Raw genomic sequence first — 57,671 nt, 5'->3', positions numbered from 1 at the left:
GATCCCGACGTCCCGAGCGGCCTTCATCGAGCTCGATGATCACCGCGTTCGGCAGCACTCCGCCTACTCGACTCCGAGCTCCGATTTGCCGATCCAATCGCGGCAGAGTTCGACCGAGTACGCCATGAGCCCGCCGGCCTGCGCGTCGCGGAAGTGGCGTTGGATCGACGAGGTGCGCAGGTAGCCGGAGGCGCCACCGATGCGCACGCCGAGCTCGGCGACCGACTTGGCGACCTGGTTGGCGAGCAGCTTCGCGTCGATCGCGGCGCTCATCGCCTCGGGTGAGCGCTGATCGGCGAGCCACATGGTGCGCGCTGCCAGTCCCTCCGCCGAGCGAATCGAGACTGCGGCTTCGGCCACGTCGAACTGCACCCACTGCATGTGCGAGAGCGGGGCATCGATCGACGGGATCACGCGTTGCTGCGCATGCGAGACCAGCGCGTCGTACGCCGCTCGCGCGATGCCGAGCGACAGCCACGGCAGGCCGAGACCGATCAGGTTCTGATCACCCGGCTCGGGGGCGCGGCAGCGGCGCTCGGTGCGCAGCAGCGACCCTTCGAACGAGAGCAGCTGCGAGCGCGTCGCCCGCATGCCCATCGTGTCCCAGATCGGAATCGGGGTGACGGTCTCGTCGGCTTCGGTTCCGAAGAACGACGGCGCCCCGTCGACCAAGGCGTTGACGAGCAGGTGGTCGGCGATCTCACAACCCGACACGAAGCGCTTGGCGCCGTCGAGCACCCAGCCGCCGTCGGTCGGTTCGGCGCTCTGCAACGGAACGAGGAACAGGTTGCCCGACGTCGGTTCCGACAGTGCGTTGGCGAAGCGCTTGCCGCCGAGCCACTCGTTCGCGTAGAACTCGGCCACGGGTTGGGGGCTGAGGCTCGTGAGCGTGGTGGCGGCGCCGGCGTGCATCAACCAGATGCATCCCGTCGCCGGGCACGCCTTCGTGATCTCGGCGAGTACCGGGCCGAACGTTCGATACGACATGCCGCCTCCCCCGAACTCCTTGCCGAGTGGTGCGGTGTCGAGCCCCGACTCCTGGATGGCGCGCAGGTTGTCGAGCGGGAGTTCGGCTCGTTCGTCGAGCTCGGCAGCGGTGGCTGCGAACGACGGCGCGAGCTCGCGGGCGATGTCGAGCCACTTCATCTCGTCGGCCGGCGGCCCGTAGGGGTCGACTGCGGTCGCTGTCGTTGCGCCGGTGTCGGTCTCGATGGCGGTCATGAGGTTGCTCCTTCGATGTGTTCGGTGGTGAACGCTGCAAGGCGCGTTCGGAGGTCGGCTTTGGTCGCGTGGTCACAGAACGCCGCGTCGATGGCGGTCGCGGTCGCCGCGGCGGTGTCGGTGAGGTCCCATCCCGCGGCATCGGCGACCAGTGCGAACTCGCCGTTGAGATCGCATTGCATCGGCGCCGGGTCGTCGGTGTTGATCGTGCAGTTCACCCCGGCGGCCAGGAGTTCGAGGATCGGGTGGTGGTGGACGTCGGGGTACATCCGCCGACAGTTGGACGTGACACACACGTTGAGCGGCTGCCCCTCGTCGACGAGCCGAGCGACGAGTTCGGGGTCTTCGACGGCGCGAATGCCGTGGTCGAGTCGGTCGACACCGAGCAGGTCGAGCGCGTCGCGAACCCCATCGGCGCCCGACGACTCACCGGCGTGCGCGGTGAGTCCGAGGCCGGCGTCCTTGGCGATCCGGTAGGCCGCCGCGAATCGTGGCGCCGTTCGCCCGGCGACGGCTTCGTCGCCGTCGATGGAGAGTCCGACGACGCGATGCGGCTGATGTTCGGCGAGGTGGTTGGCGAGATCGACCGCCTCGGCCTCGCTCTGTTGACGGAGGATGGAGGGCAGGATGCGGCAGTCGGCGAGTCCGTCGGCTTGTGCTCGGTCGAATCCGGCGGCAACGCCTGCGAGCAGATCGTCGAGCGACAGGGCGCCCCAGTGCGTGGGGTTGATGATCACCTCGGCGTACATGGTGTTGTCGCGGGCCGCCCGCGCGGCGAAGTCGTAGGCCAACTCGCCCGCCAGATCGGGGGAGGTGACGAGACGTCCGGTCCAGTCGAGGAACGCGAGGAAGTCCGACAGGTCGGTGGTCTCGAAGATTCGGTCGAGGGGGCGCGGCAACTCCTTGCCGGCCAGGTCGGCGAGCTGCGCGATGCGTGTGGGCTCGAGCGTGCCTTCGAGGTGAACGTGGAGTTCGACCTTCGGCAGGAGCGCGATCATCTCGTCGGAGACGGCGGAGTCGTTGGTGGTCGAGGTCATTGCGGTGTGTCCGTTTCGTGGGCGTGTTCGTGGGCGTGTCCGTGGGCGTGATGGAGTCCGGTCTGTACGCAGCGGCAGTCGGGCGGGCCGTCGAAGTCTTCGAGGACGAGGCCGACCGCCTCCTGGCGAGTCACGTCGATGAGCCCGAGTTCGGTGAGGCCGTAGTCGGGCACACCGGGCAGTCCGACGAACGCGAGGATCATGAACGGTGCGTGGATCGGGCAGCCGATCGCCCGCGCCGCAGCGTTGACCTCCCGGCTCTGCTCCAGCACGATCTCCCACGGCTGGTCGGAGATGATTCCCGCGTAGGGCAGCGGGAGCTGAGCTGCGACCTCGCCGTTCTCGATGACGACGTAGCCGCCACCGAGACGGTCGAGCGCTTTCACCGCCGCTTCGAGTTGGGCGTCGTCGGTGCCGATGGCGACGACGTTCTGGTTGTCGCAGTTCGTCGTCGCTGCGAGCGCGCCGTTGCGCAGACCGAAGCCGCGCACGAAGCCGATCCCAGCGGCACCGGATGCCTGGTGGCGGTCGACGACGACGATCTTGGCGAGATCGTGCTCCTGGCAGGTCATGACCTTGCCGTCGACCACGTCGGCCTCGGCGACGAGCGCTCGCTTGTAGTAGCCGTCGTACATCTCCATCGCCCGCACGAGCGCTGTTGGCTCGTCGGTGTCGGCGGGGACCTCGAACGCGGTGGCGTCGATGGGGCCGAGGTTGACCGTGCCTCGCGCTGCGTCGGGCACCGGGTCGGCGTCGGTGAACAGGGCCTCGCCGTCGCGGGCGACGACCTCACCGTCGACCCACACTTCGCTCGGCACGAACTCGGTGAGGTCGCCGAGGATCTGGAGGTCGGCCAGTCGAGTGGGAGCGATCGACCCGATGAGGTGGTCGACGCGGAAGTGCATGGCCGCGTTGAGCGACGCCATTCGGATGGCGAGAGCAGGGTCGACGCCCAACTCGACCGCGCTGCGGACGTGGTGATCGATGTGGCCCTGGTCGTAGAGGTCTTCGATGTGTTTGTCGTCGGCACAGAAGCAGAGGTGCTGCGCGACCATGCCGAGTCGGGCGGGGTCGCCGAGGATCTCCTCGCAGTAGTCCGACATCGAGCCGGCCTGGATCGTGACCGCCATGCCCCGGCGGACGCGCTCGAGCACCTCGGGCCAGGTCGCCGCGTTGTGATCGTCGCCGACGCCGCCCGCGAGGTAGGCCCACAGCGGTTCCTGATCGAGACGGGCGGTGTGGCCGGTTGCTCGTCGACCGTGCGTGAGTGCGACCGACATCAGCTCGCACATCTCGGCATCGTCGAGGAACGGGCTCGACTCGCCCACGCTCGTCGAGTTGGGCCACGTGATGCGATCGAGGATGTGCTCGTGCGGAACCGAGGCGCCGCCGAGTTGGTAGCGACCGCGTCGTGGGACGTCGGGGGTGACCTGCTGGAAGATGCGCATCGGCGCCGCGGTGACGGCGGCGAGGTCCATGCCGAGCACGCCGAGGACGTTCGCGAGGCACACCGGGTCGGCGAACATGTGCGTCGTGCCGCGGGGGACGACGACTCGCGCCAACTCGCTCGGGGTGAGCAGCGTGTAGTCCATGTGGATGTGGGCGTCGGCGAACGTGGGCGCCACGAAGCGGTCGGTGGCGTCGACGGTCTCGCGAGCGTCGAGGCGGCCGTGCGGAACGACCGCGGCGATATGGCGGCCCGACAGGACCACGTCGGCGGGAATGATCTCGCAGGTGTGGACGGTGACGACGCGGCCACCGCGGATCGCCACGTCGCCCGGAATGTCGCCGCGGGCGACGGCCTTCATCCGTGAGATCTCGTCCGGGGTGGGCGCAGACGGTGCGCCGTAGAAGCCGGACGCCGTGTCGATCGGGTCGGGTGCGATGGTGGTCATGGTCGAGGCTTTCGGATTCGTCGAGGTGTGGAGTCGGGTGAGGTCGTCGGTCGGTCGGTGGATCGTGAGGGGGTTCGAGCGATTCGGTGTGGGTGGCGTGAGACGGTCACGCTCGGGTGAGTCGACCCAAGGCTCGGGGAGCGCGTGCGGCCCCGACGCCGAAGGCGAGCACGATCAAGGTCACGACGAACGGGAGGGCCTGGAAGAGCTCGACCGGCACGCCGATGTCGAGCGATTGGGCCCGGAGTTGGAAGCCTTGGAGCGAGCCGACGGCGAGGCACAACACGACGAGCAGCCACGGCCGCCAGCTGGCCGCGATGACGAGGGCGAGTGCCACGAATCCGCGGCCGCCGATGATCTCGTCGGAGTACTCGCCGACGAGTCCGACCGACAGCACCGCGCCGCCGAGACCGGCGAGCGATCCGGCAGCCGACAGCGCCAGCGTGCGGGTCCGATCAACCGGGATGCCCTTGGCGCGGGCCGCTTCCGGGCCGTCGCCGACGGCGCGCACGGCGAGGCCGGCGCTCGTGCGTGTCATCACGAACGCGATCGCACCGGCGACGAGCGGCATCAGCCAGACGAGCAGCGGTTGCGTGAACAGGATCGGGCCGGCAACGGGAAGGTCGGAGAGCAGTGGGATGTCGACCGCTTGATGCGGGGTGATCGACGGGCGGGTGTCGTAGACGCCTCGGTACAGGAAGCTCGGCAGCGCGAGCCCGCCCAGGGCGAAGCCGAAGCCGACGACGATCTCGTTCGCGCCACGCATCACCACCAGCAGCGCAAACAGCGCACCGAACAGCGCGCCGGCGACGGCGCCGACGAGCAGGCCGACGGTGACCCCGAAGGTGTCGGCACCGACCACGCCGGCAAATGCACCGACGGCCATCGTGCCGCCGACGCCGAGGTTGAGCACGCCGGCGCGCTCTCCGATCAACTCGCCCAGCGCGGCGAGCGCGAGCGGAACGGCGAGTCGGATTCCTGTCGAGAACACCGCTTCCCAGAAGTCGAGTGTCCAGATCGCCGAGCCGTTCATCGCGCTCTCCGGCGGGCCGCACCGAGCGCCACGACGATCACGGCGACCGCTTGGACCAGCACCACGATCGAGCGAGGTACGCCTTCGAACTCCAGCGACTCCCCGCCTCCGACCAACGCTGCGAAGGCGACGGCAGCAGCCACGGTGCCCACGGGCGTTCGCCCGCCGAGCACCGCGACCAGCACACCGGTGTAGCCGATCCCTCCCGTGAGACCGGTGGTGACGCGCAGGCTGACACCGAGCAGTTGCACCGCAGCAGCGACGCCGGCGAACGCTGCCGACACGAGCAACAGACGGGTGCGTGCTCGGCGCGGGCGCAGGCCGCTCTGCGCGGCGAGGTTCGGGTTGGCGCCGACGAGATCGACACGAACCGATCCTGGTGAGCGTTGCCACCACCAGCATCCCGCCATGGCGGCGATCGCCACGAGGACCCCGGCATGGAGCGCCGTGTCGGGCCAGATCGTGGGGAGCACGGCGGCGTCGGGGATCGGCTTGCCCTGGGGTGTGATGACGTTGGGGTTCGGGTCGGCGAAGAGCGGCAACTCCAACAGATAGAGGAGGAGGCTGACCGTGATGAGGTTCATCAACAGCGTGGAGAGGATCTCGGAGACGCCGCGGGTCGCCGCGAGCGCGGCGGGGACGATCGCCCAAGCGGCGCCGCCGAGCGCGCCGGCCACGATCGCGGCGATCCAGATCAGGAGGCCGGGCGCACCCGACCCGAGTGCCTGCACGGCGAGGACGGCACCGATGGCACCGATGGCCATCTGGCCCTCGCCGCCGACGTTGATGACCCCGCCGCGGATCGCAACCGTCGCCCCGAGCCCGACGAGCGCGAGCGGCGTCGCGCGGACGAGGGTGCGAGCGATGGCTCGGCTGTCGCCGACGGAGCCCTCGACGAACTGAGTGAGCGTCGTCGCCGGGTCGACACCGGTGACGAGCCAGACGAGAAGCAGAACCGCCGCGGTGATCCCCACGGCGACCGCGACCGCACGTGAGGCGCGCCAGGTCCACGACGAACCGCCGGCCGCGATCTCGACGGCGTCGGCCGACTCGGCCACCACCGCGGTCATGCCGCCGTCACCGCCACCATCGCTCGACCGATCTCCTGACGGGTCGGCGTCGCTGCGTCGGTGTCCATCGTGATGCGCCCCGCACAGACGACGATCAGGCGATCGGCGAGTTCGAGCAGTTCGTCGAGGTCGCTCGCGACCACGACGACCACTGCGCCGGCAGCGGCGGCCGAACGCAATCCGTCGATCACGGCGAGCGCGCTCGGTGGGTCGAGGCCGCGAGTCGGTTCGGATGCGACGACGAGCGACGGTTGGCGATCGAGTTCGCGCCCGATCACCAGGCGTTGCTGGTTGCCGCCCGACAGTCCTCCGGCGGCGATGTCGTGTCGGGCCGGCTTCACGCGCAACCGATCGATCACGCGGTCACAGATTTCGGACACCTTCGAGCGGTCGACGCGGTGCCACGGCCCGATGGCGCCGTGCTGCTTCGCGATCGAGTTGCACCACACCGGGAGCTCGAGGGCCAGCGCGTCTCGCTCGCGGTCTTCCGGAATGACGGCGACACCGTTGCTCCACGCCGCAACGGGGTCACCCGAGATCTGGGTGCCGTCGAGACGCACGGTGCCCGTGTCGGGAGCGCGCGCTCCGGCGAGCACGTCGGCCAAGTCGGCTTGACCCGATCCGACGACACCGGCGACTCCGACGACGATGCCGCCGAACAGGTCGAGGTCGACGTCGGCGAGGCGACCACTCGCAACGCCGCGGACCTCGACCCGGAGCGGACCGGGATCCCGCGGTGCAGGGGCCTCTGGTCGACGACCTTCGGCTCCCACCATCTCTTCGACGAGCGTGTCGCGATCGACCCGCCCGGAGTGTCGGCCGACGACACGACCACCGCGCAGGACCGTCACGCGGTCGGCGAACTCCTCGACCTCACGCAGTTTGTGGGTGATCAGCAGGAAGCCGTAGCCCTGTGCGCACAGGCGCTTGAGGTCGTCGAGCAGCGCATCCGCTTCGGTGGGCGACAGCACCGCCGACGGCTCGTCGAGGAGCACCATCCGAGCTCCCCAGCCGAGTGCGGTGAGGATCTCGAGGCGTTGTCGCTGACCGATCGAGAGGTCGGCCACGAGCGCGTCGGGGTCGACGTCGAGACCGACGCGTTCACCGAACTCCGCGATCTCTCGCCGGGCGGTCGACAGCGGCAGCACCTTCGGCGATCCGGGTCGACCGAGCAGGAAGTTCTCGGTGGCCGTCAGGCTCTCGATCAGACTGAAGTGCTGGTGCACGACGCCGATGCCGGCGGCGACCGACTCGGCCGTGCGACCCAGCGGCACGGCTCGCCCGTCGGCCGACACGGAGCCGGCCGTCGGGTCGAGCAGGCCGGCGACGACCTTGACCAGTGTCGATTTTCCCGCACCGTTCTCACCGACCAGTGCGTGCACCTCGCCGGGCGCCACGTCGAGCGACACGTCGTCGAGCGCTCGAAGCGTGCCGTAGTCATGGGTGACCCCGACGACGTCGAGCAGTGGTACCGGTGTGGTCGAGTGCGGTTCGTCGATCGACCCCGACACGCTGCTCAGCCCTCGGTGGGCATCGTCTCGACCACCAGGTCGGCGGCACCGGCGCGGTAGTCGTCGATCGCTGCTTGGAGGTCGGGGAGCGCTTCGAGGCCGGCGGCGGTGGCGTCGGTGACCGACGTTCCGTCGTTGGTCAGGTCGAGGATGTCGATCGCCGGCGACCATTCTCCGGCACGCAGCCGTTCGGTCCAGAGCGGTACCAACTTGCCGTAGTCGCTCGTGGTCGACGCCAGCACCACGTCGGGCGACACGGCTTCGGAGTAGATGCCGTTGCCGAAGCACACGACGCCCTCGGTCGCGGCGCACGCCTGGTAGACGCCCGACTGTCCGGCGGCCTGCTGGTTCCACAGCGACACGACGCCCTGCTGGAACATCTGCGTCGCGGTCTCCTGTGCGAGTTGCGGGTCCTCGAAGGTTCCGGTGAACACCGACACCACTTCGGTACCGGGCGCGTACTGCTCGACCGCTTGTTCGAAGCCGAACAGGGCCTGCTCTTCGAACGGCAGTCCGGGGCCACCGAGGAATCCGACCGCACCGTCGCTACCGCTGAGCAACTTGCCTTGGGCGGCGAGGAAACCGGCGTTGTACCCGGTCTCCTCGAAAGCGGTGAGGTAGACGGCGACGTTGTCGGCGCCTTCGACGGGCAACGACGTGACGAACGCCTGGTCGGGGTAGTCGGGCGCGTAGCGCGCGACGCCGGGTACGAGATCGAAGCCGTGGGCGACGATGAGGTCGTAGTCACCGGAGTCGGCGGCGTTCTGCACGGCGGCTTCGAGACCGGCGTCGCCACCCTCGGCGATGTTCTCGATGACCGTGACCTCCATGGCTCCGTCGGCGTCGGCGGCGTCTTCGAGGCCGTCGACCATCGCCTGGTAGAACCCACCGTCGTCGCGTGGACCGCCGACGAGGAGCGCGACGCTCAGGTCGTCGGTCGCAGCGTCGTCAGCGGGTTCGTCAGCCGGTTCGTCGGCGGCCACGGTTGCGGCGGTCTCGGCGACCTCGGCCGGCTCGGCAGCCTCATCGGAGCCACAGGCCGATACGGCGACGACGGCCGCGAGGGCCATGGGCAAGTACTTCATTCGGAACACGAGAACCCCGCTTGGATCGGCTGCGCCGAGCGGTTGCTCGACGGCCAACAGCGTGCCCAGCCGAAATGTCAGACAAGTTCGAGAAGTGTTACGGCTGCATCAACAGATCCGAGCGGGCCTCACCGCGGCTGCTGTCCGACCGCCGGAGACGGCGATCAAGCGCCGAACGTTCGCACGAATCCGAAATCGACCGCTCCCGGCACGTGGTACTCCCGTGCCCGGTAGAGGCGGTCTCCGTCGCGCGACACGCCCAGCAGGTCGAGCGTGAGCAGCGCTCCGTCGGTCTCGGCCCATCGAGCGATGTCACCCTGAGCGATCATCGCCGACGGTTGGGCGATCTCCCACTCGGCTTCATGACCCGAGACCGCCGCCACGTTGACGAACAACGACTGGTCGACGTCGATCGTCTCGGCAGCCGTGTCACCGAGTGCGAACTCGTCGATCGCCACCATCACCGGGCACCCGTCGGCGGTCCACCGCTTGACGGTTCGGAAGCAGCGATCTCCTTCGTCGGCGCCGAGCATCGTCGCCGTGTCGGCCGCCATCGACGTTGCGGATGCTTCGAGCAACTCGACCGCCGGGGTTCGGCCGGACGCAGCGATCACGTCGGCGAACTCGACCTGTTGATCGAAGCGGGCGGCGAGCCGATGCGCGTCTCGGTTCACCGTGGTGCCCTGGCCGCGCCGACGACTGACCAGACCCTCGGCTTCGAGGCGCGTCATCGCCTCGCGCACCGAGGGGCGGCTGGCGCCCAATGCCGCTGCGAGAGACGGCTCTCCCGGCAAGGTCCTGTCGCCGCTCACCGTCTCGCTGAGCAAACGGCGGAGGCGGTCGACCAGGTCGCCGTCATCGGAGATCACCCCGACATTGTGCACCACCAGGATGTTTCGCGACTGTGAACAGCTCCAACACGGACTCCGATGCGGAGAGGTGTGGGTGCCACTGGCGCGTCGCGTTGCGCCGCACGGGGCCGTGATCAGCGGACGACGATCACCGGGCAGGGTGCGTTGTCGACCAAGTAACGGCCGATCGACGGGTGCAGCAGCCGTTCCCACGCGTTCTTGTCGTGGGAGCCGATGACGACGGCGGCGGCCTCGAGCTCGGCGGCGGCCTCGCACAACTCCACGCCGGGATGGCCGACGTGCGCGTTGACCTCGGCGTCGACCGGCAACGACGCTGCGGCGTCGCGAGCCAGTTCGAGTGCGGCCTGGTGTGCTGCGTCGAAGCTCTCGGTCAGGTCGACCGCCGACGCGAACGTGCCGCCGGCGAATCCCGTGCTGAACACGGGACGTGTCTCACCGATGCTCATCACGGTGTAGTCGGCGTCGGTGCCGAAGAACTCGAACGCGACGTCGATCGCATGCCGTGACTCCTGGGAATCGTCCACTCCGATGAGCAGTTTCATGACGTCATCCTCCGATGATCTCGATCTACGTGGCCAGTCACCAGCGCGCTCACCAGCGCAGCAGCGCGCCGAGGGAGTCGTCGAGCGAGGCCAGGTGCGGCACGACGACCACGGCGCCGCCGCTGTCGAGCGTGGCGACGATCGCGGCGTCGAGCGCTCGTGGCGATTCGGGGAGTCCGTCGATCTCGTGTCGCAGGGTCGAGTCGTCGGACCAGTCGTCGGTGACGAGGAGTGTCTCGACTCGGCCGGCGGCGAGGGCTTCCATGACGTTGTGGGTGCCGGTCGTCGCGGCGTCACGTGCCGATCGCTCGCGGAACTCGCCGCTGATCTGAGTGATCGATCGGGCGTGGACGTCGTCGGTGAGCGTGACGACTTCGTCGGCGATGCCGTCGGTGTTGCCTGCTTCGAGGCCGACGGTGATGTCACCGCGCGATCGCTTGCCGAGTTCGGTCACGAGCATCGACTGCGCGCGGGTCGGTCCAGCGACGGCGATGAGCTTCGCATCGATCTGTTCGGCGACCCGTTCGGTCGCGTCGGCCACGTCGCTGATGTTCGACTCCCACGTGTTCTCTGCTCGCTGCTGGAATCGGCGTTGCGACCAACCGCCCGGGTGACCGCGGTGGATGTGTTCCTCGTCGCCGTCGACGCTTTCGGTCGCGATCGTTGCGCCACCGTCGAACCCGGTGATGTCGGCGCCCGCCTTGTCGCACTCCACGACGATGTGAGCGATGGTGCGCTGGCGGTGCTCGATGATCGGGGCGAGAGCAGGGAGCGGACCTTCGAGCACGCGGGGCTCGTCGGGTCCGCCCGCCAGGTGCTCGACGTGGGGTTTGCCTTCGGTCGGCACGATGAGTGCGATCGACTCGCCGCCGGCGTGTCCTGCTTCGCCGAGCATGCGGTCGACCTGCTCCAAGGCGCTGGCCGGCCAACGATCAGCGTGGTCGCTGCGAACGCGTTCCCACGCGTCGGCGAGATCGCTGCTGGGATGGGTCACATCGCTTCGAGCGGGGAGAATGATCGACAGGTAGGGGCCGGTCGTACCGTCGACGAAGTCCTTCAGATCGAGCAATGTGGTCGAGTCGAAGTTGATGGTTTCCATACAGTGAGACTCCCCGAGACCGGCGTGGCTCAAACACCGCGGCGGCGAACGGCCTCGCTCGTGGCACCCTGATCTCATGGCCGCCAACGACCAACTTCGCCGCGAACTGTCGGGTTCGCTTCGCCTCGCCGATCGCTACGGATTCTCCGAGGGGATCTGCAACCACTTCTCTGCGGTTGCTGACCCCGACAGCGCCGACGGTGAGCGATTCCTCATCAATCCGCTCGGCATGCACTGGTCGGAGATCGGCCCCGACGACCTCCTGCTGATCGACGGCGAGGGGAACGTCGTCGAAGGAGATGGCGTCGTCGAAGACACCGCGCTGCACATCCACGTCGCCGGTCACCGCGCGAATCCGCGGCACCGGGTGATCATGCACGTGCACATGCCGTACGCCACGGCGTTGACAATGCTCGACGGTGGACGGCTCGAGATGGCCCACCAGACCGCCGTGCGGTTCCACCGTCGGATGACGCACGTCGCGTTCCGCGGGATCGCGCTCGACCGCACCGAAGGCGAACGCCTCGCCGTCGCGCAGCGCAACGACCCGTCGGTCGACGTGATGTTCCTCGACAATCACGGCGTCACCATCGGCGGCGAGTCGGTGGCGGTGGTCTTCGACGACCTCTACTACTTGGAGCGAGCGTGTCGACAGCAGGTGCTCGCGCAGTCGACCGGTCTGCCGTTGAAGATCATCCCCGAGCCGGTGCTCACCGACACCACGATGCAGCTTCAGGAGATCCGCGTCGAGTCGGCCGAACTCCACTTCGCCGCACAGTTGCGCGTCCTCGAACGCCCCGCCTGACCCCCGAGCGAGCCGGCCCGACCGCCCTCCGCCCGACAAGCCCCTCCCACAACGCCGAGTAGTTTCCGAGTGATGAGCGACGACTTCGACCTGCCGACGATTCCATCCGCCGACGCCTCGTTGCCGGGCGAACTCGAACTCGGGGCATTCTCGATGTCGTTGTCGGTTGCCGACCTCGACCGGTCACGCGCCTTCTACGAGCAACTCGGCTTCGTCGTCACCGGCGGCGATGCCGACCACGACTACCTGATCCTCAAGAACGGCGAAACGACGATCGGCCTGTTCCACGGCATGTTCGCCGGCAACATCCTCACGTTCAACCCGGGGCTCACCAATCGGATGGAACGCCTCGAATCGTTCACCGACGTTCGCGAGATCCAGCAGCAACTCGATGATTCGAACACGCCGATCGCCCAGCGCGTCGACGCCGACTCCACCGACGGGCCGGCGTCGATGACCCTCGTCGATCCCGACGGCAACTCGATCCTCATCGACCAGTTCTTCTGAGCTGACCACCCGGCCTGTTCGCAGGCACGGGCCGCAAGGTCAGGCCGGCCCGACCGACTTGGCGGCGTGAATCGTCGCGTGCTGGAGCGGTCGTTCGCCGTCTCGCGGGTCGCGGACGAGGACGTCGACGTCGATGAATCCCGCGTCTCCGAGTTGTCGTGCAACGGACGCCGGGCACAGTTCGTACGCGGTCACGACAGCGTGGTCGAACGGTGTGCCGTGCGCTTCGGGCGACGACGACGCGAAGAACGACACGAGCACCGGAGCGCCCGGTTCCAACGCCCGCATCCACTCGTCGAAGATCCCGCCGAGCATCGACGGCAACGTGTGGATGAGCGAGTACCGAGCGACGATGCCGCCCAGTGACGCGTCGGCGACGTCGAGCGCTCCGAGATCGCCGACGTGGAAGTCGGCGTCGGGAACGGCTCGGCGAGCCTCGGCAATAAGTGCGGCGGAAATGTCGTAGCCGACCGCCTGCACGCCGAGGCCGCGCAGGTGATCGACGACGTACCCAGGCCCGCATCCGAGATCGGCGACGACGCAACCGTCGCAGTCCACGCGCTCGGCGAACACGGCGAGCGACTCCTTGTCGCCCGGCACTCGATCGAGGGCGCCGACGACGAAGGCCGTGTAGTCGGCGGCTCTGGCGTCGTAGGCATCGCGAACCTCGTCCGTCACCCGACCACTCTCTCACCCGCCAGGCCCACGATGCGCGACGCCATGAGTTGGTCAACCCGGTCGAGGCAGTGCGACCGGCGCGTTGCCGCTACCCGCCCGCGACCATTTCTGCCCAGGCCAAAACCAGCCCCCACGCGACGATTTTCGCCCAGGCCAGAAATAGCCGTTTGGGGGTCAGTCGGTCGAGGCGGTGCGACCGGCGATGCGGCCCATGGTCCCCGTTGGCGACGGAGTTGCCGCTGCCGCCTCACACCCGGGGCGACGCGGGCGTCCGCTGCGAGCGGTCAGGGGTCAGGGGTCAGGGAGCAACGTTGTGATCGTCGACGTGATCGAGTTGGACGTAGTCCTGCACCCTCGACCAGAGGGACCGGAAGCGCCATCCGTCGTCAGTCCGTGTGAACTCGTCGCGGTAGAAGCCCAGGATTCGGAAGCGTCGACCGTCCGGGTCGGTGTACATCATCGCGAAACTCCACGAGCCGACCGCGCTGTCTCCCGACACCTCGACGACCGGGTTCGTGACCATGTGGGTCGAGTACTGCATCCGGCCACTGGCTCGAATCTGGCCGAAGTGGCGACGGATCTCGGCGGGCGATCGACAATCAGCGCCCAGCGTGGTCCCCCACGTGCCTTCGTCGACGAACAGCGCTGCCACGGCCTCGCCGTTGTGATCGTCGTCGCAAGCAGCGCAATACGCCGCCTTCAGGTCGCAGATGCTCTCCACATCCTCGAGACGCTGAACACGTCGTGCGAGGTCGTCTGCTCCTGTCATCGGGACGCTCCATCTTCGTGCGCGCTCCGCGCCGCGCTGGATCCGACGATGCCGGCACCCACGTCCACCATGTCCAAGTCACTCACGACCACACCTCCGTCTGCGTTGCCGTCCAACGTATGTGTGCGGCCGACCGCAGCTGCCACCGGGGCGATGAGCCCGCGCCGTGCCCCGACGAGAACGGCTCAGGGTGGAGATGTGTTGGTGTTCGCCTGGTCTCGTTCCTCGTAGTACTGCGCCAGCGCTCGGTCGAACTCGACCAACGACTGACCCTGAGCCTGACGGTCGACCATGCGTTCCAGCATCGCGACGCCGGACTCGTCACCGAGGATCTCGGCGACGCCGTCGACCATCGGGCTCGCGTACGAGCAGTTCCCGTGGATGACCGTCGACCGGCCGTTGTGGGTGATCGCTTGCGCGAGGCGCGGAATCAGCACACCGTCGAGAGTGAGGTCTGGGGAGGCGTAGGCGACGGCGAGCACATTGCTCTCGCCAGCATCGACGTCGGCGACGAACGAGATACCGACGTAGCGATAGCCGTCCTCGATCTGCTCTTCGGACGTCACCATCTGCAACCGGTCGACGCCCGAGAAGGACTCGGTTTCGTCGAACAGGATCTCGGTGACGTCGAACTCGACCACTCGACCCACGGTGCTGCCTCCGAAGCTGGGGTACTCACCCCGATCGCTCACGTCGACCACGTCACCCCGAAGGATGAGGTTTCCGCCGATCAGGTCGCGCGGTTCGACGAACGTGCAGGCTCCGTCTTCGAACTGGCCGAGGGGAAGGTCGTCGAAGTCCGGCCGAAGCGGTTCGAGAACGAATTGGTCGACGTTCGCGGTCGCCAGGCTCACCGACGTAGAGGTGGGTTCCGAATCCGAGACCTCCGCCTGTCCTTCGGTTGCGGTCTCGCTGCATGCCGAGAGCACCAACGCTCCGACCGCAAGCAACCGACGCCAACTCACATCACGACCCTAGAACGAAATCCGAGCGCGCTGTCGCATGAGCCCGCGAGACGCAGGCGCCGGGCGGCACGACGTCGGACTGCCCGCGCCGACACGCTTCGGGCGGCGGGCGGTACTGTTGGCGACGCGGGCCGAAGTCGATGAGCACCCAGGTGCTCGGAGGAGCGTGGATCCAGCATGTTCACCACCGCACGGCACCCGTCAGGCACTCGTCGCCGCGTCGCCAGCGGCCTTGCGTTGCTCGTCATCGGGGCTGCCGCCTGTGGCGATGACGACGTCGCTGTCGAGGACGACGACGGCAACGCCGAGCAGACCACGTCGGCACCCGACTCCGATCCGGAGTCGACCGAGCCGACCGACACAGATCCGGTCGACAGCGAACCGACCGGCACAAATCCGGCCAACAGCGAACCGACCGGCAGCGAGCCGGCGGAGAGCGTTCCGAGCGACACCGGCGCCGCGCCCACCTCGTCGGCCCCGCCGGCGACGAGTGCGCCGCGAGGGTCGGCGATGATCGATGTCGCCGTGGCCGACATGGCGCAGCGCCGCGGCATCGACGCCGACTCGATCACGGTCGTGTCGAGCCAAGACGTCACCTGGCGCGATGGGTCGATCGGGTGCCCGCGCAAAGACATGAGCTACACGATGGCGCTCGTCCCCGGCACTCGGATCGTGCTCGAAGCCGGCGAGTACCGCGACGTCTATCACTCGGGGAACGGGGGCGACCCGTTCTACTGTGCCGTTCCTCAAGAGCCGCTCGACGCGGTGAGCGCGACGAACGGCGGGGCCTCGGGCGACATCTGAGGCGTCGCCCGAGGCCCGATCCGATCAGCGAGCACCGATCAGATCACGCCGGTCGCTCACGTCGTCGATCCGGTGTCCTTCGGGACGTCGACCTTGTCCGACTGAGTGGTGTCGGCTCCCTCACCGGCACCCTCCCCGCCACCCGGGTCCGGAGCGTCGTCGACGCCGATCTCCACGAGCGTGAGCCCGAGGAGGCCGCTTCCATCGGAGTGCGACACCGCCCCGATGTAGGCGCCGTTGTCGAGACCCGACCAACTCGCGACGATCGTGCCGGTGGTGTCGACGACCGCCTCGGTCGGAGCGGAGGTGATCTCCAGCTCACCCGTCGACGGCGTTGCGGGAACGTCCCATGTCGACACGCCGAACTCGACATCGCCACCAGCGGTCTGCCAACCGTGGACGTACAGCGTCCACGAATCGTCCGGTGGCAAGACAGCCTCGATGAGTTCGCTGGTGCCACCGGCGGTCGAACTCGCCACCACGTTGCCGACCGAATCGACGAGGTAGAGGTCGAGGTCGACGTCGGGGTTCGGCACGGCGAGCCCGTCGAGGCCGAGGGCAATACGGAGGAACGCCGACCCGGACGTGACGATCGGGAAGGCAACGGTGCCTGCCGGGTCACTCGGATCGAAGGTCTGGTCAGGATCCTGCGAGACCGTGCCCGCGAGCACGACTTCGGCGGCGGGTCCGTGCGGCGCTGCGGTGTAGGCACCGGTGTATCCGAACCCGACCGGGAACTCGACGGAACCGTCGGTGCCGGAACCTGACACGGAGTCGGCGACGTCGAGCGCGCTGGCGCGGACGGCGATCGGGCTGCGGGCCCGATACTGGCCGCTCTTCCACGTGAGTGAACCGAAGGCCCACTCACCGACCGGCGCGTCGACGCTGGTGATCGTCACGTCGAACGTCGCCGACTCACCGGGCGCCAAGCGGATCTTTCGCTCCGACACCGTCACGTCGAACCCGGGTGGGTCCTCGACGGTCGGACGGAAGGTGAGCGTGCGATCCGCAACCGACGTGACGGTTCGGGTCACGGTGACGGAACCCGCCACTGCTCCGGCGCCGATCGAGGCGAGGTTCAGGTCGCTCGCTGCCGTCGATTCACCGGCCGCGACGAGCTGGCCGCACGTCGATGCCGGGTCGATGAAGATCGAGTCGTCGGTGCCACACAGGAACGCGAGGTAATCGAACAATCCGGCGTCGTAGACGAGACCCGGGTTGAAGATCGAGTTCCTCGACGTCGGGCGGCCACTCGGGTCGACGTGACCGGCTCCCATGTCGAACGGGTCGGCAGCGGTGGTGCCGTCTTCCTTGACCACGTCCTGTCGCGCGGTGGTCATCAGCGCGGACTTCGCCATAGCGGCCGTCCAGTCGGGATGTGCCTGTCGCATCAACGCATAGAGCCCGGCGACGTGCGGGCTCGACATCGACGTGCCCGAGATCGACTGGAAGAGTTGACCCGATGCTCCCGACGACGGGAACGGCGTGTTGCCGGCGAGGATGTTGACGCCGGGTGCGGTCACGTCGGGTTTGATGATGTCGGCCGAGATCGGGTTCGCTCCTCGCGACGAGAAGTCGGCCATGACCGAACCCTGCGTCGGGCGAGCCTGACCCGCGGTGAGCGATGCCGTTGCGGCACCACCCGCTGCAGCGGCGTAGGCCTTGATCGCGGACCCCGTCGTGAAGTTCACGTGGATCGCCGGCAGGAAGTGCGAGTCGGTGACCAGCGCCTGCGCGTCGTTGGGGTTGTAGAGCACCATGCCTGCGCCGCCGGCATTGGCGACGGCGAGCCCCTTGTCGACTCGAGCGAAGACGCCGCGTAGACAGATGACGATCTTGTCGGTCACGTCACCGGTGAAGGGCACGGCAGGGTCGCACAGTTCGTTGCCGAGGGCTGCGGCGTCGACCAGGGGCTTGGTGCCGTCGGTCGCCGGCGTGACGCTGGCACCGGTGGCGAGCTGTCCGTTCCCGAGTCGGACGACGTTGTTGTACGTCCGGTCGTGGGTGCTGGCGCCGACCGAGGTGATCCACGGAACCGTGGCGGGGCCGCCCATGGTCTCGGGTGCAGGGCCGCTGTTGCCGGCGGACGTTGCGACCCACACGTTGGCGTCGGCGGCGAACAGGAAGGCGATGTCGGCCGGATCGGTGAGCGAGGCGCCACCACCGATCGAGTAGTTGATGACATCGACGCCGTCGGCGACCGCCGTGTCGATCGCACCGGCGAGATCCGACGTGAAGCAGCCGAGGTTGCCGCACACCGAGTACGCGATGACGCGTGCTCGTGGGGCGACGCCGCTGACGATGCCTCGGTCGATACCGAACAGCGACGCGTCGACGTCGGCGTTACCGGCCGCGGTCGATGCGGTGTGGGTGCCGTGGCCGTCGTAGTCACGCGCCGAGTTGAACGTCTCGGGTCCGATCACCGACTTGTACGCGAGGCGCATGTCGCGCGCTCCGAGCAGCTTGTCGTTGCACTCGAACGAGGCGTCGTCGGGGTTGTAGGCGGTGTCGCCGAACTCGCACGGCAGACCCGCGTAGTCGGCGAGCGGCGCGTACGACCCGTCGTCGGCGAACGACGCGTGCTCGGGCCAGATACCCGAGTCGATCACTCCGATCACGACGTCCTCGCCGACGTAGCCCGATTTCCACGCACCGCGCCGGTCGTCGAGGCCGAGGAACTCTCCGGAGGCGTCGGTCTGGAGTTGGCTCAGTTCGTTCGGCACGACCTTGGCCACATCGGGTCGCCGCTCGATCTGAGCGACTTCCGACTCGGTGAGGTCTGCCTCGAAACCGTTCAGCACGTAGGTGTAGCTGTCGCCGACATCGTCGGCATCGAGGTCGGCGTCGTCGATGACGTCTTGCTGCGCCTCCTCCAGGTGGTCGACGTACTCGCGCACGGCAGGGTCGCCGTCGTCGAGTTTCTCGCCGCTGTCGAGCGCCGTGGCTTCGAGACCCGGCTCGTCACCTTCGTAGGCGACGACCGGTTCTTCGGCCATCAGCACCACGTACGACGATTCGGGTTCGAGTGCTTGCTTCGCGGCGGCATCGGATCCGGAGAATCCGGTGAGGCCGATGAGCCCGGGGACGGTGAGCAGGAATCCGACGCGCCGTTTCAGGTGACGTCGACCCCGCGCGGATCGGGTGGAACGCGCCGCTGGCAGCGGCGACGAGGACAGTGATGACACTGGATACTCCTGGCTTCAGCTGCCCGCTGCCGCCTGCTGTTGTCAACGTATCGCGGTGAACAGCGTCACACCAGAGGCTCTGACCTGGTGTTTTGCGCGACGGCCTCACCCGAAGCAGCGGGTCGACCACCGTGCGGGACCGCACGCGGACGCGGCGCTCCGGGGATCTCGGAGACATGTATTCGGGACGAGACGACCGAGTCCCCGGACATTTGTGACACCTACCAGACGGCATCGACCCGAAGTTCTCGACTCTCGAGCGCGACGATTCGGGTTGATTTCGATGCCGCTCGAATCAACCAGTCTTGATCCTGCGGCGCTCTTCGTCGATGGTCTGCGATTCCTCGACGGGCAGTTGCTCAGGCCCCCGAGTTCGGTCCACGGAGGCTGATCGCGGCCTCCGTCAGCCCCGGGATCGGACGATCGGAGGGCTCGATCCGACCAGCAGCGGCCGCAGCAACTCAAGCGCATGAGGCTCGCTCGCTGCCGAGCACTCGCGTGCCGCACGACGACCGACACCCAGCAGAAAGAACCGCATCAGCAACCTTCGGCGAGGCCCTCGGCAGCGTTCATCACTCGTCCCCGAAGCGGGCCTTCGGCGAATCCTTCGCCGGGCTGATCGTAGCGGGTCAGCAAATGGGTGCCGCCGTCGCCGGCGATTCGGGGAGGTGGCTTCACGCGACGCCATGCCCCGACGGTTCAGTGGCGAGCCCAGTGCAGGGGTTGTAGCTCGAGCATTGAGTGGGACCGTCGTCCGTAGCTCGGACCATCGTGGCTTGCGAGAACGTTGAAATCGCTCGTTCTCATTCAGCGCTATTCTCTTCGGTGTTCGTGAGTGGACGGAGGTCGCAGTGTCGAACTTCGTTGTTGCGGACATCACCGGCTGGGAGTGACCCTGCGCAGCGATGGAAGGAGCAGTCTCGGATATTGCTACTCGCCTCGTCGCTGAATGACCCGAAGCGAACTTTCTGCAAGTCGCAGTTCCTCATGGACAACACGGTGGCGTCGTTGGTAGCGACCTGGCTATGGAGGATTCGACATTCGAAGAAGCGGAGGCTCTTCAAGCTCGCGCGCATGGCCATCTTCGAACCGAAGACCCGGCAGTTCTTGAGTGTTATTCCGCCACCAGAGCTGAGTGACCAGTCGCAGTTGTAGAGGGCAGCCTTGCGCAGCGTGTAGAAGGTGATGGAGTCGCGAGGATCACCGTCGAACCGGGAATTGAGGATGATGGCGTCGGTGAGGTCGAGCGACTCGCCGTTGCGGCGATCGATCCTGATGGTTTGGTCGACGACCAGTGTGCGTTGCAAGTTAACCTTGATGCCCTTCGGGGCGCGCAGTGCGATTGCCACTGCCTCGGCGTAGTCGACCGCCAGGTGGAGGACCTCGGGTCCGTTGAGCAGCTCGCCTTGACCGGCGACATCAACCACGCCATCGAAGTTCTGCGTGTGTGAGAGGTGAATGACGTTCTCGAAGGTCGTCACGTCCACCGGGAGTCGTTCGCGTGCGAACGCGCACACGATGTCATAGAGGCGTTGAACGTCGGCGTGCTCCGCTTGCGCGAGACCTTCGAGCGCGAGAAGCCCGGCAAGCCGGACCGAGCGGTGCTCGTGACCGAGTTGCTCGACCGCAGCTGTGAAATCGGAGCGATGGCGGTCGCGGTCGAGCTCAGCGCGGCGCTCAACATCGGCAGTCGCATCGCGTTGCCGATCGCTATCGCGCTCGCGTTGCGCTGCAGCGGCAGCGGAACTGAGACGCTTCTCGACGGCGAGCTGGCGTCTGTGTTCGTTCCGCGACAGCTCCAGGCGTCCCCACGCAAGTGTGCCGGCGACGACACCGGCGATCGCAGTTGCCAGCCGGATCCCGTAACCGCGGAGCGCTCCTTGGTCGTCGGTCGCAGCGAAGACGGACCAGCTGGCTCCTCCGTGTGCACTCGCCGCAATCACGTAGATCGCGGCGGCCGCCCCCATTAGGACTACAAGCCAGGCGTATCGCAAGACCAAAGGCTCGTCGACCGTGAGCTTCTTGCGCTCCGTGGAGTGAGCTTTCTGCACGGCCAGAACCTTACTTTCCTTAGGTTTCGGGCCTCACCCCTGTGGGTGGGGTCTGAGAACCGGTTCGAAGGCATCTCGGTGGGCTCGTCGCACGACAGCGAAGCCTCGATGATTCGAACCCGCCAACGTCGACTGGCCGAGCCGCCCAGCGACCGCAAGTGCTCAGCTGCGGAGCTGCGAGCGCTCTGGATGTCGAAGACGCGCCGAGTTCGTCTTGGTGAGCGAATCACCCACACGCTGAGAACCGTCTCAGATTTCTTGAAACGAATCGGCCTCTGCGGCGCCTGACGTCCACGCAAAGGTTCGCCTCGTGGCGATGGAAATTGAGACGTGCGTGGGCCGATGGACACCGTTTGGCCGGACCCGAGGTCCAATGTCTGTCGCAGTTGGCGCCGCACGTCGAGGCCGTCTCACGGTGCTGTTCGCGTCAGCTCGTCGGGAACCACCGAATCGAGCCAACCCCACGACGTTGACTCAACGGTCCTGATTCCACTCAACGGTCGACTTCTGACAGGCCATCGATCGTCGTGACACATCCGGCGCGCCGCCAAAATTCCGAAACCACGATCGCTCCGGCCGAGTATCGGCCGGAGCGACGGTGATTCACGTGGCCTGAGTCACAGGCTCTTGCACTCGCTGCACTTGGGCTTTCCGCCCGTGCCGGAGCGCTTGTTCTCGCTCTCGATGTTGTTGCCGGTGTTGCACGACGTGTTGTCGTGATGAACCGTCGACTTGATCGAGTGCCAAGGTGCCGTCTTCATGGTTGCCTCCTCTCGGTTTGCCAGAGCTCGGCCAAACGAGTAAGAAGACATCTGCTTAGGGAGATCTCCTCGTTCGTATGATCGAGCTGACTTCTGAAATCAACAGCCGTCACCGTCGTGGTGACGGCTGTTGTTGTTTCCGCCACCACATGTGTCGTGATGACGGTGGAGTAATTACATCATGGTCATTCGTATCGGTCAAGTCTTTCCCGCAAAATGACGTGGATCGAACGTACGCGCGAGTCATATCACACGCTGGTAGTTTGCCGCTCGCGCTTATCGCGCGAAGCATCGCGCGGAGAGCGCGAATTCGCTCCAAATACTGTCGGCCCTATATACCGACGTTGGTGGCCGTCGAGTCTCACTTCGCCCGCCCTGTGCGGTCCACCACGGCCAGTTGGCTATCTGGGCAAGGCGTGCGCATAGGTGGCCATGCGCATCTCGATGCCGTGACCGAGGATGTCGGCGATGGCTCGCTGCTCACCGAGGTCGGGTGCTTGCTGCACCATGTGGTCACAGTCCATGCGAGGTCAGCCGCGGCAAGCCTTGTCAACGATCCCGGCGAGGGCTCGGTCGTAGGAGTGAGGCACCACCGGCTTTTCCCGTTGGGGTTGCGAGGATGTGCTTCGTCTCCAATCGGTTCCGACACCGGTTGTTCGGCGCTACGACGTGTGGAGGATCGCACCGCATCGGAATCGATCAAGATGGTCCGAAGTTGGGTTCGTTCCTTCGCGTTGCTCCATGCCGCACCCACCCCGAAAACCAAAACACCCGAACCCCAAGAAGGGGGTTCGGGTGTCCGGGATGTCTGGCGACATCACATGGTGGAGACGATGGGAATCGAACCCACGACCTTCTGCTTGCAAAGCAGATGCTCTACCAATTGAGCTACGTCCCCGTATGTGTGTCCTCTATGTGTACCGGTGTTCAGGACGGCGTAGAGGTTACCGCCAACTCGGGTTGCTCACCCTCGCCCGACGTCACCTCTCGCAACGTCACCTCTCGCCAACTCGACCAGTCGGGCGATCCGGTGATCGTCGGGCCCGAGGTACACGGCGAGCACCCCGGCGACGGCTTCGACATCGAGCGTTCCGGCCTTGGCCATCTCCTCGAGGTCGGCCCAGTCCTTCGTGCGATCGAAGAACGTCTTGAACACCGCCAGGTCACGACACGACAGGAACGGAATCGATGCCCCGGCAAAGTCTTCCCAGCGCACACGTTCGCCGACGGTGACATGGAAATCGGTGGTGTCGAGAAACACGTCGACGGGCGTGGCGTCCCACCACAGGCGCACCTGCCCGTCACGCACCAACAACGCACGCTCGTCGTCCGACACCGACACGTCACTCGGGAGCGCGGCGATCAGCTCGTCGGTCCGATCGACCGGTGCGAACACGTTGACGTCGATGTCGATCGTGCCGCGGGCCCGCTCGGTACACCACGCCAGAGCGAGCGCTCCGCCGAAGGCGTGCGGAAGTTCGGCGGTGGCGAGCGATTCGTGCAGCGCAACGATCTTGTCGGCCAGCATCACGCCACGTCGCGCCGGCCGAACACCGGCATCTGCAACGACTCGTCGTGTCGAGCCGGAAACATCTCGGCCAGGTTCAGCACCTCGAGGAGTTCGTCTCCACGATCGAGCTCCGTCAGCGGATCGCGGCGCACCCGTGGCCGGAGCGTGACGTCGACACCGACATCGGCGGCCCGGAGAATCCGGTTCAGCGTGCCGACCGTCGGATCTTTACGGCCCTGTTCGTAGGCGACGAGTGTCGAATGCGACGTGCCCGCACGCCGGGCGAGCTCGCGCACGCTCAGGCGCGCCTCGGTGCGTGCGGTCCGGATCAGCGTCTCTGCGTCCATGCACGACATCGTAACAGACGGTGGTATCCGATCGGATACCACCCATCATCAGGACCACCGAGGCATGCTCAGGCGGCGTGGCTGAACGTCGCTCGATAAGCGCTCGGGGTCGAACCGACGATCTTGGTGAAGTGCTGACGCAACGCGGCCGCCGACCCGAAGCCGATGGTGGCCGCGATCTCGTCGACGCTGGCGGTCGAGGTCTCCAGCATGCGCTGCGCAACCACCACACGCTGGTGCAGGATCCATTGCAGTGGCGTCGTTCCCGTCGCCGCCTTGAACCGGCGAGCGAAGGTGCGCGGTGTCATCGCGGCGCGCCGGGCGAGTTCGTCGACGGTCAACTGCCGATCGAGATTGGCCTCGACCCACTGCAGCACGGCGCGCAGATCGCCGTCGACGTCATCGGTCACCGGCATCGGTTGCTCCACGTATTGCGCCTGACCGCCATCACGATGCGGGGGAACGACCATGCGCCGAGCGATCGTGTTCGCCACCTCGGCACCCCAGTCCTGCCGCACGAGGTGCAGGCAGAGATCGATCGCCGCCGACGTGCCGGCCGACGTGAAGAGACGGTCACTGCCGGTGTACAGCACATCGGGCTTCATCTCGATCGACGGATAGCGCGCCTGGAACTGCTTTGCATAGGTCCAGTGCGTCGTGGCGACCGAGCCATCGAGCAGACCGGTCGCCGCGAGCACGAAAGCCCCCGAACAGAACGAGATGATCCGCGCCCCACGCTCGTAGGCAGCGGTCAACGCGTGGAGTGCCTGCGGGTCGTACTCGAGGCCCGGCGTGGTCCGGTGACCGTTGGGGATGACCACCGTGTCGGCCCAGTCGAGCGCTTCGAGGCCGTGATGCACCGTAAGGTCGAAGCCGCCCTCGAGGTGCAGCGTGGGCCCATCGTTGCTGCACATCCGCAACTCCGAGTACGGCACGCCCTGCGCCGTGCGATCGTTGCCCCACACTTCGATCGCCACCGACATCTCGAACATCGCCGGGCGGTCGAAGAGCAGAACTGCCACTCGATGCTCGCGATCCTGCCGCCACGGAATGTCGGTTTTCGTACTCATGGGGGCCATTCTGCCATTGGCAGGATGACACGCGCCAGCGCATTCTTGCCACATGATGTTTTCCGTGTTCTGCCCGACCCACGACACCCGAGTCCTCATGACCCGCCGCAACGCCATCAGTTTCTGGAACGGACCCGACGGCTCCGTCATCCGCTGGAAGTGCGGTTGCGGCCACGAAGGGTTCCTCGATCACACCGGTTCCCACGCCGACCCCACCAACGTCAACTGCCCCGGCGAGATCGACTTCTCCACCATCGGCACGAGCCTCCCCGCCGCCGACCGCCACACCGACCAGGTCCAGACCACCCACTGATGCCCCCGCTGCCCCATCCGCGCAAACTTGATTACATCGCTCCCGGAGCGATGTAATCAACTTGTCGGGGGCCCAGCGTTTCTCCGGCGCTCGTCAGACGCGAGAGACTGTGTGACATGAGCGACGTGGTGGAAGAAGTCAACGACTGGCTGGCAACGAACTGGGACCCCGATCTCACCGTGGCCGAATGGTGGGAACGCCTCGGCCTGTCGGGCTGGGCTGCGCCCACCTACCCCGTCGAGGCGTACGGCAAAGGCCTGTCGCGTGGCGACGCCGTGCTCGTCGGAAACGCCATCGCCGCGCACGGAGCACTCAGCGCTCCGGGTGGCCTCGGGCTGCTGCTGGCCGGGCCGACCATCGCCAAGCACGGCACCAAAGAACAGATCGAGACCTACGTCCGCGACATCGTCACCGGGCAGAAGGCCTGGTGCCAACTCTTCTCCGAGCCCGGCGCCGGCTCCGACCTCGCCGGCCTCCAGGCCCGAGCCGAACAAGACGGCGAGGAGTGGATCGTCAACGGGCAGAAGGTGTGGACCTCGGGCGGGCACATCGCCGACCTCGGCATGCTGATCGCCCGCACCGACTCGAGCCTCCCGAAGCACCAGGGCATCACCTACTTCGCGATCGACATGCACCAGCCGGGCATGGACGTTCGGCCGCTGCGTGAGATGACCGGCCGCGCGCTCTTCAACGAGGTCTTCCTCACCGACGCCGTGGCTCGCGACGACGCGATGATCGGCGGCAAGAACAACGGTTGGGCCGTCGCCAACTCCACCCTCGCGTTCGAACGCGCGGGCCTGGGCGCAGGCGGCGGCAGCCAGTCGACCAGCGTGGCCACGCCCGGCACGGTCGGCGGCCACCTCGACAAGCGCGCCGGCGACTTCGTCAACGACGCACCCAAGCCCAAGGCCAAGCCGAAGCCGAGCGACGACGCCTCGTCCGATTCGAAGCCGAAGCCGCGCCAGGGCGGATCGGCCGCGCTCGGTGGGCTCGCCGGTCGTCTCCGTCAACTCGCAGACGCCAACGGGTCGATCGCCAACGCCACGATCCGCAACGACCTGATGCGCCTCCACTCGATGACCGAGATCGGCCGCATCAACAACCTGCGCGTCAAGGGCGCCCGCGCGATGGGCAAGGAGATCCCTGGCATGGCCAACATCTCGAAGCTGTCGATGAGCAACCTGGTTCGGCTGCAACGCGACCTCAGCCTGCGCATCGTCGGTGCCAGCGGCATGCTCCACGCGTACGACGCCGACAAGAAGGACGCGATCACCGAAGCGACGGGCAACCCGTTCCTCGGCGTGATCACCGAACTCGCCCTCTTCGCGCAGGCCCCGCCGATCTACGGCGGCACCGATCAGGTGCAGCGCAACATCATCGGCGAGCGCGTGCTCGGTCTCCCCAAAGAGCCGAACAACGACCGGGTCACCCCGTTCAGCGAACTCCCCAAGAACGCCTGACGACGATTTTCGCCCAGGCCAAAAATCACCCCCACGCGACCACATCGAGCCAGGCCAAAAATCACCCCCACGCGACGACATCGAGCCTGGGCAGAAATCACCCTCACGCGAACACTCTGAGCCTGGGCAAAAATCACCCTCACGCGAACACTTTGAGCCTGGGCAGAAATAGCCCTGACGCGGTGAATTCGGGATGGGTGGGGGTTTCGCTGGGGGTGACGGTCAGTCGTCTTTGAGAGCGACAGCGTTGGGGGTGACGTTCATCTTCGGCTCGTACTCGGCCACATCGACGACTCGACCCTCGCTCGCGAACTTGGCGACCAGGTCGGCGCGGCACGTCGAACACGGTGCGTAGAACTCGTCGGTCGTCGGTGTTTGGCAGCGAGGGCAGTCGAACTCCACCCCTCCGACGTTACAGCGCGTACGATCGCAGTCGATGCCCGATCGCCGTTCGCCGAACCCTCGCTCCCGCGATGGTCTCCTGCCGCCGGTCGGAGCGCGAACACCCGGGCTCGACGACCTCGACGACGACACGATCCGCGCCGAAGACGACGGCGACTGGGACGACGACGAGTGGTACGAACCGAACTACATGGTGCGTCGGGCGCTGGCCATCGGCGGAACCATCGCGGCCATCGCGATCATCGTGTTCGTGGTCAGCAAGGTGATCGGTGGCGATGACGGCGGCAGCGGATCGGCGAGCGCTGCGAGCGCCGAGTGGAACCACGTGGTGGTGCTCACCGACGACGAGATCCGCATCGTCGACCCGTCGAACGGCGACGTGGTCGACACCTACGACGGCGACGCCGACCTCCTCGACGCGCAGTCGGTCGTGACGGGCAACGTCCTCGTCACCATGACCGACGCCGGACGCATCACCCAGACCGACCTGAGCGACGGCACGAGCACTCGCGGGCGAGCGAGCACCGATCAGGCACTGCGCCTGTCGACGACCAACCCGACGATCGCGATCGCCGGCACCGACGGTGGCGGCGACGTGACGCTGATCGACACCAACGAACGCACCACGCTGCGGGTCGGCGACGTCGCCGGTCTCGACGATCCGCTGATCTTCCCGATGGAGGTGTACGTCAACCCGGACGGCACGCACGCCGCCATGTCGGATGCGCGCAGCTTCCAGTCGACCGTGGTCGACATCGCCGAAGGCACCGCCGAGCTCCTCGCCGGCCAGGTCGTGGCCATCGGCGACGACCGGGTCGTCACCGCCCAGCGCGCCGGGGCCAACACCGAACTCGAGTTCTACGACCTCGCCGGCGAACGGCTCGGGTCGGTCGACGTGCCCACCCCCGCGGCGTCACTGCTCACCTCCGACGGCAACATGCTCCTCGTCGACGCCAGTGGCGCGATTCGACTCGCCAACGCCGACGGTGACGTGTCCGAACTCGGCGCACTCAGCGACACCGAGGCGCCGACCGCCACGATCGAGGTCGAAGCCGGAACGACCGCGTTCGGCGGCACCCGCCTGCTCGCCATCACGTCGCGCCAGGTGTTCGTGCTCAACGACGCCGGCCTGCAACTCGGCGTCGCCGACGGCGACATCACCAGCACACCGACGCGAGCCAGCCGCTGCGTCACGGTCGGCAGCCCGCGTTCGACCGGCACCTCGGTGCAGCTCGATCTCGACAACGCCTCCGTGATCGTCGAGATCGGCGGCGGCATCGTGTCGAACACCTCGGTCGATGGCTGCACGGCAGCACTCATCGGCGGAGCCAGCCCGCAGATCGTGCACGACGGCGAGATCATCGAGGTCGACGCGAACTCCATCGTCGACATCGCCCCCGACGGCGAGGCGTACGTCGTCCTCGACGGCCGTGACTCCGAGCTCCTCACGATCGACGGCGAGTCCAACGTCGAGGTCGCCGATGTCGCCTCGGTCATCCGGTTTGCGCAGCGCTGATGAATCAGCCCGCCCAGCCCGACGGCAGCCACCCGGACGACACCCTCGCTCACGGCACCCACCCGGATGCGGTCGAGTCGACCTTCGTCGAGATCACGCGACCCGACGTGACCTGGCGGTTCGAGCGCGAGTTCCTCACGTCGAACTGGACGTGCCTGTTCGGCAACGGCTGCAAGGGCATCCTCACCGCCGACGCCACCGAGCTCAACCAGGGCTGCTGCTCGCTCGGTGCTCACTTCGGCGACGGGCCGGCCGGCCAGGAGGAATCACGGCAGGTGTCGGCGATGGCCGCGCTGCTCACCCCCGAGCAGTGGCAGCACCACGACGCCGGCACCACCGACCACCTGCCCGATGGCGCCGGCGAACCGGTCGCCGGCATCCACGGCGACGGTGACCGCACCCACACCCGAGTCGTCGACGGAGCGTGCGTGTTCCTGAACCGCCCGGGATTCGCCGGCGGCGAAGGGTGCGCACTGCACATCGCCGCCGCCGAGTTCGGTGACTCCCCCACCGAGTGGAAACCCTCGGTGTGCTGGCAGCTTCCGCTCCGAGTCGACTGGGCGCTCGTCGACGACACCGACCCCGAGGGCCCCGAGACCGCCACCGTCCGCCGCTGGTCGCGAGCCGACTGGGGCAAGCACGGCGAGACGATGCACTGGTGCTGCACCGAACGATCGGAAGGCGCCGAGGCCTACTCCGGCGACAACCAGGTCATCGAGAGTCTCCGCGACGAACTCGAAGCCCTCAGCGACGAGAGCGTCTACGACGAACTGAACGAAGCACTCGACGAAGCGCTGAAGAACGAGACGTAGGCATCGAGCAACGACCGACGTCCGTCAGGTCGAGCGCAGCGAGCAGAAGAGCGACGCAACGAGCGAAGCGACGTTGCCTGGAGCGCCCATCGGAACGATTGACGACAGTGGCAGATCTCCCGCGCCCGCAACCCGAGTGCCAGCGGGTCTCGCGCCGAGCCCGAGTGACAGGTGGGTGGACACACCAGCGTGACGCGCGAGTCGAGGCCCGGCGCGCTGTCAGATGACGTTGACGACGTCGAGGACCGCCGCGACGGTCGGTTGTGAGACGTCGCCGGTGCTCGTGTCGCGCCAGTCGGCGCGCTTGGTCGCCCACGAGATGAAGTCGTGCGCGGTCGTGCGGATGACCGGCGCGTCGTCGTCGGCTCCGTTGGCGATGATCCACTGCGGACCCGCTGCCGGGTCGCCCGGCGTGAGACAGAAGCTGTGCGCAGCGGGGCCGTCGAAGACGAGGTTGATCGGCTGCTGCGGAGCCGACGCGAGCGCGTCGGCGCACATCTGCGGGAGTCCGGCGAGCATCCAGTCGACGGCGGGGCCGAGCACCGTCGGGTCCTTCGGCAGTCGTGCAGCCCGGTCGACCGCGGCGCCGATGTCGTGGCGGAGGTGGCAGTAGTGATCGAACGCGATCGCGTCGCCGAGCAGGTGCATCGGGTGGGATCCGAGATCACCGAGCGGAACGACGGTGTCGGCCATCGGCGGTTCCTGCAACGCGGCGAGGGCAGCGACGCCCTTCTCCGACCACTCGTCGTAGGCGGCGACGACCTGGTCGACCGTCCATTCCTTGCGAGCCTGCACGACCACCTCGGCCGTCGCCTCGGCTCCTTCGGCCGCGCTGACGTCGACCTCGATCGTGTCGGCCGCGGCGATCTGTTGGTACACGGCAGCCATGTGCTGCGCGACGTCTTGGACCCGCCAACCCGTGCATCCCGACGGCGCCGCCCACTCCTCTGGCGTCAACGTCGCGAACAGTTCCTTCGCTCGAATCACCTCGGCTTGCAGCCCTTCGATCGCACCCTTCGACATGACGCGAAGGTACCGCGAATCGGCGACCCGCCTGCGCAGCCGTCAGCGTCGGGTCGTCACGAGCGTTTCCGCGGCGACCGGAACGAAGCCGCAGGCCAGGAACGCTCGGAGCGACGCGGCGTTGCCGGGCGCCACCTGCGCCCACACCCACTCGGTCGGCGGAACCAGATCGAGACCCGACGCGATGAGCCGACGACCGTGACCTCGCCCGTGGTGCCCGTGGTGCCCGTGGTCGCCGAGCAACTCCACCGAGATCTCGGTTCGGCCGACGAGCCCCTGGCCGATCGTGACGAACCCTTCGGCATCACCGTGGACGACGACCCCGTCGCGGTGCTCGCGCGCTCGGATCACGCGCGGGTGCTCGTCGAGGTCGGTACGCACCGGGAGCGGGTCGCTCCCCGTCGCTGGTCGCGTTCCGGCAGCGACGAGGACCGCATCGTGCGAGCCGATCGTGCCGTGTGCCCCGGCGAGCAACTGGGTGACCGCCGGGTGCGAAGCACCACCGAATCCGTCAGCGCCCGCGGCAGCGAGCACCTCGTGGGGCTCGTCGCACAGCACGAACGAGTGGCCGGTGAACTCCACGATCGCGGCGGTGCCGGGCCGGTCGGGATCGTGCCGCTCGAACCGCCCGTCGACCGGCGGGTACTCGCCCGTCGCTGCCGCGTCGAGCGCGTGTCGAAGTGGGTGCACCGGCTCCGGCTCGACGCTCGCGTCAGCCGAGCACACGCTCGAGGTACGCGTTGGTGAAGGTGCGGTTCGGGTCGAGTTCGTCTCGCCACTCCTGGAACGTGTTCCACTCGGGGTAGCGATGGGCGAGCGTGGTCGCCGTCTGGAAGTGCAGCTTGCCCCAGTGCGGCCGCCCGTTGTAGTCGTTCATGATCGACTCGACGCCTTGGAAGTAGGCCTCGTGCGGCACGCCGACGTACTGGTGCACGGCGATCCATCCCGACGCCCGACCGTTCGCCGTCGACAGTGGGATGTCGTCGGCCGCCGAGATCCGCACTTCGATCGGGAACATCGGCTTGATCGGCAACGTGGAGATCAGGTCGTGGATCCGACCGATCGCGTCGGGCACCGCATCGATCGGCACGCCGTACTCCATCTCGAGAAAGCGGACCTTGCGCGGGCTGCAGAAGATCTTGTCGCTCCGGTCGATCAGGTCTCGTTCGGGTGCACCGAACATGACGAGTTTCGCGACCCTCGGTGCGAGGCTCGGGAAGCGGCGGCCGACGCGGCACACGGTGCCGAACGCGAGATTCTCACCGATCCACTTGTCACGGATGTACGCCGCCTTCGACTGCGGCTCGGCGGGGAGTTCGGTGCGGGTGTTGCGCTTCACCTGGCAACGGCGACTCCCCGGCATCCAGTAGAACTCGACGTGGTCGGTGGAGTGCATCAGGGTGCGGAAGTCGGCGAGCAGGTCGACGAGTGGCTCGATGGTTTCGACGGCGTGGAGGTTGAACGCCGGCACGCATCGCAGCGTCACCTCGGTCACGATGCCGAGCGCGCCGAGGCTCACCCGCGCGACGCGCAGCAGTTCCGGGTCGTCGGTTTCGGTGCAGCGGCGCACGGAGCCGTCGCCGGTCACGATCTCCATCCCGACGATTCGTGTCGAGATGTTGCCGAGCCCGGCTCCCGTCCCGTGCGTGGCGGTCGCGGTGGCTCCGGCGATCGACTGCCGGTCGATGTCGCCGAGGTTCGGCAACGCGAGGCCGCGGTCGGTCAACTGCTGGTTGAGATCGTGGAGCCGGATGCCGGCCTGCACGCGCACGTCGAGTCCGTCTCGCCCGCCGACGTCGATGATGCGCTTCATCGCGTCGAGCGACAGCAGGTGTCCGTCGGTCATCGCGGTGTCGGTGAACGAGTGGCCACCGGCGATCACCTTGACCCGCTCACCCGCCTCCGCAGCGCGGCGCACGATCGCCGCGACCTCGTCGGTGGTGGTCGGCTCGTGCACCGCCGTGGGGACACAGCGTTGGTTTCCTGCCCAGTTCTTCGTCGACACGGCCATTGCCGAAGCGTAAGCGACGTTCCGGGGTGCCGCCGCTTCGCCCGTCGGCCGCTCGCCGAGCCGCCGCGATCAGAGTTCTGCGAGGGTACTGCAGACGTGGTCGACTTCGGCGGCGGTCGTGGTGCAGTGCGCCGACAGGCGCAGCATCGGTGCGAGGTCGCGGCGCTCGACGTCGGCTCGTGACGAACCGACGTGCGTCACCGAGGTGTTGATCCGTTGCTCGGCGAGTCGAGCCTGCACCACGTCGGAAGCGAGGGTCGGATGGGTCGCCGTGACGATGCCGCACCGAGCGATCCCCTCGTCGTGCACCTCCATGCCGATGCCCGACAGCCCAGCCCGAAGGTCTTTCGCGCGGCGAGCGATCGCGGTCTGGATGCGGTCGACGCCGAGGTCGAGCGCCACGTCGACGGCGGCCCCGAGTCCGAGCCAGTTGGCGTGGCTGAACTCCCAGTACTCGAAGCGCGTCGCTCCCGGCTCGAACGTGTAGGTGTCGAGGGTGGTCCACTCGGCGCTGTGATGGTCGGGGTGCGACGGGACCACGCGATCGAGGATCGACTCGCGGACGTAGAGGAAGCCGGTGCCTCGCGGGCCGCGCAGGTACTTGCGTCCGGTGCCGCTGAGGAAGTCGCAGCCGATCGTGTCGACGTCGATCACGAGTTGGCCGACCGCCTGACACGCGTCGAGCAGGAACGGCACGCCGGCGGCACGCGTCAGGGCGCCGACCGCGGCGGCCGGGTTGACGAGGCCGCCGTTGGTCGGGATCCACGCGAGCGACACGAGCGCGACGCCGTCGGGATCGTCGAGTGCTGCCGCGAGCGCGGCCAGATCGATCTGGCCGACCGCGTCACTCGGCACGCGCACGATCCGCACCCCTCGCGTCGCCGCGGCGTGCAACATGGCGACGGCGTTGGCGCCGTAGTCGTGATCGTGCGTGATGATCGCCTGTCCGGGCTGCATCGGGATCGACCAGAACGCTGCGCTCCACGCGGCGGTGGCGTGCTCGAATCGCGCGATCTCGTTCCGCTTGGCGCCGAGGAGGGCCGCGATCGACTCGTACGTCTGCTCGCGCTCCGCAGCGGTGGCGGCCGCCGCCTCGTAGCCGCCGATCGTGGCTTCTCGTTGCAGGTGCTCGATCTGCGCGTCGAGGACGGTCTGCGCCGGCAGCGACGAACCTGCGTGGTTGAGGTGGATCAGCTCGTCACGACAGCCCGGCGTGGCCGCCCGGATGGTCTCGATCTCGGCATCGGTGAAGGGTGCTGCCATCGACTCGACGCTAACGCTCGACACCGGGCGACCTCGGCGCGTCGATCCACGCCACGGTCGCAGTTGTCGCCGGTCGGCCGTACCGGCTGGTTGTCTACTACTTGTCTTTACTTGTATTTAACATGTATGGTTGAGGCATGGAGGTCGCCGTCGTCGGATTCGCAGCACTGGCCACGTCGATCCTGAGCGCGGTCGCCGGGCTCGGCGGCGGCATCATCCTGCTGGCGGTGGTCGCACAGTTCTTCGCCCCGACGGTCGCGATCCCGATCCAAGGCGCGATGCAGTTCGTCTCGAACGGCTCGCGGGCCGCCATCCTCCGACGCGAGATCTCGTGGCCGGCCGTCGGGTGGTCGTCGCTCCTGATCTTCCCCGCGAGCCTGCTCGGTGTGATCGTGGCCACCTCGATCCCCGACGCCGCGACACGATTGTTGCTCGGCGTGTTCGTCCTGGTCGTCGGATGGAAGCCGTCACTGCTGAAGTGGCGCGGCGGACGTCAGCTCCCCGACCGGGCGATGCTCGGCGTCGGCGCCGCGTCCGGGTTCCTCAACTCCACCGTCGGCGCGAGCGGGCCGGTCACCTCGCCGTTCTTCAAAGCGGTCACGTCGACCCACATCGCCTTCGTCGCCACCGCTGCCGCATCACAGGTCGTGGCGCACACGTCGAAGATCGTCGCCTTCACGATCGACGGCTTCTCGCTCGCCGACCACCTCGACGTCATCGCCGTCGGCTGCGTCGGCGTCACCCTCGGCAGTGTCATCGGCACGCGCCTGCTCGGCAAGATCTCCGACGATCGTCTCGCACAGGTGTTCAAGCTCGTGCTGACCGCACTCGCCCTCCGCCTCATCATCCAAGCCCTCACCTGACAAACGATCGGGCCGCGTGTGCAGCTGCGGCGGAGCGTCGGTTCAAAGGGCTTCGAGGATGGCGTTCTCGACGACTTCGGTGAGCGCCGGGTGAATGTAGAACACGTCGTGGGCGATCGTGGCGGCCGGCGTGTCGAGCTCCATCGCCTGGATGATCGGCTGGATGAGCGTCGCCGCCTGCGGACCGATGATGTGCGCGCCGATGATGAGGCCGGTCTCGGTGTTGACGATCACCTTCGCGAACGACGTCTCGTCGACCAGTGCCCAGCCGTACGCGGTGCCGGCGTAGTCACGCTTGCCGACCTTGTGCGGAATGCCCTGGTCGATCGCTTGCTGCTCGGTGAGCCCGACGTGCGCCACCTGCGGGTTGGAGAACACGGCACTCGGCACCGCCTTGTAGCTCTGGCGGCGCGGCTCCTGGTCGCTGTGCGCGATGTTCCAGAACGCCACCTTCGCCTCGGCGTTCGCGAGGTGCTTGAGCTGGTAGTTGTTGGCGATGTCGCCGATGGCCCACACGCCCTCGACGTTGGTCGCCATGGTGTCGTCGACGTCGATCGTGCCGCGGTCGTGGCACGTGAGGCCGCCGGCGCGCACTTCGAGCAGGTCGCTGTTGGGTTCACGCCCGGTCGCCACGAGCAACTCGTCGACGATCACCGATTCTCCACCGACGATGATCTCGATCGAACCGTCGTCGAGCCGCGACACCTGGGTCGGCACGTGGCCGTAGCGCAGGTCGACACGCTCGCCGAACACCTCGGCGAAGCGCTCGCTGATCTCGTGGTCGAAACCGCGCAGTACGCCCTCCGAGCGGTTCATCAACGTCACCTTCGATCCGAGGCCGGAGAACACGTGCCCCATCTCGACGGCGATGAAGCCGCCGCCGATGATGCCGAGGCGATCGGGCAGCGCGTCGAGGCGCATGATCGTGTCGGACGTGTGGAATCCGGTCTCGACGAGACCGGGGATCGGCGGGGTGACCGGGCGCGCACCGGCCGCGATCAACACCTTCGACGCGCTGATCGTGACCAGGTCGGTGCCGTCGTTCATCGCCACCTCGAACACCTTGTCGCCGGTGAATCGCGCCGTGCCTTCGAACAACGTGATGTTCGGCGAGCCGTTCGCCCGGTAGTCGCGTCCGCCTTCCGAAATCGAGTCGATGCGGCCGAACACGCGGTCGCGGAGCGCCGCGAAATCAGCACCGTTGAACTGCGTGTCGATGTTGAGCTTCGCCGACGTCTGCGCATCGACCGCCTTGTCGGCCGGGAGCACGAACATCTTCGAGGGGATGCACCCGACGTTGAGGCAGGTGCCGCCGTACACGCCGCGCTCGACGATGGCGATCTTCCAGTCGTCGAAGTACTCGGGAATCGAGTTGCCCGAACCCGAGCCGATGATGATCAGGTCGAAGACCTCGCCACGATCGATCGCATCGTCGGACTCGGTTTCGGTGTTGGTTGCGTTCTCGCTCACAACCGGTGTCTAACCCATCGTGGCCCGGATTGCTTCCCGTCGGTTGCGCACTCCCCCGCCGGCGAGCCGACACGACTGGGCCGATGCAACCGGGCTGACGGGCCGTCAGCCGGTGGCGACGAAGATCACGCCGAGCAGCACGATCCCGAGGCCGGCGATCTGACGGGGCTCGACGTCGTCTCGATACACGAACCGTCCGACCACCACGCTGACCGCCGGGAACAGCGATGCGGTCACCACTGCCGAGGTCGCGCCCGCCTGCACGCCGAGCAGGAAGAAGATCGTCGAGCCGCCTGCCAACATGCCGGCGATCAGCGCCGCGGCCCGCAGCCCTTGCGGCGGGACGATGGTCGCCGACCGTGACCGGGCGACGGCGATCATCAACGCGAACGCCGACACACGCTGGGCCACGGCGGGCCACGATCCGCTCGACTCCGACGCTTCGATCACGATGCTCAGCCCGAAGCCGTAGCCGAGGCCCGAGATCATTCCCCAGCGGATGCCGTCACGAAGGTGCTCGACGCGTCCACCGCCCATCGTGATCACGACCAGACCACCGACCGCCACGATCGCTCCGAGCAGCGCGATCAGCGTCGGGTCGGCACCTCGAACGACCGCGTACCCGAAGGGGATCACCGCCGACAGCGTGGCGACGAGCGGTGCGACGACCGCCGACGACGATCGGCGCAGACCGCTGAAGTAGGCCCACAGCCCGACGCCGAGACCGAGTCCTGAGGCCAGCCCGATGGCGAAGTCACCGACACCGAACGAACTGTCGACGACGAACAGCGCGGCGATCGACGTGAAGATCGCCACGAACTGCAGTGCGACTCCGGCGGCGATCGGACCTCGTGCGTTGACGACCCGGCGGCCGAACAGGTCGGCGAGGCCGATCGACAACGAGGTCAGCAGGCCATAGACGATCGCCATCTCGTCACCTCCTCGCCGGGCTGGGAGGAGCGGTTGTTCGCGCTCTCGACCTGGTACTGCACGGCGGGCACATTATGCAGGTGATCGATCGCTGTCCCGGTGCTCTCACTTCCCCGTTGGCGCGAGGCGGTGCTCATCGGCAACAGTGACCTCATGCAGCGACGGACCGGCGATGGATTCATGCGATGCAGCGACGGACACGTCCGCTGGGGCGTGTTCGGCGCGGCGGGCGTCGTGTTCGTCGTGCGCGAGGCCGACGGCCCGGTCGTGATGTTGCAGAAGCGGTCGGCGATGGCACACGAGGGCGGCACGTGGTCGTGTGCCGGTGGCGCGCTCGACGAGGGTGAGACGCCGTATGAAGGTGCGCTGCGCGAGGCGACGGAGGAAGTGGGCGAACTGCCGCCGGGTGGCACGAAACTGCTCGGTGAGTACGCGTTCGTTCCGGCGACCGACTGGTCGTACATCACGATCGTCGTCGAGGTCACCGAGCGTTTCGGCAACTCGATGAACTTCGAGACCGACGCGGTCGGCTGGTTCACGCCCGACGACGTCGAGCGTCTCCCCCTGCACGCAGGTTTCGCAGCAGCGTGGCCCCACCTCCGCCCCATCGTCGAAACCCCATCCCCCACCACCTGACGCCCACATCGAGCCAGGCCAAAAATCACCCCCACGCGCACACAACGAGCCTGGCCAAAAATCACCCCCACGCGTACACAACGAGCCTGGGCAAAAATCACCCCCACGCGTACACAACGAGCCTGGGCAAAAATCACCCCCACGCGTACACATCTGGCCTGAGCAAAAATCACCCCCACGCGTACACATCTGGCCTGGGCAAAAATCACCCCCACGCGTACACATCTGGCCTGGGCAAAAATCACCCTCACGCGTACACATCTGGCCTGGGCAAGAATCACCCTCACGCGTACACATTTGGCCTGGGCAAAAATCACCCTTGGCGGGGGGGTCAGAGGGCGGCGGGGGCCTGGGGGTCGACGGGGGTGACGCCGACGAGGTGCGTGTGGTCGTTGTAGCGGGCCATTCGCCACAGACCCGCCGGGTCGACCAACCACTCCGACACCGAGGTGTTGATCGGGCTCACCACCGGCAAGGCAGCGATCGACGTGGCTTCGGATGCCACCGGCCAACGTCGAGCCGCGCTGATCATGATCACGCCACCGTGGCACACCACCCACACGGTCTTGCCGCGGTGCTCGCCGACCACGCGATCGGTCGCCGAGAACACCCGCGACGCGAACTCGTCACCCGATTCTCCGCCCGGCGACAGCGGGTTCTCCCAGTCGGTCCACGGAGCGATGCCGTACTTCTCGGTGTACTCCTCGACCGTGAGCCCCTCCGCCTCACCCGACGTTCGCTCGATCAGGTCGGCGTGCTGCTGGGGCACCATGCCGTGCGGTTCGGCGATGATCTCGGCGGTGTGCACCGCTCGCCGCATCGTGCTGACCAGGATCGCATCGGGGCGCAGATCAGGGTCGGCAGCGAGACGGCCCCGCAGCGCTTCGGCCTGTGCCACCCCCAGATCGGTGAGGCCGCCACACGTCTCGAGCCCCGAGATCCAGCGGCCCGCATTGGACGCCGACTCACCGTGACGGATCAACACGATTCGGGTCGGAGCGGCGTCGGGCGATGCGGACTGGTCAGTGGTGGCCATCGGTCCAGCATGTCAGAGGCCCCGCAGCGCACCACAAGCCGAATCGCGAGCCGAATCGCGACCCGGCTCGCGAGCCCGTATGACGTGGTTGCATGACCGGAATCCGCTGACGGCGAGCCACGGCCGTCCGTACGCTGGACGCATGACGCTCGCCGAGCAGGAACCCACGATGCGCACCGTCCACGGCGCCTGCCACCACGACTGCCCCGACTCGTGCGGGTGGACGGTGACCGTCGACGACTCCGGCAGCGAGCCCGTCGCGGTGAAGCTCCGCGGCACACCCGAGCACCCGTTCTCCCAGGGCGAGCTGTGCCCGAAGGTCAACCGATTCCTCGACCGCGTCTACAGCCCGCAACGCCTCCTGCACCCGATGCGCCGCGTCGGCCCGAAGGGTTCGGGCCAGTTCGAGCAGATCAGCTGGGACGACGCGCTCGCCGACATCGCCACCAACCTGCATCGCGTGATCGACGAGCACGGTCCGGAAGCCGTGATGCCGTACTCCGACGCCGGCAACCAGAGCCTGCTGTCGATGTTCGGTTCGGGTGGCCGCTTCTTCAACCGGATGGGCGCGACCCGACTCGAGCGAGCGATCTGCGGAGTCACGGTCGGTGCGGGAACGACGATGACCAACGGGTCGGGGGCCAGCCTCGAAGCCACCGAGATGGTGCACTCCAAGCTGATCGTCCTGTGGGCGACCAACACGCGTCTCACCAACCGGCACCTGTGGCCGACCATAGAAACGGCCCGCGCCCAGGGCGCTCGGCTCGTGGTGATCGACCCGATCCGCACGCTCACCGCCGAGGCGGTCGACCCGGCTGCCGGCGACGTGTTCATCCAGCCCCGGCCCGGCACCGACATCGCGATGATGCTGGCGATGATGCACGTCATCATCGAGCGCGACCTGCACGACGCCGACTGGGTCGCCGCGCACACCACCGGCTTCGACGAACTCCGAGCGGCGGTCGCCGACTGGACGCCGCAGCGTGCAGCCGAAGCCACCGGCGTCGACGCGGAGATCATCGAGCAGCTCGCGATCGATGTCGCGTCGACGCGCCCCACCGCGATCCGCACGCTGATCGGGGCCGAGCACCACGAGAACGGGGCGATGTTCTTCCGCACGCTCGCATGCCTTCCCGCGCTCACCGGTGCGTGGCGGGATCGCGGCGGCGGCTTCTCGCGCAGCGTCGGGTTCTGGACCGAGGGTCAGATCGACATGCACGCCCTCACCAAACCCGAGCTGATTCCGATCACCGACGCCGACGGTGCGCCGTGGTTTCCGCGGCAGACCAACATGAGCCGTCTCGGCACCGTCCTCACCGGCACCGACGACGACCTCGGCGACGGCCCGCCGATCCATGCGCTGATCGTGTGGAACGCCAACCCGGTCGTCGTCGTCCCCAACGCCGACCTCGTCGAACAGGGTCTGGCCCGCGACGACCTCTACACCGTCGTCCACGAGCAGTTCCTCACCGAGACCGCGCGCTACGCCGACATCGTCCTCCCGGCCACCACCCAGATCGAAGCCGACGACGTCGTGTTCCCCTGGGGGCACCTGTGGGTGGCCTACAACGAAGCGGCGATCCCCCCGGCCGGGGAGTCGGTGTCGAACACCGAACTGTTCCGACGCCTCGCCGCCGCGATGGGCTACACCGAGCCCGAGCTGTTCGCCGACGACGAGACCCTGCTCAGCGATGCGCTCCCGACCATCGACATCGAGCGGCTGCGGGCCGAGAAGTGGCAGCGTGCGCCCTACCCCGACGACGGTCGCCCCTACGGCGACCCCGGCGGCGCGACCCCGTTCCCGACGCCGAGTGGGCGCGTCGAGTTCGCGTCCGACCAGCTCGAATCGCTCGGCCAGCCGCGCGTCCCCACCTACGTTCCTCCCGCCGAGGGCCCCGATGGCGACGCCGAGCTCGCCGCACGATTCCCCCTGCAACTCCTCACGCCGAAGCACCACAGCCGATTCCTCAACTCGGGCTACGCCCACCTCCCGAAGCACGGCCCGGCCGAAGGTGGTCCGTTCGTCGAGATGAACGCGACCGACGCAACCGCTCGCGGCTTGGCCGACGGCGACCTGGCGACCGTGCACAACGACCGATCGAGCCTCGACGTACCCGTTCGTATCACCGAGCGGGTTCGCCCCGGCGTGGTCGCCGTGCCGTTCGGGTGGTGGCGTCAGCATCACGTCGACGGCAAGGTCGCCAACAGCCTCACGAGCGACACGCTCACCGACTGGGGCGGCGGCGTGGCGTACTCCGACACGCTCGTCGAGGTCCGCGGCGCCGCACAGCGCTCCTGACCAGCACGTGAACGCGGAGTTACTGTTCGAAGCGTGACCGTCGCGGTCTGACACTGGAAGTACCCTGACGGCCATGGCCGGCGAACTGATCTACGCGTTCAGAGTGATGCGCCTGCCGCTCCTCGACGCGGGTGGATCGCCGATCGGTCAAATCGAAGACCTCGTCGCCATCCCCGGTCGCCCGGCGTCTCGAGGGCAGCCGGCCGTCGCTCCACGCATCGTCGGGTTCGTGGCCAGCAGCCAGCGTCGCCGCATCTTCGTCAACGCCAACCGCGTCGAAGAGCTCAACAGCGACGGGGCGCGCCTGCGCAGCTGGGACGTCGACCTCAACCCGTTCAAACCGCGGCCGGGTGAAGTGCTCATCAACGCCGAGCTGATCGACCGACGCATCGGCACCGAAACGGTGAGCGATGTCGGCCTGCTGCAGGCCGGCGACGGGCGCTCGACCTGGTGGGAGATCGACAAGGTCCGACTCTCGCGCCGCGGTGGCATCGGTCGGCGACCGACGTATCGCCTCGCCGACGCCAGCGAGCTGCCCGGGCTCTTCGACAGCCCGACCGCAATGGAAGCCGAAGCAGCGCGCCTGCGCGACTTCCACCCGGCCGAGGTCGCCGCCGTCGTGCGCAAGCTGCCCGACGCGCAACGACGCCAGATCGCGCACGCCATGGACGACGAGCGACTCGCCGACGTGCTCGAGGAGCTGCCGGAAGAAGAACAGATCCGCATCGTCGAAGGTCTCGACCGCGAACGTCTGGTCGGCGTGTTCGACGAGATGGAGTTCGACGATCTCGCCGACCTCCTCGGTCAGATGTCGCACGCGCAGCAGGAGCGGATGCTCGACGTGATGGACGACGAGGACGAAGAGGTCGTGCGACGACTCCTCTCGTACGAGGAGGGCACGGCCGGCGGCCTCATGACGCCCGAGGTCATCATCCTCGGGCCGACCGCCACCGTCGCCGAAGCCCTCGCCGAGATCCGCAACCCCGACTGGGTCGTGAGCATCGCGGCGCAGGTCTTCGTGTGCCAGGCACCGTTCAAGACCCCGACCGGTCGCTTCCTCGGCGTGGTGCACATGCAGCGACTGCTGCGCGAACCGCCGGCGATGGAGATCCGTCAGATCGTCGACGACTGCCCCACGGTGCTGCCCGACACGAGCGACGCCGAAGTGGCCGAACAACTCGCGAGCTACGACCTGCTCGCGGTCGCGGTGTGCGACGCGGCCGGTCGCCTGCTCGGCGCGGTCACCGTCGACGACGTGATCGACCGCATGCTCGGTACCGAATGGCGCAAGCGCCACCGCCCGACGCGCAGCACCGGGTCGGTCACTCCGTGAAGCGCCGCGAAGACCTCAGCGCTCCTCGGTCGCGCCGCTGGCAGGGCGTGCAGGTCGACACCGACACGTTCGGCTCGTTCGCCGAATCGATCGCCAACTTCATCGGCACCGCCCGATTTCTCGTGTACCAGACGGGCTTCATCACCGTCTGGATCCTGCACAACGTGTTCGCCCCCGACCGGTTGGTGTTCGACCCCTGGTCACGCGGGTTCACCCTCCTCACGCTGGTGCTGTCGATCCAGGCCGCCTACGCGGCCCCGCTGATCCTGCTCGCCCAGTCACGCCAGGAGCGCCGTGACCGCGTGATGGCCGAGACCGATCGAGACGTGGCCGAACGCACACAGAACGACACCGAGTTCCTGGCTCGCGAGATCGCCAGCGTGCGCCTGTCGCTGTCCGACATGGTCACCGGCGAGAGCTTTGACGAACGCCTCGAACGCCTCACCGACGTGGTGGAGCAGTTGAGCGACGACGTGCGGTCTCTGCGCACATCGCTCGACACGGCCGACGAGGACTGAAGCGCGAGTCAGCGCTGCGCGGCGACGTGGCGCACCAGTTCGACCGTCGCCTCGGCGAAACCCGACCGCAGATCGAGCGCGTCGAGGTGATCCATCGGCACCTCGACCACGTGCGCGTCGAGCGCCGCGGCGAGTTCGCGCTGCTTGCGCGGCTTGACGAGCCGATCCTTCGTGGTGACGAGGCAGCCGGCCGGCACGTCGAGGGTGCTCGCCCACGATCGTGCGTCGTGTCGACTGAGCGCCTTGCCGGCTTGCAGCACCACGCGCGCATCACCGCGCATGGTCTCGGCGATGATCCAGTCGCGGTGCTGCGCCAGACCCGCATCGTCGGTCATCATCCGCTCGACCGCCTTGCGCAGCACGTACGGCTGCGTCCACGAACGCAACGCCGCGCCCATGATCGGGAGCAGCTTCCACGACAGGCGCTCGCGCAAGGTCGCACTCCACTCCAACGCGGTCGCCTGCACGACGATGCCGCGCACGAGGTCGGGATGCCGCCGCGCGACGTACATCGCTATGGGGCCGCCCATCGAGTAGCCGACCGGGATGACGTTGCTCAGCCCGAGTTCGCGAACCACGGCCGCCGCGTCGTCGGCGACCTCGTCGAGTTCGTAGTGCTTCAGCGACCGCAGTCCGCGGCCGTGGCCACGGTGGTCGACACCGACGAACGAGCAGACCTCCATGAGCGCTCGATACGCACCGATGAACTGCAGATCGGACGACGCCGTCCAACCGTGCAACAACAGCACGGTCGGAGCCGCCGGGTCGGGGTGCTGGTGACGCCGGACGAAGAACTCGCCGCGATCGGGCACGCGCACGATCGAACCGGCCGGCAACCACGACGGCGGCAGGTCTCGTCGAATGGGGGTCGGCAGGTCAGGCACTCGGCACTCCTGTGAACTCTTGCAGTCGGACGCCGAGGCGTTCGATCGAACGCAACAGCCGTTTCGTGTCGAGCCGGGCCTCGCCGGGCACGACGAGACCGGGGGCGAGTTCGCCGTCGAGCACGAGGTCGGTGAAGGCGAGCGCCGTCGCCGTGGCTGCGGTGCCGACCAGTTCGGCGATACCGCCGATGAGCGTGAGGCGCCCGCCGTCGTGATCGTTGCCGCGCACTTCGACTCGAAGCGCACCGACGCCGCCTTCACGGTGTGGGCGCTTGAGCATCGGAAGTCGCGACGTGAGCCGGTCGCGGCGATTGGCCGAGAGGCGGGCCTGCACCCGCTCGACCTCGGGCATGGCGCGGCGGATGATGAGCGGTGCCGGCACCTCGGCGAGATAGCAGTCGTAGGCGCCCACCGGTTCGGGGAACCACGAGAGCAGACGGCCGGTGCCCGCGACGGCGGTGATCTCGGCGCCGTCGTGGAGGTTGGTGGCCGTGCCGGCGAGGGCGCGGTGGTGCTGGCGGGCACAGGCCGGTCCGGCCGTGCCGTGGATGCTCACGTGGACTTCGTCGACGGTGGCGAACGAGCCCGCCAGGTGGCGAGCGAGCAGCGCGACGAGTCCGGGTGACATACCGGCACCCACCACGAGCGCCACGTCGTGTTCGACGGCGAGCGCACCGAGGTCGAGGAGGGCTCGCACGTCGTCGATCTGGTCACCGATCGACACGACCGGCACACCGCGCTGCAGGAAGCGGCGGGCGACGGGATGGTGCGGGCCGGGGTGGGCGAGGATCACGGCGTCGAGGCCGTCGATCAGCGGCGACGTGCCGACGTCGATCTGTCGTGTGTCGATCGAGACGACTCTCGCGTCGGGACGAATCGTGCCGACGCGCTGTCGGACGCGGCCACCGACCACACCGACGCCGACGAGGCCGATGGTCGGGGAATCGGGAGGGAACACGACGTTCATCCGTCGTCGGAGACGTCGAGGGGGCGCCAGCCACCGCTCTGGGGTGGGGTACCACCCGAGCCTCGAACTCGGATACCAGCAGCGAAGATGGCACCGAGAACGACGGCGGAGACGACGCGACGGATGAATTTCATCAGATGAACCTCAGATCCATCTCATCGGGTGGGTGGGGCTACCTGGAATCGAACCAGGGACCTCATCGTTATCAGCGATGCGCTCTAACCGACTGAGCTATAGCCCCGACAAGATCGTGAGACTATCGGGAGGGTCGTACGTTCGCACCCGTGTCGTCGACCACGGCTTCGCGAATCATCGAACCGGAGTGATCGCGCACGACAGCCGGTACTTCGGGCTCGGCTCGGCGCACCACGAAGCGTCGCATCGGTGAGACCCGGGTCTCGACGACCTCCTCTTCGAGGACGGTGAAGCGCATGCCCCCGACGAGGTCGGTGATCAGGTTGAACAGGGTGGCGGCGAGCACGGCGAGGCCGGTCAGACCGATGACGCCGAACAGCCCGGCGATCCACGCAGCGTGGTAGATCTCGCCGCCGTTGAAGGAGAAGGTCTCCCAACCGAACGATTCGAAGAAGCGCTCGACGTTGTCGACCGTGCCGGTGGCATATGCCACATTCCACAGCAGCACACCCGCGGTGAGCATGATGACGTAGAGGACGGCGCTGGCGACGAGCGCAATCTTGAAGACGCTCCACGGGTCGACGTGACGCACCACACGGGTGACCTTGCGGACGCGTGGCTTGCGGCCGAGCACTCGTGGGATCTGTGCCGGGATCGGCATGGGTGCCGGGTCGTAGTCGGCGCTGCGACGTGGGCGACGACGAGCGTTGGCGGTGTCGTCTTGTGGCGCGAGGTCGACGACGGGGCCGTCGATGTCGGCGCGCCGCAGTTCTTCGAGGATGTCGTCGGAGACGTCGTCGTCGACGAGTTCGTCGTCGGTGTCGGGGTCGCCGGCGGGGACGAAGTCGCGCGCCTCGGCGGCGTGGAGTTCGGCCGCGACCGAGTCGTCGATGACGTCGTCGGTCGTGTCGTCGGGTGTTGCCGGGACGATCTCGGGCAGCTCGAACTCCGAGCTCACCTCCTCGTCGTCGTCGGTGTCGCTGGTGGCCGCGCGGATGCCATGGCGGGCCGTGCCGTCGTCGTCGAGATCATCGTCGAGATCGCTGTCGTCGTCGAGCTCATCGTCGTCGAGGTCGGCCTCAGCGTCCTCGGTTTCGGCGTCGTCGTCATCGTCGAGATCGGCCTCATCGTCGGCGAGATCTCGGGCGTCGATGTCGTCGTCGTCGAGCTCATCGTCGGCGTCATCGAGGTCGTCGGCGCGGAGTTCGGCCTCGTCCAGGTCATCGTCGTCGACATCATCGTCGTCGAGGTCGACATCGAGCTGCTCGGCGTCGTGCGCGTCGGTCAAGTCGTCATCGACATCATCGTCGAGATCGTCGTCGGCGAGTTCTGCTTCGGTCTCGTCGGCGTCGTCATCGATGTCGTCGCCGGCTTCGTCGTCGGCATCGGCGGCGTCGTCGACGTCGAGTTCGACATCGGCGGCTTCGAGCGCATCGTTCATCGCGTCGTCGAAGTCCTGGTCCGCGAAGAGTTCATCGAGCGCGTCGTCGGCATCAGCGGACGTCAGATCGTGCTCGGTTTTGCTCACTGTCGGCAGTCTAGGTGCCTCCCAGGGCGCCGTGCAGGCACCTCCGCCAGACGATTCCGATGTCGGATCAGGGTGAGATGCTGGCGCGAGCGGTGGCCGTGACGTCGCCGAGTCGCACGGTGACCGTCACCTCGTCGGGGCCTGGGCCCGTCGACCAGGCGATGACCGTGGCGCCGTGCGCACCGGCGAGGTCGTCGGCACGAGCGCGATCACCTTCGACCGAGGCGAGCGCGGCGGCGTCGGCGGCCGTCTGTGCCCGGGTTCGATCGGCCGTGGTTCGCCCCATGTCGGCGAGCGCGACGACGATCACGACCAACAGCGCCGCCGTCACGGCGACCACGAGCACGGCGGCTTGGCCGGCATCTCGTCCGCGGCACGACCGCGGCCGCGGCTGGCCTGACGAGTCGGCACGACGTGACCAGCCACTCGAGGTGACCGAGGTGGATGGTGTTGATGATGTGGACGGGATGGCGCGCACGGGCGACCTCACTCGGAGTCGTTGGAACCGAGGCGGGTACTCCCGCGATGAGGACGCCGCGTCGGCGTCGAGTGGCTACTCGCCGTCGTCGATCTCGGCGTCGGTGGCGAGGATCGGTGCGACCGATCCGACGATGTCGCCATCGTCCATGTTCATCACCTTCACACCGGTGGCCGTACGACCCTGCGTCGAGATCTCACGGACCGGCATGCGGATGGTGATGCCGCTCTTCGAAACGGCGACGATGTCGTCGTCGAGGCCGACCATGAACGCATCGACGACCTCGCCCTTCTTGCCGGTGAGCTTGATGCCGATCACGCCCTGGCCGCCGCGTCCCTGCACGTTGAACTGATCGAGTTCGGTGCGCTTGCCGTAGCCGGATTCGGTGACCATGAGGATCGAGGTGTCGTCGCGAGCGACGTCGACCGAGACCACGCCGTCTTGCGCGTTCTTGAGCTTGATGCCGCGAACACCGCCGGCGGTGCGGCCCATCGACCGCACGTCGTTCTCGTTGAAGCGAATGGTCATGCCCCGCTTGGTGACCATGAAGATGTCGTCGTCGCCGGTGGTCTCGATGACCTTCATCAGACGGTCGTCGTCTTTGAGGTTGATCGCGATGAGACCGTCGCGGCGTGACGTGTCGTAGGCGCCGAACGTGGTCTTCTTGACCGTGCCCTGCTCGGTGGCGAAGAACAGGTAGCGATCACCGGCGAACTCGCGGGTGTCGATGATCGCCTGGATCTTCTCGTCGGCCTGGAGCGGCAGCAGGTTGACCATCGGCATGCCCTTGGCCGTGCGCTCGCGCTCGGGAATGTCGAGGGCGCGCAATCGATAGACCTTGCCGCGGTTCGAGAAGAACAGCAGGTGCGCGTGCGCGGTGGTGAAGATGACGTGACGCACGATGTCGTCGACCTTGAGCTTGCCGCCCGACACGCCACGACCGCCACGGCCCTGGGTCTTGAACGACGCGGCCGGCACGGCCTTGACGTACTGAGCCTGGGTCATGACGATGACGAGCTCTTTGTCGTCGACGAGGTCTTCGATCGACATCTCGCCGTCGTCGTAGGTGATCTCGCAGATGCGCGGCGTGGCGAACTCTTCCTTGATCGCCAGGATCTCGTCCTTGATGACGCCGTTGAGGCGTTCGGGGCGGGCGAGGATGTCTTGCAGGTCTTCGATGCTCGCGCGGATGTCGTCGAGTTCGGTCTCGAGGTCGATGCGCGACAGCCGGGTGAGCTGTCGGAGCTGCATGTCGAGAATGTCGTTGGCCTGCACTTCGGAGAACTCGAACGGTTCGGTCATGAGGCCCTCGCGCGCCGTGGCGACGTCGTCGCTGGCACGGATGAGCGCGATGATCTCGTCGATGACGTTGAGGGCCTTGATGCGACCTTCGAGGATGTGTTCGCGGCGTTCGGCCTTCGCCAGACGGAACTCGGTGCGACGGGTGATGACGTCGACCTGGTGGCGCAGGTACGCCGTGAGCGCGTCGAGCAGCGTGATCTGTCGTGGCACACCGTCGACGAGCGCGACCATGTTGATCGAGAACGACGACTGCAACTGCGTCATCTTGTAGAGCTTGTTGAGGATGACGTTGGGGTTGCCGTCTCGCTTGAGCGAGATGATGAGGCTGGTCTCGCCGCCGGACGAGTCGTCGTTGACGTCGGAGATGCCTTCGAGGTCGCCGGCGGTGACGAGTTCGTCGATGCGTGCGGCGATCGACGAGACGCTGGTCTGGTACGGCAGCTCGGTGACGACGATCTCGTAGCGCCCGTTCTTGGTCTCTTCGATGCTGGCCTTGGCGCGCGTCTTCACGCTGCCACGACCGGTGCGGTAGGCGTCGAGGATGCCGGAGCGGCCGAGGATGTAGGCGCCCGTCGGGAAGTCGGGCCCCTTGACGTGTTCGATCATGTCCTCGACGGTCGCGTCGGGGTGGTCGATGAGGTGGACGACGGCGTCGATGACTTCGCCGAGGTTGTGCGGCGGGATGTTGGTCGCCATGCCGACGGCGATGCCCTGGCTGCCGTTGACCAGCAGGTTGGGGAACCGCGACGGGAGCACGAGCGGCTCCTCGGTCGTGCCGTCGTAGTTCGGGATCATGTCGACGGTGTCTTCGTCGATGTCGGCGAGCAGCTGCATCGCCAACGGGTGGAGTCGACATTCGGTGTAGCGCGAGGCGGCGGGTCCGAAGTCGGGTGAGCCGTAGTTGCCGTGGAAGTCGATCAGCGGGTGGCGCAGCGAGAACGGCTGGGCCATACGCACGAGCGCGGCGTAGATGGCGGAGTCGCCGTGCGGGTGGAAGCGGGCCATGGTGTCGCCCGAGACGCGGGCGCACTTGACGTGCGGCCGGTCGGGGCGGAACCCCTGCTCTTCCATGTCCCAGATGATGCGGCGGTGCACCGGCTTGAGTCCGTCGCGGACGTCGGGCAGTGCGCGCGACATGATGACCGACATCGCGTATTCGAGGAAGCTCGACTCCATCTCGTCGGAGAGCGGAATCGGCTGGATCGGATCGTCGGGCGTGCCGTCGTCGCCTCCAGAAGCAGGCGGCTCGATGGGCGGCTCATCCCCCGAAGGAGGAGTCGTGTCAGTCGTGTCAGTCATGAGAAGTCCTGTGTGGTCATCGGGTGTCAGACACCGAATGACCGGTGAGCGAGATGGGGTCGTGAGCGAGATGGGTCATTCGGTGTCTGACACCCGATGACGGAGCGAAGCGAGTGACCACGAAACTCAGAAATCCAAGTTCTGGACGTCGCGGGCGTTGGTGGTGATGAACTCGCGGCGGGTGGCGACGTCGTCGCCCATGAGCGTCGACATGATCTCGTCGGCGCGGGCGGCTTCGTCGACGTTGACCTGCAGCAGCGTGCGCGTGTTCGGGTCCATGGTGGTGGCGCGGAGCTCTTCCCAGTCCATTTCGCCGAGGCCTTTGAGGCGGGCGAAGTTCTTCTTGTGGTTGGGGCGCTCTTCGAGGAACTTGGCCTTGGCGACGTCGTCTTTGAGGTACACCTTCTCCTTGCCGACCTCGGTGGAGTACAGCGGCGGCTGCGCGATGTAGCAGTAACCGGCTTCGACCATCTCGCGCATCTGGCGGAAGAAGAACGTGAGCAGCAACGTGCGGATGTGGCTGCCGTCGACGTCGGCGTCAGCCAGGCAGATCACCTTGTGGTAGCGAGCCTTCTCGACGTCGAACTCGTCGCCGACGCCGGCCCCGATGGCGGTGATGAGCGCCTGGATCTCGTTGTTCTTCAGCATCTTGTCGATGCGGGCACGTTCGACGTTGAGGATCTTGCCGCGGATGGGGAGGATCGCCTGGCTGTACGGATGGCGAGCGTCGACCGCGGTGCCGCCGGCGGAGTCGCCCTCGACGATGAACAGTTCGGACTCGTCGGCGTTCTTCGACTGGCAGTCCTTCAACTTGTCGGGCATGCCGGCACCCGAGAGTGCGGTCTTGCGACGGATCGCGTTGCGGGCGTTCTTCGCGGCGGCTCGTGCCTGCGCGGCGGCGACACCCTTCTTGACCAGCTTGCTCGCTTCGGCCGGGTTCTCCTGCAGCCACTCGGCGAGCATCTCGTTGGTGGCCTTCTGCACGAACGAGCGCATGGGCACGTTGCCGAGCTTGGCCTTGGTCTGGCCTTCGAACTGCGGTTCGCGCAGCTTGACCGACACGATCGCCGTGAGGCCTTCACGCACGTCGTCGCCGGTGAGGTTCGCGTCCTTCTCCTTGAGGAGGTTCTTCTCGCGGGCGTACTTGTTGATCGTGGTGGTGAGCGCCGAGCGGAAGCCTTCGATGTGCATGCCACCTTCGATGGTGGAGATGCCGTTGGCGTAGCCGTGGATGCCTTCGTGGTAGCCCGTGTTCCACTGCATGGCGACGTCGAGCATCTGGCCGTCGTCGTCTTCGTCTTCGAACTGGCAGACCTTGCTGAACAGCGGGTCTTTGGTGGCGTTGAGGTGCTTGACGAAGTCGACCAGGCCGTTCTTGTACTGGTACGTGATCTCCTGCTCGCGTTCGGGACGCTCGTCTGTGAAGTCGATGATGAGGCCCTTGTTGAGGAACGCCATCGTCTGGAGTCGTTCGAGCACGGTGCGCGCCACGAACTCGACGCCTTCGGCCTGGAAGATCGACGGGTCGGGCCAGAACGTGATGGTGGTGCCGGTGGCGCGCTCACCCTTGGGGGTGGGGCCGACCTTCTCCATCTTGTTCTGCGGGGCGCCGCCGTCGGCGTAGGTCTGCTCGTAGCGATCGCCGTTGCGGTCGACCTGGATGAGGAGCTTGGTGGAGAGGGCGTTGACGACCGACACGCCGACGCCGTGGAGACCACCCGAGACCTTGTAGCCGTCGCCGCCGAACTTGCCGCCGGCGTGCAGCACGGTGAGCACGACTTCGGCAGCCGACTTGCCGGCGTGTTCACCGGTGGTGAACGGATCGATCGGGATGCCGCGACCGTTGTCGGCGACGCTGCATCCGCCGTCGGCGGTGAGGGTGATGCTGATGCGATCACAGTGGCCGGCCATGGCTTCGTCGACCGAGTTGTCGACGACTTCCCAGATCAGGTGGTGCAGACCGGTGAGGCCCGTGGAGCCGATGTACATGCCCGGGCGCTTGCGCACCGGGTCGAGGCCTTCGAGCACCGTGATGGCGGCTGCGTCGTAGTCGGCCGTGGTCTTGGCCGCGTCGCCCTGTGGCTTGCGGCGCGGCGCCTTCGCTACGTCGGCCGGATCATCGCCCGCCTCGTCGACGTCCGCGTCCGACGCGACAGGGCGCTGGATGGGAGTGGTGGCGTCGTCGTCGGGGTTCGGGAGTTCGTTGATTGCGGTGTCTGAGGACACTCGTACCTTCTTCGTCGACTCCTCGGGCCACATCGGGCCGCGAGCGTTGGGTTGGAGTTGTTTGGATGCCCGTTCGGGGCACGATCGTCGCCTCGGGAAACACCTCAGCCAGGTGCGTCAGACCGGCGAGGAAACCCCCAGAACAATTGGCTCTCAGCCTACCAGCGGGGTGTGCCGGAGATGGGTCATTCGCCATGGCACGATCGGTAAACCACAGGTCTGTGATTTAACTGTGGACAACCGTTTCCGCGTCGCGAATCGGTCACGCGACGGCCAGCGCGCACTGATGTCGGCGCATCGGACCTGCACACGTGTCGTGCACGTCGTCGACAGGGCGGTCAGCGGCCGCGGCGAGCGGACTTCACGCGCACTTCGACACGGTCGATGTCGACGCGTGCGACGTCGTGGAGTCGGCTGATGATCGTGTCGCTCAGGAACTTCACCTGTGTCGCCCACGCTGCTTCGTCGGCTTCGACGAGCAGGGTGCCCTTGTCGAGCTTGATCGGTTTGACGTGCGCCGAGATCTGCGCCCCGACCGCGTCGTCCCACTTGCTGAACAGGCCCCCGACCTGGATCCGATCGGTGCCGCGCAGCGACTTCATGATGTTGTCGAGCGATCGGGTGATCGGAACGGGATCGTCCACCCCGTCACCGTAACGCCTTCTCGAACCGGTCGATCGAACGGCTGCGCTGGCATCACACGCATCGGCAAAACGGTCGCGACGCCACTCGTGGGTCTGCCACCATCGTCGTATGAAGCTCAGATCGCTCGCTGCCGGTACGACCCTGTTGATCGCGGGCACCGCCATCGGCGCCACGACCCAACACTTCGCGTCGGCGGGGGTGTCGTCGGGCGAGCGCGCCGTGCTCGTGCCGATCGAACCGTGTCGACTGGCCGACACCCGCCCGGCACCCAACACGGTCGGACCGCGCTCGATCGGGCTCGGGCCGGCCGACACTCACACGATCGACGCGCAGCAGGCCGGCACACCGTGCAGCGGTTCGATCCCGACCGATGCATCGGCGCTCTCGCTCAACATCACCGCACTGGGCGCCACCGAGCAGTCGTACCTCACGGTGTGGGCCGGCGGCGACCGTCCGACCGCGGCGAGTCTCAACCCGGCTCCCGGGCAACCGCCGGTGCCGAACGCCGTCGTCACCGAGCTCTCGGTCGACCAGGAGTTCGAGATCTACAACAACTCTGGGACCGTGTCGGTGGTGGTCGACGTCAACGGCTACTACGTCGATCACGACCACGACGATCGCTACGTGAAGCTGCCGACGACCGAGGTCTTCGTCGGCGGCGCCGACTTCACGCCGGCCGCCACCGAAGACGGCGGGGCCGGCTTCGACTACAAGAACCTGCTGTGGTTGCGGTCGCCCGGCTCCGGACGCGACTGCCTGCTCGCGCCCCTCCCCCTCCAGCCGGGCACCTCGGTGAGTTCGGTCGACGTTCGCTACAACGCGGCGACCGACGTCGACGTCGACGTGCAAGTGGTCAGCTCGTCACGGTCGGCCACGTCGGCCGACCCGATCGACGAGTTCCTCGCGCTGCACCTGTTCCACGACGGTCAACCGTTCGCCGCGACCGGCAGCGAGGAGGAGATCAGCATGGTCAACGTGGTGTCGGGGACGCTGCCGACCGGACGCACCATTCGACCGGTCACCAGCGATCATCACACGGCGCTCGAGCTGTGCACCTCGGGCGGCGTGGCCATCGTCAGCGCCACGGTACATCTCGACTGAGGCCGGCCCGGGCACAGCGCTCGGTGGACTCGACCGCGCGGCGATCAGGATTCGGTGACGACTTCGCCAGCCTTCACGCGCAGCACTCTGTCGGCTTGCGCGGCCGGGGGGAGTTCGCTGGCCGTCGTGATCACGACCTGGCCGGGTGGAAGGTGTTCGAGCAGCGCGGTGGCCCGGCCGTCGTCGAGTTCGCTGAGCACGTCGTCGAGGACGAGCACGGGTGCCGATTCGGTTCGCTCGGTCACCAGGCGATGCGACGCGAGTCGCAGCGCGAGCGCGAGCGTGCGCTGCTCCCCCTGCGACGCGTGTGTTCGTGACGGCAGTCCGTTGATCGACAGGGCGAGTTCGTCGCGGTGCGGGCCGACGGTCGACACGCCGCGCCGCAGGTCCATCGGCCGGGCCGCGGTAAGCGCCTTCAGCAGACCGATCTGGCGCCACTCCGGCTCGTAGCGCAGCTCGATCGGCGACGACTCCCCCGCCAGTTGGTCGTACGCGTCTTGGACCATCGGCGTGATGCGGGCGACGAGTGTTGCTCGTGCGTAGCCGAACTGATCGGCGAGCTCGACGAACTTCGCATCCCACACGTCGAGGGTGACCGCGATGTCGTCGGGCAGGTTCTCGGCGCGATGCCCGGCCTTCTGGGCTTGCTTGAGCAGGCTGTTGCGCTGCTTGACGATGCGATCGATCTCGAGACGGATGGCGTCGTACTTGGTGGCGAGCGCGACGAGGGTGTCGTCCATGAAGCGGCGTCGATCGCCGGGTGACCCCTTGACGACGATCAGGTCGTCGGGCGAGAACACCGTGACGCGCACGGTGCCGAGCAGGTCGCGGACCCGCTTGAGCTTCTGCTTGTTGACCTGGACGCGGTTGCGGCCGACGACGGTGAGCTCCGCCTCGATCAGCGATTCGCGTCCGTCGTCGTGACGGACCGTGGCACGGATGATGGCCTGGTCGGCCCCCACTCGGACGAGCGCGTCACCGGGGGCACCGCGAAAGCTCGACAGCGTCGCGAGGTACGCGAGTGCTTCGGCCAGGTTGGTCTTGCCCTGCCCGTTGTCGCCGATGACCGCCGTGGTGCCGTCGAGCAGGTCGAACTCACCCGACACATAATTCCGAAAGTCGATGAGCTCCAACCGAGAAACGATCACAGTGTTTCGAGGCTACGTCAGCAACCACCAACCCCGAGTGTTCCCCACCACCAGCCAGACATCCCCGCGCGAGACCCAGCCATCGAAGGGTCGAGCCGCAGGCGAGCGCAAGCGAGGGAGCGGCCTCCGAGCGCTCAGAGTGTCACGGCACGCGGACCGGCATGAGGAGGTACAGGTAGTCCTCCTGGCCGGCGCCGCGGAGCACGGCGGGCTTCATCGGGTCCATCGTCGCCAACGTCACGTCGTCGGCGTCGATCGCGTCGATGCCGGCGGCGAGGTAGTCGGGGTTGAACGCCACGGTCATCTCGGCGCCGTCGTAGCTGGCGTCGATCTCTTCCGCCGCGTTACCGACGTCTTGGGTGATCGCGGTGAGCTGCACCGTGTCGCCGCCGAGGGTGAGGCGCACCGGGGTGGAGTCCTGAGCGAGGATCTTCACACGACGGATCGCTTCCATCATCGACGCCTTGCTGACGGTGAGCAGGTTCGGGTAGCTCGAGGGCAGCAGGTTGCGATAGTTCGGGAACTCGCCTTCGATCAGCCGGGTGCTGAGGCGTGTGGTGCCGGCTTCGAAGGTGGCTTCACGTTCGCCGAAGCGGACGGTGAGCTCTTCGACGTCGCCCATCACGCGCTGCAACTCGTTGAGCGCACGACCGGGGATGAGGACTTTCTGGCCGGAGCCGAGCACCGTCGAGTCGGGCAGGTCACGCACCGCGAGGCGGTACGAGTCGGTCGCGACCATGCGGACGCCTTCGTCTTCCGACGCGAGGAGCACACCGGTGAGCACGGCGCGTGCATCGTCGGTCGAGGCGGCGCGGACGACCTGACGCAGTGCATCCGACATCGTCTCGGCCGACAGGGTGACCGCTTCGCCACTCGGTTCGGTCTGTGCCGGGTAGTCGTCGAGCGACAGCGGGCGCACCGAGAACTGGGAGCGGCCGGCGCTGATCGACATCTCGCCCGAGTCACCGGACGTGTCGAGTGAGATCTCGACGGCGCCGGCGGGCAGGGCTTTGACGATGTCGCCGACGAGGCGGGCGGGAACGACGGCAGCACCGTCTTGTTCTCCGCCGACTTCGACGGTGAGTCGGATCGTCAGCTCGAGGTCGGTGCCGGTCACCGTGAGCGTGTCACCGGCGACCTCCATCCGGACACCGGCGAGCACCGGCAGGGTTCCGGTTCGGTTGGTGGCGGCGCGGCCGGCGGAGCCGACAGCATCAGCCAGGACGTCACGTTCGCAACGAAACTTCACAGTGGGCACTTCTCCTCATGCATGGATGTTTCAAAGACAATAGAAGTAGTAGGGGCTGTGGATTGTGAACAACCCGCGTACGTGCAGCGTACGGCGGTTGATCGCGTCCACATGGGATACGTGGTCATCCCCAGCTCGAATCTCACAGTCGTGTAACTCGGTGGACGACAGCGCGTTGTCCCCCGCGCGACGGCGCGCTGTCCGACCGACGTCCCCATCGTTGTCCCCCGCGCGGGTGTTCGACCGGGTGAGACGCGACCGAACCCGCTGTCGTCACGGCAGAGATGTGCGGTCGGTCGCGCGGTCTCGCCGGCGATCACCGCTCGATGGCCGGTTGCCGGGTGCTGGACCTGGTGCATGGCGGCGGCGCTATGCCTTGAGCTTCAAGATGAGCGCGGTGACCTGGTCGTAGATCTCTTTGCGTTCCTTCATGAGGCGCTGGATCTTGTCGTTGGCGTGGATCACGGTGGTGTGATCGCGCCCGCCGAACAGACGGGCGATCGCCGGGTAACTCAGGTCGGTGAGATCGCGGAACACGTACATCGCGATCTGGCGGGCGGTGACGAGCGGGCGTTGCCGGCTCTTGCCCTTGAGCGCTTCGACGTCGAAGCGCAAGATGTCGGCGATCTCCTGGAGGAGTTCTTCGTCGGTGCGGATCTTCGGCTGGCTCAGCGTGAGGAGATCTTCGAGCTGACTCTGGACGAGGTCGATGGTGATCGGTTGGCGACTGAGGCTGGCGAACGCCATGACGCGAACGAGCGCGCCTTCGAGTTCACGGATGTTGGTCGAGATGTTCTCGGCGATGAACTCGAGTGCCGCGGCCGGCACGTCGACGTCTTCGCGATCCGCCTTGTTGCGCAGGATGGCCAGACGGGTCTCGACGTCGGGCGGCTGGATGTCGGTGATGAGTCCCCACTTGAACCGGCTGCGAAGGCGTTCTTCCAGCGTGGGGATGTTGTCGGGCGTGCGATCGGAGCTGATGACGATCTGTTTGTTGGCACCGTGCAACGCGTTGAACGTGTGGAAGAACTCCTCCTGGAGCCCTTCCTTGTTGGCGATGAACTGGATGTCGTCGATCAGCAGCACGTCGACGTCGCGGTATCGCTGACGCAGCAGGTTGGTCGTGTTCTGACGAATCGACTCGACGTACTCGTTCATGAACGTCTCGGTGGAGACGTAGCGCACCTTGTGGTGCTGGTAGTTGGAGTGGACGTAGTGGCCGATCGCGTACAGCAGGTGGGTCTTGCCGAGCCCTGCGGCGCCGTAGATGAACAGCGGGTTGTAGCTGCGAGCAGGGGTTTCGGCCACCCGCAACGCCGCGGCGAGGGCGAACTGGTTCGACGCGCCCTTCACGAAGGTCTCGAACGAGTAGTCACTGCTGAGCCCGGCGTCTTCGAGGACGAGGTCACGCTCCGACAGTGCGGCCGGGCCGGTGTCGAGGTGGATGTTCGACGGGGTGTTCGCGGTGTCGCTCTGGTGCGCGGTGTCGGCCGGGGCGTTGTCGATCGGCGCCGCGTGGTGCTCGTCGGGGACCGACTCGTCGTGGTCGGCACCGGCCTTGACGTCGATCTCGATCGTGCGATGCCCTTCGCCGGCATCTTCGAGCGCGTCGGTCACCAGCGGCAGGTAGCGCTTGAGGATGCGATCCCGGACGTAGCCGCTCGGTGCGAGGAGTCGCAGGGTGTCGTTGTCGGCACTGATCGGCTGCACGTCTTGGAACGTCGAGAACCACACGCTCTCGGCCAGTTGCATCCGCAGCGCAAGCGTCACCTGCGTCCACACGTCATCGGCCTCGGTCACTGGCATTCGGTCACATCATCCCTTGGTCGTTCCACAGCTTTTTCCACAGTGTGTGGACATCCCTGGATCCGACACGAGCGACAGAACCTAGCACGTTGTGAACGAGACGGAAACGTGCAGCGAAAAGCTCAAAAAACGGCCCACACGCTGGGGTGATGCACAACCTCTCGCCCTGTGGGTAACTTACATCGATGTGGTTTGTCCACA

At 67.1% G+C, this 57,671-nt stretch carries 51 protein-coding genes and 2 tRNA genes; 14 read left to right on the top strand and 39 right to left on the bottom strand.

Annotation, left to right across the window (positions count from 1 at the left end; all coding sequences use genetic code 11):
• Positions 1–63: 63 nt before the first annotated feature.
• The 10 genes from YM304_RS00255 to YM304_RS21575 all read right to left on the bottom strand — a co-directional run bounded on the left by YM304_RS00255 (position 64) and on the right by YM304_RS21575 (position 11,365).
• Positions 64–1,221, bottom strand: coding sequence for an acyl-CoA dehydrogenase family protein (locus tag YM304_RS00255; protein WP_015439614.1), 1,158 nt, complete (start codon positions 1,219–1,221; stop codon positions 64–66).
• Entirely contained in the window at positions 1,218–2,258 is a 1,041-nt protein-coding gene (gene add, locus YM304_RS00250; RefSeq protein ID WP_015439613.1) for an adenosine deaminase, read from the bottom strand. The genes YM304_RS00255 and add overlap by 4 nt, the downstream gene beginning before the upstream one ends.
• A complete protein-coding gene (locus YM304_RS00245) occupies positions 2,255–4,153 on the bottom strand; it encodes an adenine deaminase (RefSeq protein WP_015439612.1) in 1,899 nt (632 codons plus the stop codon). Before YM304_RS00245 ends, add begins: the two co-directional genes overlap by 4 nt.
• Before the next feature lie 106 nt (positions 4,154–4,259).
• Positions 4,260–5,186, bottom strand: a complete 927-nt coding sequence (locus YM304_RS00240; protein ID WP_015439611.1) for an ABC transporter permease — start codon at positions 5,184–5,186, stop codon at positions 4,260–4,262.
• A complete protein-coding gene (locus YM304_RS00235) occupies positions 5,183–6,256 on the bottom strand; it encodes an ABC transporter permease (RefSeq protein ID WP_015439610.1) in 1,074 nt (357 codons plus the stop codon). The genes YM304_RS00240 and YM304_RS00235 overlap by 4 nt, the downstream gene beginning before the upstream one ends.
• Positions 6,253–7,767 (bottom strand): ABC transporter ATP-binding protein, encoded by a 1,515-nt coding sequence (locus tag YM304_RS24450; protein WP_015439609.1) that lies wholly within the window; start codon positions 7,765–7,767, stop codon positions 6,253–6,255. Before YM304_RS24450 ends, YM304_RS00235 begins: the two co-directional genes overlap by 4 nt.
• A gap of 5 nt (positions 7,768–7,772) precedes the next feature.
• Positions 7,773–8,852, bottom strand: coding sequence for a BMP family lipoprotein (locus YM304_RS00225; protein WP_154723236.1), 1,080 nt, complete (start codon positions 8,850–8,852; stop codon positions 7,773–7,775).
• Positions 8,853–9,016: 164 nt separating this feature from the next.
• Positions 9,017–9,721 (bottom strand): GntR family transcriptional regulator, encoded by a 705-nt coding sequence (locus tag YM304_RS25635; RefSeq protein WP_051071238.1) that lies wholly within the window; start codon positions 9,719–9,721, stop codon positions 9,017–9,019.
• Between the two features lie 116 nt (positions 9,722–9,837).
• Positions 9,838–10,266: a universal stress protein gene (locus tag YM304_RS00215; protein ID WP_015439606.1), complete on the bottom strand. Its 429-nt coding sequence runs from the start codon at positions 10,264–10,266 to the stop codon at positions 9,838–9,840.
• Positions 10,267–10,315: 49 nt separating this feature from the next.
• The gene (locus tag YM304_RS21575) at positions 10,316–11,365 is read right to left on the bottom strand and encodes a baeRF2 domain-containing protein (protein WP_015439605.1); all 1,050 of its coding nucleotides are present in this window, start codon (positions 11,363–11,365) and stop codon (positions 10,316–10,318) included.
• Positions 11,366–11,441: 76 nt separating this feature from the next.
• Between YM304_RS21575 and YM304_RS00205 the strand changes: the two genes are divergently transcribed.
• Together YM304_RS00205 and YM304_RS00200 are read left to right on the top strand one after the other, a co-directional pair.
• Positions 11,442–12,170: a class II aldolase/adducin family protein gene (locus YM304_RS00205; protein ID WP_015439604.1), complete on the top strand. Its 729-nt coding sequence runs from the start codon at positions 11,442–11,444 to the stop codon at positions 12,168–12,170.
• A gap of 72 nt (positions 12,171–12,242) precedes the next feature.
• Entirely contained in the window at positions 12,243–12,677 is a 435-nt protein-coding gene (locus tag YM304_RS00200) for a VOC family protein (RefSeq protein ID WP_051071541.1), read from the top strand.
• A gap of 39 nt (positions 12,678–12,716) precedes the next feature.
• On the opposite strand, the gene YM304_RS00195 is transcribed toward YM304_RS00200, so the two are convergent.
• The 3 genes from YM304_RS00195 to YM304_RS00185 all read right to left on the bottom strand — a co-directional run bounded on the left by YM304_RS00195 (position 12,717) and on the right by YM304_RS00185 (position 15,089).
• Positions 12,717–13,355, bottom strand: coding sequence for a class I SAM-dependent methyltransferase (locus tag YM304_RS00195; RefSeq protein WP_015439602.1), 639 nt, complete (start codon positions 13,353–13,355; stop codon positions 12,717–12,719).
• A gap of 298 nt (positions 13,356–13,653) precedes the next feature.
• Complete coding sequence (locus YM304_RS00190) at positions 13,654–14,124, bottom strand: nuclear transport factor 2 family protein (protein WP_015439601.1); 471 nt, start codon at positions 14,122–14,124, stop codon at positions 13,654–13,656.
• Positions 14,125–14,309: 185 nt separating this feature from the next.
• Positions 14,310–15,089: a hypothetical protein gene (locus YM304_RS00185; protein ID WP_015439600.1), complete on the bottom strand. Its 780-nt coding sequence runs from the start codon at positions 15,087–15,089 to the stop codon at positions 14,310–14,312.
• 177 nt (positions 15,090–15,266) lie between these two features.
• Between YM304_RS00185 and YM304_RS21570 the strand changes: the two genes are divergently transcribed.
• Entirely contained in the window at positions 15,267–15,893 is a 627-nt protein-coding gene (locus tag YM304_RS21570) for a hypothetical protein (RefSeq protein ID WP_015439599.1), read from the top strand.
• A 56-nt stretch (positions 15,894–15,949) separates the two neighbouring features.
• On the opposite strand, the gene YM304_RS00175 is transcribed toward YM304_RS21570, so the two are convergent.
• The 7 genes from YM304_RS00175 to YM304_RS00150 all read right to left on the bottom strand — a co-directional run bounded on the left by YM304_RS00175 (position 15,950) and on the right by YM304_RS00150 (position 24,817).
• Complete coding sequence (locus YM304_RS00175) at positions 15,950–19,078, bottom strand: S8 family peptidase (RefSeq protein WP_015439598.1); 3,129 nt, start codon at positions 19,076–19,078, stop codon at positions 15,950–15,952.
• Between the two features lie 803 nt (positions 19,079–19,881).
• The gene (locus YM304_RS00170; protein ID WP_154723235.1) at positions 19,882–21,129 is read right to left on the bottom strand and encodes a hypothetical protein; all 1,248 of its coding nucleotides are present in this window, start codon (positions 21,127–21,129) and stop codon (positions 19,882–19,884) included.
• Positions 21,130–21,746: 617 nt separating this feature from the next.
• Positions 21,747–21,890, bottom strand: a complete 144-nt coding sequence (locus tag YM304_RS25180) for a hypothetical protein (protein ID WP_173401476.1) — start codon at positions 21,888–21,890, stop codon at positions 21,747–21,749.
• 822 nt (positions 21,891–22,712) lie between these two features.
• Positions 22,713–22,788: transfer RNA gene (locus YM304_RS00165), tRNA-Ala, on the bottom strand.
• Between the two features lie 66 nt (positions 22,789–22,854).
• Positions 22,855–23,418 carry a hypothetical protein gene (locus tag YM304_RS00160; RefSeq protein ID WP_197536913.1) on the bottom strand — a complete coding sequence of 188 codons (564 nt, stop codon included), beginning with the start codon at positions 23,416–23,418 and terminating at the stop codon, positions 22,855–22,857.
• Positions 23,418–23,747, bottom strand: coding sequence for a helix-turn-helix domain-containing protein (locus tag YM304_RS21560; protein WP_051071237.1), 330 nt, complete (start codon positions 23,745–23,747; stop codon positions 23,418–23,420). Before YM304_RS21560 ends, YM304_RS00160 begins: the two co-directional genes overlap by 1 nt.
• A gap of 68 nt (positions 23,748–23,815) precedes the next feature.
• Positions 23,816–24,817, bottom strand: coding sequence for a GlxA family transcriptional regulator (locus YM304_RS00150; RefSeq protein ID WP_015439592.1), 1,002 nt, complete (start codon positions 24,815–24,817; stop codon positions 23,816–23,818).
• A 52-nt stretch (positions 24,818–24,869) separates the two neighbouring features.
• On the opposite strand from YM304_RS00150, the gene YM304_RS00145 reads away from it, so the two are divergent.
• On the top strand, positions 24,870–25,130 hold the full coding sequence (locus YM304_RS00145) for a hypothetical protein (RefSeq protein ID WP_015439591.1): 261 nt from the start codon (positions 24,870–24,872) through the stop codon (positions 25,128–25,130).
• A gap of 116 nt (positions 25,131–25,246) precedes the next feature.
• Positions 25,247–26,590: an acyl-CoA dehydrogenase family protein gene (locus tag YM304_RS00140; protein ID WP_015439590.1), complete on the top strand. Its 1,344-nt coding sequence runs from the start codon at positions 25,247–25,249 to the stop codon at positions 26,588–26,590.
• 222 nt (positions 26,591–26,812) lie between these two features.
• On the opposite strand, the gene YM304_RS00135 is transcribed toward YM304_RS00140, so the two are convergent.
• Positions 26,813–26,992 (bottom strand): hypothetical protein, encoded by a 180-nt coding sequence (locus YM304_RS00135; protein ID WP_015439589.1) that lies wholly within the window; start codon positions 26,990–26,992, stop codon positions 26,813–26,815.
• A 34-nt stretch (positions 26,993–27,026) separates the two neighbouring features.
• Here YM304_RS00135 and YM304_RS00130 point away from each other — a divergent pair, with 34 nt between their 5' ends.
• Together YM304_RS00130 and YM304_RS00125 are read left to right on the top strand one after the other, a co-directional pair.
• Positions 27,027–28,508, top strand: a complete 1,482-nt coding sequence (locus YM304_RS00130; protein ID WP_015439588.1) for a hypothetical protein — start codon at positions 27,027–27,029, stop codon at positions 28,506–28,508.
• Positions 28,508–29,320, top strand: a complete 813-nt coding sequence (locus YM304_RS00125) for a hypothetical protein (RefSeq protein WP_015439587.1) — start codon at positions 28,508–28,510, stop codon at positions 29,318–29,320. The genes YM304_RS00130 and YM304_RS00125 overlap by 1 nt, the downstream gene beginning before the upstream one ends.
• 219 nt (positions 29,321–29,539) lie before the next feature.
• Here YM304_RS00125 and YM304_RS00120 read toward each other — a convergent pair whose 3' ends face one another.
• The 4 genes from YM304_RS00120 to YM304_RS00105 all read right to left on the bottom strand — a co-directional run bounded on the left by YM304_RS00120 (position 29,540) and on the right by YM304_RS00105 (position 33,617).
• Positions 29,540–30,343 carry a maleylpyruvate isomerase family mycothiol-dependent enzyme gene (locus YM304_RS00120; protein ID WP_015439586.1) on the bottom strand — a complete coding sequence of 268 codons (804 nt, stop codon included), beginning with the start codon at positions 30,341–30,343 and terminating at the stop codon, positions 29,540–29,542.
• Positions 30,344–30,385: 42 nt separating this feature from the next.
• Positions 30,386–31,033, bottom strand: a complete 648-nt coding sequence (locus YM304_RS00115) for a hypothetical protein (RefSeq protein WP_015439585.1) — start codon at positions 31,031–31,033, stop codon at positions 30,386–30,388.
• 22 nt (positions 31,034–31,055) lie between these two features.
• On the bottom strand, positions 31,056–32,354 hold the full coding sequence (locus tag YM304_RS00110; RefSeq protein ID WP_015439584.1) for a D-arabinono-1,4-lactone oxidase: 1,299 nt from the start codon (positions 32,352–32,354) through the stop codon (positions 31,056–31,058).
• A 69-nt stretch (positions 32,355–32,423) separates the two neighbouring features.
• Positions 32,424–33,617, bottom strand: coding sequence for an aminotransferase class V-fold PLP-dependent enzyme (locus YM304_RS00105; protein ID WP_015439583.1), 1,194 nt, complete (start codon positions 33,615–33,617; stop codon positions 32,424–32,426).
• 137 nt (positions 33,618–33,754) lie between these two features.
• Here YM304_RS00105 and YM304_RS00100 point away from each other — a divergent pair, with 137 nt between their 5' ends.
• The gene (locus YM304_RS00100; protein ID WP_015439582.1) at positions 33,755–34,480 is read left to right on the top strand and encodes a sulfite exporter TauE/SafE family protein; all 726 of its coding nucleotides are present in this window, start codon (positions 33,755–33,757) and stop codon (positions 34,478–34,480) included.
• Between the two features lie 42 nt (positions 34,481–34,522).
• Here YM304_RS00100 and YM304_RS00095 read toward each other — a convergent pair whose 3' ends face one another.
• The gene (locus YM304_RS00095; RefSeq protein ID WP_015439581.1) at positions 34,523–35,950 is read right to left on the bottom strand and encodes a mycothione reductase; all 1,428 of its coding nucleotides are present in this window, start codon (positions 35,948–35,950) and stop codon (positions 34,523–34,525) included.
• 105 nt (positions 35,951–36,055) lie between these two features.
• Positions 36,056–36,880, bottom strand: a complete 825-nt coding sequence (locus YM304_RS00090; protein ID WP_015439580.1) for a DMT family transporter — start codon at positions 36,878–36,880, stop codon at positions 36,056–36,058.
• A 153-nt stretch (positions 36,881–37,033) separates the two neighbouring features.
• Between YM304_RS00090 and YM304_RS00085 the strand changes: the two genes are divergently transcribed.
• Positions 37,034–37,516 carry an NUDIX domain-containing protein gene (locus tag YM304_RS00085; RefSeq protein WP_041298518.1) on the top strand — a complete coding sequence of 161 codons (483 nt, stop codon included), beginning with the start codon at positions 37,034–37,036 and terminating at the stop codon, positions 37,514–37,516.
• A gap of 331 nt (positions 37,517–37,847) precedes the next feature.
• On the opposite strand, the gene YM304_RS00080 is transcribed toward YM304_RS00085, so the two are convergent.
• On the bottom strand, positions 37,848–38,552 hold the full coding sequence (locus YM304_RS00080; RefSeq protein ID WP_015439578.1) for a histidine phosphatase family protein: 705 nt from the start codon (positions 38,550–38,552) through the stop codon (positions 37,848–37,850).
• A 142-nt stretch (positions 38,553–38,694) separates the two neighbouring features.
• Here YM304_RS00080 and YM304_RS00075 point away from each other — a divergent pair, with 142 nt between their 5' ends.
• From YM304_RS00075 to YM304_RS00065, 3 genes are all read left to right on the top strand, one after another.
• The gene (locus tag YM304_RS00075; protein WP_015439577.1) at positions 38,695–40,851 is read left to right on the top strand and encodes a molybdopterin-containing oxidoreductase family protein; all 2,157 of its coding nucleotides are present in this window, start codon (positions 38,695–38,697) and stop codon (positions 40,849–40,851) included.
• A 73-nt stretch (positions 40,852–40,924) separates the two neighbouring features.
• A complete protein-coding gene (locus YM304_RS00070; protein ID WP_015439576.1) occupies positions 40,925–42,184 on the top strand; it encodes a magnesium transporter MgtE N-terminal domain-containing protein in 1,260 nt (419 codons plus the stop codon).
• The gene (locus YM304_RS00065) at positions 42,181–42,702 is read left to right on the top strand and encodes a DUF1003 domain-containing protein (RefSeq protein WP_015439575.1); all 522 of its coding nucleotides are present in this window, start codon (positions 42,181–42,183) and stop codon (positions 42,700–42,702) included. Before YM304_RS00070 ends, YM304_RS00065 begins: the two co-directional genes overlap by 4 nt.
• An 8-nt stretch (positions 42,703–42,710) precedes the next feature.
• On the opposite strand, the gene YM304_RS24960 is transcribed toward YM304_RS00065, so the two are convergent.
• The 4 genes from YM304_RS24960 to YM304_RS24445 all read right to left on the bottom strand — a co-directional run bounded on the left by YM304_RS24960 (position 42,711) and on the right by YM304_RS24445 (position 45,646).
• Positions 42,711–43,586, bottom strand: coding sequence for an alpha/beta fold hydrolase (locus YM304_RS24960; protein WP_015439574.1), 876 nt, complete (start codon positions 43,584–43,586; stop codon positions 42,711–42,713).
• Positions 43,579–44,553 (bottom strand): saccharopine dehydrogenase family protein, encoded by a 975-nt coding sequence (locus YM304_RS24955; protein ID WP_015439573.1) that lies wholly within the window; start codon positions 44,551–44,553, stop codon positions 43,579–43,581. The genes YM304_RS24960 and YM304_RS24955 overlap by 8 nt, the downstream gene beginning before the upstream one ends.
• A gap of 167 nt (positions 44,554–44,720) precedes the next feature.
• Positions 44,721–44,794: transfer RNA gene (locus YM304_RS00050), tRNA-Ile, on the bottom strand.
• Between the two features lie 15 nt (positions 44,795–44,809).
• A complete protein-coding gene (locus YM304_RS24445; protein WP_015439572.1) occupies positions 44,810–45,646 on the bottom strand; it encodes a DUF3566 domain-containing protein in 837 nt (278 codons plus the stop codon).
• Between the two features lie 42 nt (positions 45,647–45,688).
• On the opposite strand from YM304_RS24445, the gene YM304_RS24440 reads away from it, so the two are divergent.
• Positions 45,689–46,318, top strand: a complete 630-nt coding sequence (locus YM304_RS24440; RefSeq protein WP_015439571.1) for a hypothetical protein — start codon at positions 45,689–45,691, stop codon at positions 46,316–46,318.
• On the opposite strand, the gene YM304_RS00040 is transcribed toward YM304_RS24440, so the two are convergent.
• From YM304_RS00040 to YM304_RS24950, 4 genes are all read right to left on the bottom strand, one after another.
• Positions 46,284–46,562 carry a pilus assembly protein TadG-related protein gene (locus YM304_RS00040; RefSeq protein WP_015439570.1) on the bottom strand — a complete coding sequence of 93 codons (279 nt, stop codon included), beginning with the start codon at positions 46,560–46,562 and terminating at the stop codon, positions 46,284–46,286. The genes YM304_RS24440 and YM304_RS00040 overlap by 35 nt on opposite strands.
• Positions 46,563–46,769: 207 nt before the next feature.
• On the bottom strand, positions 46,770–49,295 hold the full coding sequence (gyrA, locus tag YM304_RS00035) for a DNA gyrase subunit A (protein ID WP_015439569.1): 2,526 nt from the start codon (positions 49,293–49,295) through the stop codon (positions 46,770–46,772).
• Positions 49,296–49,421: 126 nt separating this feature from the next.
• Entirely contained in the window at positions 49,422–51,521 is a 2,100-nt protein-coding gene (locus tag YM304_RS00030) for a DNA gyrase/topoisomerase IV subunit B (protein WP_015439568.1), read from the bottom strand.
• Positions 51,522–51,859: 338 nt separating this feature from the next.
• Complete coding sequence (locus YM304_RS24950; protein WP_015439567.1) at positions 51,860–52,165, bottom strand: DciA family protein; 306 nt, start codon at positions 52,163–52,165, stop codon at positions 51,860–51,862.
• Positions 52,166–52,274: 109 nt separating this feature from the next.
• Between YM304_RS24950 and YM304_RS00020 the strand changes: the two genes are divergently transcribed.
• Positions 52,275–53,267, top strand: coding sequence for a hypothetical protein (locus YM304_RS00020; protein WP_015439566.1), 993 nt, complete (start codon positions 52,275–52,277; stop codon positions 53,265–53,267).
• A 44-nt stretch (positions 53,268–53,311) separates the two neighbouring features.
• On the opposite strand, the gene recF is transcribed toward YM304_RS00020, so the two are convergent.
• The 3 genes from recF to dnaA form a co-directional block, all read right to left on the bottom strand.
• Positions 53,312–54,400 carry a DNA replication/repair protein RecF gene (gene recF / locus YM304_RS00015; RefSeq protein WP_162142002.1) on the bottom strand — a complete coding sequence of 363 codons (1,089 nt, stop codon included), beginning with the start codon at positions 54,398–54,400 and terminating at the stop codon, positions 53,312–53,314.
• Positions 54,401–54,557: 157 nt separating this feature from the next.
• The gene (gene dnaN, locus YM304_RS00010) at positions 54,558–55,664 is read right to left on the bottom strand and encodes a DNA polymerase III subunit beta (RefSeq protein WP_015439564.1); all 1,107 of its coding nucleotides are present in this window, start codon (positions 55,662–55,664) and stop codon (positions 54,558–54,560) included.
• Between the two features lie 369 nt (positions 55,665–56,033).
• A complete protein-coding gene (gene dnaA / locus YM304_RS00005) occupies positions 56,034–57,470 on the bottom strand; it encodes a chromosomal replication initiator protein DnaA (protein WP_015439563.1) in 1,437 nt (478 codons plus the stop codon).
• Between the last annotated feature and the right edge of the window lie 201 nt (positions 57,471–57,671).

Origin of the sequence: Ilumatobacter coccineus YM16-304 (assembly GCF_000348785.1) — a bacterium.
GTDB classification, from domain to species: Bacteria; Actinomycetota; Acidimicrobiia; order Acidimicrobiales; family Ilumatobacteraceae; genus Ilumatobacter_A; species Ilumatobacter_A coccineus.
The sequence above is the reverse complement of the archived record's forward strand: the minus strand, read 5'-3'. Positions and strand labels throughout refer to the sequence as shown.

Coding starts and splice junctions, on each gene's coding strand:
- YM304_RS00085 (WP_041298518.1), top strand. CDS start 37,034: ATGCAGCGACGGACCGGCGATGGATTCATGCGATGCAGCGACGGACAC.
- YM304_RS21570 (WP_015439599.1), top strand. CDS start 15,267: ATGTTCACCACCGCACGGCACCCGTCAGGCACTCGTCGCCGCGTCGCC.
- YM304_RS00130 (WP_015439588.1), top strand. CDS start 27,027: ATGCCCGATCGCCGTTCGCCGAACCCTCGCTCCCGCGATGGTCTCCTG.
- YM304_RS00255 (WP_015439614.1), bottom strand. CDS start 1,221: ATGACCGCCATCGAGACCGACACCGGCGCAACGACAGCGACCGCAGTC.
- YM304_RS21560 (WP_051071237.1), bottom strand. CDS start 23,747: ATGGACGCAGAGACGCTGATCCGGACCGCACGCACCGAGGCGCGCCTG.
- YM304_RS00070 (WP_015439576.1), top strand. CDS start 40,925: ATGGCCGGCGAACTGATCTACGCGTTCAGAGTGATGCGCCTGCCGCTC.
- YM304_RS00145 (WP_015439591.1), top strand. CDS start 24,870: ATGATGTTTTCCGTGTTCTGCCCGACCCACGACACCCGAGTCCTCATG.
- YM304_RS00190 (WP_015439601.1), bottom strand. CDS start 14,124: ATGACAGGAGCAGACGACCTCGCACGACGTGTTCAGCGTCTCGAGGAT.
- YM304_RS00110 (WP_015439584.1), bottom strand. CDS start 32,354: ATGGCCGTGTCGACGAAGAACTGGGCAGGAAACCAACGCTGTGTCCCC.
- YM304_RS00225 (WP_154723236.1), bottom strand. CDS start 8,852: ATGAAGTACTTGCCCATGGCCCTCGCGGCCGTCGTCGCCGTATCGGCC.
- YM304_RS24440 (WP_015439571.1), top strand. CDS start 45,689: ATGGCGGGCCGTGCCGTCGTCGTCGAGATCATCGTCGAGATCGCTGTC.
- gyrA (WP_015439569.1), bottom strand. CDS start 49,295: ATGACTGACACGACTGACACGACTCCTCCTTCGGGGGATGAGCCGCCC.
- YM304_RS00090 (WP_015439580.1), bottom strand. CDS start 36,880: ATGGCGATCGTCTATGGCCTGCTGACCTCGTTGTCGATCGGCCTCGCC.
- YM304_RS00105 (WP_015439583.1), bottom strand. CDS start 33,617: ATGGCAGCACCCTTCACCGATGCCGAGATCGAGACCATCCGGGCGGCC.
- YM304_RS00125 (WP_015439587.1), top strand. CDS start 28,508: ATGAATCAGCCCGCCCAGCCCGACGGCAGCCACCCGGACGACACCCTC.
- YM304_RS00020 (WP_015439566.1), top strand. CDS start 52,275: ATGAAGCTCAGATCGCTCGCTGCCGGTACGACCCTGTTGATCGCGGGC.
- add (WP_015439613.1), bottom strand. CDS start 2,258: ATGACCTCGACCACCAACGACTCCGCCGTCTCCGACGAGATGATCGCG.
- YM304_RS00080 (WP_015439578.1), bottom strand. CDS start 38,552: ATGGCCACCACTGACCAGTCCGCATCGCCCGACGCCGCTCCGACCCGA.
- YM304_RS00240 (WP_015439611.1), bottom strand. CDS start 5,186: ATGAACGGCTCGGCGATCTGGACACTCGACTTCTGGGAAGCGGTGTTC.
- YM304_RS00215 (WP_015439606.1), bottom strand. CDS start 10,266: ATGAAACTGCTCATCGGAGTGGACGATTCCCAGGAGTCACGGCATGCG.
- dnaA (WP_015439563.1), bottom strand. CDS start 57,470: ATGCCAGTGACCGAGGCCGATGACGTGTGGACGCAGGTGACGCTTGCG.
- YM304_RS00235 (WP_015439610.1), bottom strand. CDS start 6,256: ATGACCGCGGTGGTGGCCGAGTCGGCCGACGCCGTCGAGATCGCGGCC.
- YM304_RS00120 (WP_015439586.1), bottom strand. CDS start 30,343: ATGTCGAAGGGTGCGATCGAAGGGCTGCAAGCCGAGGTGATTCGAGCG.
- YM304_RS25180 (WP_173401476.1), bottom strand. CDS start 21,890: ATGAAGACGGCACCTTGGCACTCGATCAAGTCGACGGTTCATCACGAC.
- YM304_RS00245 (WP_015439612.1), bottom strand. CDS start 4,153: ATGACCACCATCGCACCCGACCCGATCGACACGGCGTCCGGCTTCTAC.
- YM304_RS00160 (WP_197536913.1), bottom strand. CDS start 23,418: ATGCTGGCCGACAAGATCGTTGCGCTGCACGAATCGCTCGCCACCGCC.
- YM304_RS24955 (WP_015439573.1), bottom strand. CDS start 44,553: ATGAACGTCGTGTTCCCTCCCGATTCCCCGACCATCGGCCTCGTCGGC.
- YM304_RS00140 (WP_015439590.1), top strand. CDS start 25,247: ATGAGCGACGTGGTGGAAGAAGTCAACGACTGGCTGGCAACGAACTGG.
- YM304_RS21575 (WP_015439605.1), bottom strand. CDS start 11,365: ATGGAAACCATCAACTTCGACTCGACCACATTGCTCGATCTGAAGGAC.
- YM304_RS00205 (WP_015439604.1), top strand. CDS start 11,442: ATGGCCGCCAACGACCAACTTCGCCGCGAACTGTCGGGTTCGCTTCGC.
- YM304_RS00150 (WP_015439592.1), bottom strand. CDS start 24,817: ATGAGTACGAAAACCGACATTCCGTGGCGGCAGGATCGCGAGCATCGA.
- YM304_RS00100 (WP_015439582.1), top strand. CDS start 33,755: ATGGAGGTCGCCGTCGTCGGATTCGCAGCACTGGCCACGTCGATCCTG.
- YM304_RS00200 (WP_051071541.1), top strand. CDS start 12,243: ATGAGCGACGACTTCGACCTGCCGACGATTCCATCCGCCGACGCCTCG.
- YM304_RS00075 (WP_015439577.1), top strand. CDS start 38,695: ATGACGCTCGCCGAGCAGGAACCCACGATGCGCACCGTCCACGGCGCC.